Genomic DNA, 54195 nt, shown 5'->3' on the forward strand with positions numbered 1-54195 from the left:
CGCGCAAGGCCGGGGTCATGCGAAATGCATGGCCCCGGCTTTTTTTCTTTGTGTCGCGAGACGGCATCTGGCTGGAGAATTGGAATGCTCTGCGCCCGCGAGCGCGGCACAATCTCCTTCAGCATGACGCAGCAATTGCCCCACCCTGACGACCTGAGCGATGCGGAACTCGCAGAACAGGCCCATGCCTGGCGGCGCCTGGCCCTTCGCGGCGACCGCAGCGCGCGGGCGCCCGCGCACGCGTACGAGACCGCGCTGCGAGAACGCGTACGCGCATCGATGGCCGCGGAACTGATCGCCAACGCCTCGGCCGCAGGCCCCGAACCCAAGCGCCCGTGGTGGCGCCGCTGGTGGCCGCTTTCGACGCACGAGCGCGTCACCTCCTGAGCGCCGCCGGCCCTGGCGCCGGCCTACCGCTTCACGTGCGCGGACCGTCCTTGCCGAACAGCTTTCGCATGGCAGCGACGCCGGCCACCAAGGCGTTGGCGTAGCTCGCCTGCGGATCGCTCGCGGATTCGAGCGGCAGGTAGGGAAGCGCATCCTCCATCGCGTAGTCCGTGCCTTCCATGAGTACCCAGTAGAACTCCCCTTCTTCGAGTTCGTGCACGGTGAGCGCGATATTTCGCAGTTGCGGCATGAGGTTGGCAGGGCTTGTACAAGTGAGCGCTTCGATCCTATGCATCGGACCCTGCCCGGGCCAGCGACAATTTCACACTTTGTCGCAAATGTGACGAAAAGTAGTAGTGTTGGCGAATCACGAACAGGACGCAACAGTCAAATGTGTTCTATCGGCAGCTACGGGCTTTTCCTACAGCGTGCGGTTGCGGCAAAGCCTAAGCTGGTTTCTCCAGCAATAACGTGATTGAGGAGGCACGATGAAGCACTTCGTCCTCGACCCCCACATGTGCGCAGCATTCGGGGGCGCCTTTTATCCGACGGGTCATTCGATGGTGATGTTTCCCAATGCCGAGGACGCGAACCTCGTCGGACATCAATTGATAGACAAGGGCTTCAGCGGCGACGAGGTCTACCTGATCCCGCCCAAGACGATGCTGACCCAGATCTCGCCGACCGTGCGCGACGACGCCGACAGCCCGCTGCCCTCCGCCGGAACCGACGGCGCGACCGTGCGGGTCTACACCAAGCTGGCCCAGGAAGGACACACCGGCTTGCTGGTCAAGACCGAGAACCGCGCGGCGGCCGAACGCCTCATGGAAGTGGTGCGCACGGTGCCCTACTCGGTGGCCGAGCGCTATTGCCGGCTGGTCATCGAAGACCTCTGACGCCGGCCCTCAGGCGGGCGCAGCGGCACGGCTGAGCACCGCGCGCGCCATCGATTGCGCCAGCTCCTGCTCGCCCAGGAAGACGGTGGCGGCGACCTCCTGCGTCAGCAGGCGCGCCTCGTCCTCGTTGTGACTGCGAATGACCGTCTGGATCGTCGGATTGAGGGTGCGCGCCGCCTCGATCATCTGCCGCACGTTGATCGCATCGGCGGTGGCGACCACCAGCACGCGCGCCCGCGCGATGTGCGCCTGGATCAGCACCGCCGGATCGGCCGCATCGCCCCACACCGCCGCCTTGCCTTCGCCCCGCAGCTTCTCGACCAGTTCGCGGTTCTGCTCCGCCACCACGAACGGAAGGTCGTGGGCCATCAGTTCCGCCGCGATGCGGCGGCCGACACGGCCATAGCCGACCAGCACCACTTGGCGCGACAGGTATTTCTCCTCGGTGCTCAGCGGCAACTCGGCCAGCGGATCCTCGCGCTGGGCCAGCCCGCGCGCGAGGCGCGAATGCGCGTGCAGCCATCTCTGCAGGGGCACGATCAGGCTGAACAACAGGGGGTTGGTTGCGATGGAGATCAGCGCCCCCGCCAGCAGCAGGCTCTGGCCTTCCTCCGGCAACAAGCCCAGCGAAGCCCCCAGCGCCGCCAGGATGAAAGAGAACTCGCCGATCTGCGCCAGGCTCGCGCTCACCGTCAGCGCCGTACCCAGGGGATAGCGAAACAGCAGCACCAGGACGCAGGCCGCAACCGACTTGCCCACCACGATCACCATGACGACGGCCAGCACCTGCAACGGCCGCTCGATGAGCACCGCGGGGTTGAACAGCATGCCGACGGAGACGAAGAACAGCACTGCGAAGGCATCGCGCAGCGGCAATGATTCCTGCGCCGCGCGGTGGCTGAACTCGGACTCGCGCATCACCATGCCGGCGAAGAAAGCGCCGAGCGCGAAGGACACGCCGAAGAGCGCCGCCGAGGCGAAGGCAATGCTCACCGCCGCGGCCACCACGCACAGCGTGAACAGCTCGCGCGAGCCGGTGCGCGTGACCTGCCAGAGAAGCCACGGGAATACGCGGCGTCCCACCACCAGCATCAGGACCACGAAGCCGCCGACCTGCAGCAGCGTGAGCCCCAGTGTCTGCCAGAGCGGTGCCGCATCCGCGCGCGCCGCGCCGCCACCGAGCGCCTCGGCCAGCGGCGGCAGCAGCACCAGCACCAGCACCATCGCGAGGTCTTCCACGACCAGCCAGCCCACGGCGATGCGGCCGGTGAAGGAATCGAGCAGCCCCAGGCTTTCGAGCGCGCGCAGCAGCACCACGGTGCTCGCCACCGAAAGCGCCAGCCCGAAGACCAGCGCGCCGCCGGGGCTCCAGCCCCACCAGCTCGCCAGCGCCGCGCCCAGCAGCGTGGCAACCACGATCTGCACCAGCGCACCGGGCAGCGCGATCTTGCGCACCGCGAGCAGGTCATCGAGCGAGAAATGCAGCCCGACGCCGAACATCAACAGCATCACGCCGATCTCTGCCAGCTGCGCGGCGATGCTCGCGTCGGCCACGAAGCCCGGCGTGAAAGGGCCGAGGATCACGCCCGCGAGCAGGTAACCCACCAGCGCCGGCAGGCGCAGCCGCACCGCCAGGAAGCCCAACAGCAGCGCCAGGCCGAGGCCGGCCGCGACGGTGTTGATGAGGGAAACGCTGTGGGGCATCGCCGTGCATTGTGCAAGAGCGCGGCGCCAGGCGCCCAATGCCCCGCCATCTTCACGGTGCGCATGCCGCCAAGAAAAAAGACCCGCCATGCGGGTCTTTTTTGGACGGGCCCGTAACGCGCTCAGTGCATGTGCAGGCCGCCGTTGACCGAGAAGTCAGCCCCGGTCGAGTAGCCGCCCTCGTCCGTCGCGAGCCAGGCGATGATCGAAGCGATCTCGCTGGGCTCGCCCAGCCGCTTGACGGGAATGGTGGCCACGATCTTGTCGAGCACTTCCTGGCGGATGGCGCGGACCATGTCGGTGCCGATGTAGCCCGGGCTCACGGTGTTCACCGTCACGCCCTTGGCGGCCAGCTCCTGCGCCAGCGCCATGGTGAAGCCGTGCATGCCGGCCTTGGCGGCCGAGTAGTTGGTCTGGCCGGCCTGCCCCTTGGCACCATTGACCGAGCTGATGTTGATGATGCGGCCCCAGCCCTTCTCGACCATGTCGCCCACCACCTGCTTGGTGACGTTGAACATGCTGTTGAGATTGGTCTCGATCACCGCGCTCCAGTCCTCGGGCGTCATCTTGAGGAACATGCGGTCGCGCGTGATGCCGGCGTTGTTGACCAGCACGTCGATGCTGCCATGCTCGGCCTTGGACTTGGTGAATGCCTCCACCGTGGACTCCCAGTCGCCGACGTTGCCGACCGAGGCGTGGAACTCGTAGCCCAGCGCCTTCTGCTCCGCCAGCCACTTGGCGTGATCGCGCGTGGGGCCGCAGCCTGCGATCACCGTGAAGCCGTCCTTGTGCAGGCGCTGGCAGATCGCCGTACCGATGCCTCCCATGCCGCCGGTGACGTATGCAACTCTTTTGCTCATGATTTTTCCCTCGATGTTGACGCGCCTGAAGAGGCGCGATTCACTGTAGCGAAGTTTCTCACGGCTCCCGGCTCAGGAAAACACTGACCCCTCAATGCAACGGGGTGTCACAAGCCGGGCTCATATACCGAGTTCGAGATCAAGGAAGGCAGGCATCCGATGAAACTCGTGACGTGGAACACGCAATGGTGCCGCGGCCTCGACGGCCAAGTGAGTACCAAACGTATCGTCGAGGGCGCGCGCGCGATGGATGATTTCGACGTGCTGTGCCTGCAGGAAATCGCGTCGGGCTACGACGGCATGCCCGGCGCGCCCGGCGATCAGCCGGCCGAGCTGCAGGCGCTGCTGCCGGGCTTCCGGCTCTTCTTCGGTGCGGCGGTCGAGGAATTCGACCGCGAGGGCCGCCGGCAGCGCTTCGGCAACCTGATCGCCACCCGCCTCCCGGTGTCGCTGGTCAGGCACCATCCCCTGCCCTGGCCGCCCGATCCGACCGTGAGCACCATGCCGCGCATGTGCACGGTCGTAACGCTCAGCAGCGCCGAGCTGGGCACCGTGCGCGTCATGACCACGCACCTCGAGTACTACTCGTCGGTACAGCGCCGGGCGCAGGCCCAGACTCTGCGTGCCCTGCACATCGAGGCCTGCGAGCAGGCGGCCGCGCCGCCGGCCGCGGAGTTCGACAACTCGCCCTTCCAGCCCAAGCCCCACACGCAGCAGGCGATCCTCTGCGGCGACTTCAACATGGAGGCCAGCGAGCCGGCCCATGCCGAGATCCAGGAGCCTTTCACGGCCCCCTCGCTGCCGGCCGGCGGGGCGCCCGACCAGCGGCTGCAGGACGCCTGGCCGCTGGCGCATCCCGAGCGGCCTCACGACCCCACCTTCAAGCTGTTCGACAAGACCTACGGCAAGGCGCCCGCCGCTTTCGACTTCGTGTTCGTCAGCAACGCCCTGGCGCCGCGCGTGAGGCGCATGGAGGTCGACCTCCGGACGCAAGCCTCGGACCACCAGCCGGTGCTGATCGAGTTCGGCGACTGAGGCCCCTCGGCGTGTGCGGGGCTACTCCGCCTGCACGCCCGCCGCGCGAATCACCTTGCCCCACCGGGCGACCTCGGCCGCGAGGTGGCTGCGCAGCGCCTCGGGCGTCACCTTGTCCATGGGAACGATCTCGGAGCTCAGGTCGGCCAGCCGCTGCTTGACCGTCTCGTCCTGCAGCGCCGCCCGCAGCGCCACGTTGAGCTTCTGCGTGACCGCCGCCGGCGTGCCCTTGGGCGCGTAAATGCCGTGCCAGACGCGCACGTCGAAGCCCTTGAGGCCCTGCTCGTCGAGCGTCGGAATGTCGGGCATGCTCGAAAGCCGCCTGGGCGTGGTCACCCCGAAGACCTTGACCCGGCTGCCTTCCTTGATGACCGGCGCGGTCTGCGTGGTCTGATCGCACAGCAGGTCCACCTGCCCGCCCATCAGGTCGTTGAGCGCCGGGCCCGCCCCCTTGTAGGGCACGGTCGTCAGCTCGACGCCGATCTGGCTCGTGAGCAGCAGCCCGCACAGCTGCGACACCGCGCCCACCCCGGCATTGGCCAGCGAGACCTTGTCCTTGTTGGCCTTGACGTAGCGCAGCAGCTCCTGGAAGTTGCCGGCCGGGAAGTCCTTGCGCGACAGCAGCGTCATCGGCACGTCCATCACCTGGCCGACGTACTCGAAGTCCTTGAGCGGGTCGTAGGGCAGTTTCTTGTAGAGCGCCGGCGCCGTGGCCATGCCCATGTGGTGGATCAGGATGGTGTAGCCGTTGGGCTGCGCCCTGGCGACGCGCGCAGGCGCAATGGTGCCGCCGGCGCCCACCGTGTTCTCGACCACCACGGTCTGGCCCAGCGACTTGCCCATGGGAATCGCGAGCATGCGTGCCACCACGTCGGTCGGGCCGCCGGCCGAATAGGGCACGACCAGCGTGACGGGCTTCTCGGGCCAGGCCGACTGGGCCGCCGCAGGCCATTGCACGGCCAGCGATGCGGCGAGCATCGAGGCCCAACTCAGAACCTTGGTCTTCATCTTCATGTCTGTCGTCTCCTTGATACGTTGGCTCGCGCGCCGACGCTTCGCGATGGCGCGCCACGGCATCTTCCAAATCCAGCGGCTTACCGGAGACCTTCGCCTTCGGCTCCGGTGCCATTCGCCTCGGCCTTCAGCAGCATGCCGACCGCGGGCGCACGCGCCACGTGCCAGAGCCGCTCCAGGGCCGCGTGCATCTCCGCCTCGCTCGCACCGCCGCTGAAGGCAGCGAGACGCAGGGCCTTGGCCTCGATCTCCTCGCGGGTGAGCGTGTTGCCGGGATCGCCCTTGGGCTCGTCGACGCGGCCCTGCAGCACGCGGCCGTCGCGGGTGCGTACCGTGACCTTGCCGATCCAGCGCTTGGGATAGGCCGCATCCACCTCGGCGTCGAGCTCCATCTGCACGCGATCGCGCAGGGCCTGCGTCTCGGCATCTCGGAAGTGCGCGTCGAACTCGGCGAGGCCGGCCTGGCCGAAGCGCGCCGCCAGCGCGAGCACCGTGCCCATCGAGAACTTCGACTGGTGCACCGTGGCCGGATCGACCACCGGCCCCAGCACGTCGATCGCGCCCTGATGCACATGCGTGGTCACCAGTTCCAGTTGCTCCGCGCCCAGGCCGTGCTCACGCATCACCAACAGCAGCGCATCGGCGGCCGGGTGCGTGTGGCGGCAGGAGGCGTGGTATTTGAAGGAAGTTTCCGCCAGCGCCCAGCGCGTGCCCAGGCCGTCGACCAGGCGCTGCGGATCGGCGTCCTGCGACATGCCCGCGGCCAGGCCTTGCGGACCCTCGAGGATCTTCTGCGCCCCGGTGAAGCCGTCGCGCGCCAGCGTCGCAGCCATCAGCCCGGCGGCGGCCGCATGCGCCGTGTGCAGCTGCTTGGAATCGGCCGCGGTGCGCAGGAACTCCCACAGGCCCGCCGCCTGCGTGCCGGCCGAGCCGAAGGCATGCTGCATGCGCGCCGCATCGAGGCCCAGCAGATGCCCGGCGGTGGCGGCTGCCGCGAGCGTCCCGGCGGTGCCGGTGGTGTGGAACACCTTGTAGTGCGAGCGCCCGAGGAATTCGCCCACGCGGATGCCGACCTCGTAGCCGGCGACCGCCGCCGCCAGCAAGCGCTCGCCGCTCGCGCCCAGCGCCTGCGCCAGCGCCAGCGCGACCGGGAACACCACCGTCGCCGGATGGAAGACCGAGCCGTTGTGCACGTCGTCCTGCTCGGCCACGTGCGAGGCCGCGGCGTTGACCAGCGCCGCGAAGTAAGGGCTGCTGCGCGTGCGGCCCACCAGCACTTCGCTGGCCCCGGCCGCGGGCCCCATCTCGCGCGCGAAGGCGGCGATGGTCTCGACCGGCCGCGCGCCATGCCCCGCGATGGCCGAGCCGAACCAGTCGACCAGCAGGTCCTCGGCACGATGCACGACCGGCGCCGGGATATCGCCGAAGCGAAGGCCGGCCGCGAAGCGCGCGAGGGTTTCGGTGGGTGATGTCTGGGGGGCCATTTCAGATCGCTTTCGTTGCGCGCAATGCGCAGATGTCCTTCTCGCTGCATCGCGGCGAACGAAGGATGGATTCGGTGTGTGCACCCAGCTTCATGCGTGCTTCAGGCGAGGATGGCGCTGGCCTGCATGGCGAGCCTGCCACCGGCGTCCTCGGCCCAGAGGCTGAAGCGCTTGTCGGCCTCGGGCCGGCCGTGAACGCGCAGTTGCGCGCCGTCGAAGACCGGCCGCAGCGCGCGAAACTCGAAGCGCGCGAGCGAAGCTTCGGGGTGCTCGCGCCGCAACAAGTCGACCAGCAGCGTGGCGATCAAGGGGCCATGCACGATCAGCCCCGGATAGCCTTCGACTTCGGTCACGTAGCGGCGGTCGTAGTGGATGCGGTGGCCGTTGAAGGTGAGCGCCGAATAACGGAACAGCAGCACGTCGTCGGGCGTGAGCTCTCGGCTGAAGGCCGCGCCCGCGGGCGCCGGCGTGGGGGCTGCAGGGGCTTCCCCGGGTGCCGGCGCGGCGCGGTACACGATGTCGTGCTCCTCGGTCAGCGCCAGGCCGCGTGCGTTGCGGATTTCGTGCCGCACCAGCACGAAGACCAGCTCCCCGCTGCGCCCGGTCTTGTGCGAGACGGAGGCGATGGTCGATGTCCGCTCCACCGCATCGCCCACCACCAGCGGGTTGCCTGCTTCCCAGTTGAGGCGTCCGCCGGCCCACATGCGGCGCGGGAGCGGCACCGGTGGCAGGAAGCCGCCGCGCTTCGCATGGCCATCGGGGCCGATCTCGGACTGCCGGTGATGCGGCAGGAAATAGAGCCAGTGCCAAAGCTCGGGCAGCTGCGTGCCCGGCTGCGGCGCGGGATCGTCGCGGTCCAGCGTGGCGGCGAGCGCGCGCACCGGCGCGGCGGTGATCTGATCAGCCAGCGTCTCGCTGCGTCCCTGCCAGGCTTGCAGTCCGGCCAGTGCCGCGCCGTCGAGGGCAGGAGAAGGGGTCGTGTGTGGGGTCATGTCGCCAGGTGCTTCCGATGCAAGCGGCGCTCTCGCCGCGCCCTGCCCTGCATGGTGGCTGCGGCCCGGCCCGCGCGCAATCTGCGATTTCGAGATCGAGCCTTCAGAAATTCCGAAGGATTGCTAGGATGCTGCTGCCATGCAATTCGACCTGACCGATCTGCGCCTTTTCGTCGCCGCCGCCGAGCTGGGCAGCCTCACGCGCGCGGCCGAGCGCCAGCACCTGTCGCTGGCCGCGGCGAGCGCCCGCATCAAGGCGCTGGAGACGCAAGCGGGGCTCGCGCTGCTGGCCCGCGAGGCGCGCGGCGTGCGCCTGCTGCCGCCGGGCGAGGCCTTCCTCCACCACGCGCGCCTGGTGCTGCACCAGGCCGGCCAGCTCGGCGCGGAGCTCAAGGAATACGGCGGCGGGCTGCGCGGCCATCTGCGCGTGTTCGCCAACACCACCGCGGTGAGCGACTTCCTGCCGGAGATCCTGCCCGGCTTCCTGGCGCGCCATCCGCGCATCAACATCGACCTTCAGGAGAAACCGAACGCACAGATCCCGCACGGCGTGCTCGACGGCCGCGCCGACATCGGCATCGTCGCCGGCCTCATCGACACGCTGGGCCTGGAGGCGATCCACTTCAGCACCGACCGGCTGGTGCTCGTGACTTCGCGCAAGCACCGCTTCGCGCGGCGCCGGCGCATCGCATTTGCCGAGACGCTGGACGAGGACGCAGTGGGCATGCAGCCCGGCAGCACGCTGCAGGCCTTCCTCGCGCAGATCACCGAGAGCCTGGGCAAAAGCCAGAAGCTGCGCATTCAGCTCGGCAGCTTCGACGCCATGTGCCGCATGATCGGCAGCGGCGTGGGCATCGGCGTGGTGCCGGAGTCGGCCGCGCGCCGCAACCTCGAGAGCATGAAGCTGGCGCTGATCGAGCTCAGCGACCCATGGTCCGTGCGCGAGCGCTTCCTGCTGGTGCGCGACCGCGCCGCGCTGCCGAGCTATGCGCAGGCGCTGGTCGATACGCTGTGCGCGCACTACGCGGAGCGAGCGGTGCCTGCGGGCCGAGGCTGAGCGCCAAAAAAAAAGCGCCGCGGATGAACGCGGCGCTTTCACAAGGAGCAGGACGGCTCAGCGCTCGATCGTGAGCGCAACACCCATGCCGCCGCCGATGCACAGCGAGGCAATCCCCTTCTTGGCGTTCTGGCGCTGCATCTCGTGCAGCAGGGTCACCAGAATGCGGCAGCCCGAGGCACCGATCGGGTGGCCGATGGCGATGGCGCCGCCGTTCACGTTGACCTTGTTGATGTCCCAGCCCATTTCGCGGTTGACGGCACAGGCCTGGGCGGCGAAGGCCTCGTTGATCTCGAGCACGTCGAGGTCCTGCGGCTTCCAGCCGGCGCGCTGCAGCGCCTTCTGCGAAGCCGGAACCGGACCCATGCCCATGAAGGCCGGGTCGAGGCCGGTGCTGGCGTAGCTGGCGATGCGGCCCAGCGGCTTCAGGCCCAGGGCGGCCGCCTTCTTGGCAGTCATCACCAGCACGGCGGCAGCGCCGTCGTTGAGGCCCGAGGCGTTCCCCGCGGTCACACCGCCGGCCTTGTCGAAGGCAGGACGCAGGCCGGCCAGGCCTTCGGCGCTGGTCTTGCGGTTGATGAACTCGTCCTGGTTGAAGACGACCGGATCGCCCTTGCGCTGCGGGATGTTGACGGCGACGATTTCGTCCTTGAACTTGCCGGCGTCCTGTGCGGCGGCGGCCTTGGTCTGGCTGGCGAGCGCGAGCTCGTCCTGCGCGCTGCGGCTGATGTCGTACTTCTTGGCCACGTTCTCGGCCGTGATGCCCATGTGGTACTGGTTGTACACGTCCCACAGGCCGTCGACGATCATCGAGTCGACCAGCTTCCAGTCGCCCATGCGCTGGCCGTTGCGCGAGTTGGGCAGCACGTGCGGCGCGAGGCTCATGCTCTCCTGCCCGCCCGCCACCACGATCTCGCTGTCGCCGGTGGCCACGGCCTGCGCGGCCAGCATCACGGCCTTCAGGCCCGAGCCGCAGACGGCGTTGATGGTGAGCGCCGGCGTTTCCTTGGCGATGCCGCTCTTCAGCAGCGCCTGGCGCGCCGGGTTCTGGCCGCTGCCCGCAGTGAGCACCTGGCCCATGATGACTTCGCCGACCTGGTCGCTGCCGATCTTGGCGCGCTCGAGCACTTCCTTGATCACGATCGAGCCGAGCTCCGTGGCCGCGATGTTGGCCAGCGATCCGCCGAACTTGCCCACGGCCGTGCGTGCGGCCGAAACGATGACGATGTCTTCCATGGTGTGTGCTCTCCGAGGCTTGAACAAAAAGGGTGAGATGAAGGTCAGGCTCGCGCCTTGACATAGCGGCCCGGTGCGGGCTCGATCGCCTTGTAGGCGCTGCCCTTGCCGTAGGACTTCGGGGCAGGGATCTGCTTGCCCGCGTGCGTCTTGAGCCAGTTGGACCAGTCGGTCCACCAGCTGCCGGGGTGCTCGGTGGCACCGGCCAGCCATTCGGCCTGGGTCTTCGGCAGCTTGCCGTCGGCACGAATCCAGTGGCTGCGCTTCTTCTTGGCCGGCGGGTTGATCACGCCGGCGATGTGGCCCGAGGCCCCCATGACGAAGCGCTTCTTGCCCTTGAGCAGCTGCGTCGACGCATAGGCGCCGCCGATGGGCACGATGTGGTCCTCGCGCGAGCCGTAGATGTAGACCGGCGCCTCGATGCGGCCCAGGTCGACCTGCTCGCCGGCCACGGTGAGCGCGCCGGGCACGGCCAGCTTGTTCTCGTGGTAGGTGTTGCGCAGGTACCAGCAGTACATCGGGCCGGGCAGGTTGGTGGCGTCGCTGTTCCAGTACAACAGGTCGAAGGGCGGCGGGGTCTCGCCCTTGAGATAGTTGCCCACCACGTAGTTCCACACGAGGTCGTTGGGCCGCAGAAAGCTGAAGGTGGACGCCAGCTCGCTGCCGGGCAGCAGGCCGCCCGCGTTCATCTGCATCTCGCGGAAGCGCACGAAGCCCTCGTCGATGAAGATGTCGAGAATGCCGGTGTCCTCGAAATCCAGCAGGGTGGTGAGCAGCGTGACGGAGGACGCGGGCTGCTCGCCGCGTGCCGCCAGCACGGCCAGCGCGGTCGACAGGATGGTGCCGCCGACGCAGAAGCCCAGCGTGTCGATCTGGCCGCCCTTCTTGTCCTGGCCGGTGATCTCGCGGGTGACCTGGATCGCCTTGATCGCGGCGTCCTCGATGTAGTCGTCCCAGGTGTACTGGCTCATCGAGGCATCGGGATTGCGCCAGCTCACCACGAAGGTGCGGTGGCCCTGCTCGACCGCATAGCGGATCAGCGAGTTCTCGGGCTGCAGGTCGAGGATGTAGAACTTGTTGATGCAAGGCGGCACCAGCAGCAGCGGCCGCTCGTAGACCTTGGCCGTCAGCGGCTTGTATTCGAGCAACTGGAACAGGTCGTTTTCGAACACCACGGCGCCCTCGGTGGTGGCCACGTTGCGGCCGACCTCGAAGGCGCTTTCGTCGGTCATGCTGAGGTGGCCCTGCTGCACGTCCTTCAGCAGGTTCTGGATGCCCTTGGCGATGCTCTCGCCCTGGCTTTCGATCGCCTTCTTCTGCGCATCCGCATTGAAGGCCAGGTAGTTGCTGGGCGACGAGGCGGCCACCCATTGCTCGACAGCGAAGCGCAGGCGGGCGCGGGTCTTGGCATCGCCCTCGACCGCTTCGGCCATGCCGAGCAGGGTGCGGGTGTTGAGCAGGTAGATCGCCGCCGAGAAGGCCGCCACCGGATTGCTGCCCCAGGCTTCGGCCGCGAAGCGCCTGTCGCCCTGGGTGCGTGCCGCCACGTCCTGGCGCCACAGCTCGGTGGCCTCTTCGATGTAGTGCCGCTGCAGTTCCTGGAGCCTGGAGGCGGAGAAGGAGAAACGGGGCATTTCCCAGGGCATGTCCGGCTGGGGGGCCTTGCCGAGCGATTGGAAGGCCTCCAGCGCCTTCTCCCAACCCTGCGTCAGCGCCTGTTGAAAGGGCGCGAAAGTGGCATCGGCCGCGGCCTGTTGTTCTTGTTTCATGTCGTCTCCTGGTTCCTCGCCTTGTCGTATCGGCTTTTGAGTATGCTGCATCCGGCAGGGCCCGGCCAGCCAAAGCCCGTTATACCTTCCTGAAAACCTCGCCTATGCATCTCGTCGTCATCGCCTGGCTGTATGTCGCCCTCATGATGGCGGTCGCCGAGGCCACCAACACCAACGGCACGGTGCTCGGTGCGGTCTTCACCTTTCTACTCTATGGCTTGGCGCCGGTGGCACTGGTGGTTTACCTGATGGGCACACCTGCGCGCCGCAAGGCCATCCGCGCACGCGAGACGGCCGAGCGCGAGGCCGCCATCCGAGCGGCGGCGCCTTCCTCAGGCGCGCCAGATGCAGGCAGCGAAACGGCCGCTGACGCGGTCCCGCCGGTGCGAGAAAAAGCGTAACGGGTTGTTCACGGTGCACCAGGCGGCATTGCCGTCGTTGCCGTAAAGCTGCACGAGGCCCGCCGCTTGCAGGCGCTGGCGCGCGAGGCCCGCAAGATCCGCCAGCCATTTGCCCGGCGCCGGGCCGGGCTTGAAGCACCGGGCAGCAGCTTGCGGCGCGCCCGCTTCGAAGGCCGCCCGGACCTCGTCCCCGACTTCGAAGGCCTCGGGCCCGATGCAGGGGCCGAGCCAGGCCATGAGTTCCTCTGGACCGGCCTCGGGCGCGAAGGCGTCGACGGCCGCCTCCAGCACGCCGGCGGCCAGGCCGCGCCAGCCGGCATGGGCGGCGGCCACGCGACGGCCGCGGCCATCGGTGAAGAGCACCGGCAGGCAGTCGGCGACCATGATGGTGCAGGCGATGCCGCTCGTCGTGGTGGTGCAGGCGTCGGCCGTGCCGCCGTCGGGCGTGTCGGCTTGCAGCGCGAGCAGCCGGGCGCCATGCACCTGCTGCAGGAACACCGGCCGCGCACCGATCGCATCGCGCAGCAGCGCACGGTTGGCCGCCACGTCCGCCGGCGCGTCGCCGACGTGATCGCCGAGGTTGAGGCTTCGCCAGGCACCCCCGGAGACCCCACCCTCGCGCGTGGTGCACAGCGCATGCACCCCAGGCGGCGCCGGCCAGTCGGGCACCAGCCCCTGGGCCGTCAGCATATTCAGTGACATACCTCCGCCTTCGCTGCGGTGCTATTCGCCTCGGGAGCGGCCCATCGGCTCATGGCTCCGCGTCGGGGCAGCGCGACGGCTGGGCGCGCTGGAAGGCGTCGAGCTGCATGCAGGCTTCGAAGGCGGCCATGGTGCGCGGCAGGCCGCTGAAGTCGCAGTCGAAGCGTTGGCCGTTGAAGACCTGCGGCACCAGGCAGCAGTCGGCCAGCGTGGGGGTGTCGCCCCAGCAGTAGAGGCTGGCCGGGCGCAGCGCGAGCTGGCGCTCGAAGGCCAGCATGCCCTCGCGCACCCAGTGGCGGTACCAGGCGTTCTTGGCGTCGTCACCGAGCTTGAGTTCGCGCACCAGGTACTTGAGCACGCGGAGGTTGTTGAGCGGGTGGATCTCGCAGGCGACCGTCTGCGCCAGCGCCCGCACATGGGCACGGCCCACGGGGTCGTGCGGCAGCAGCGCGGGCTCGGGGTGGATCTCGTCCAGGTACTCGATGATCGCCATCGACTGCGTGAAGCGCTCGCCCTCGTCTTCCAGCAACGGCACCAGCATGTCCGGCGAGATGGCCGAGAAGGACCCCGTCTTGTGCTCGCCGCGGGCGATGTGCACCGGAAGATAGTCGTAGTCCAGGCCCTTGAGGTTGAGCGCGATTCGGACCCGGAACGAAGCGGAAGAACGGAAGTAGTTGTAGAGCTTCATCATGGCCCCGAGCATAGCGCTGCCGTTGACGGCGCTCATTGTCCCTCCCAGTTCGCCCTGAGCCTGTCGAAGGGCCGCCGCGAGCCCCCTGCCCGTTCCCCTGAGCTTGTCGAAGGGCCGGCGCGAGCCCCCTTCCCCGTTCGCCCTGAGCTTGTCGAAGGGCCGGCGCAAGCCCCCCTTCCCCGTTCGCCCTGAGCTTGTCGAAGGGCCGGCGCAAGCCCCCTTCCCCGTTCGCCCTGAGCCTGTCGAAGGGCCGCCGCGAGCCCTCCTCCCCGTTCCCCCTGAGCCTGTCGAAGGGGCCGCCGCAAGGCTCCGACCCTTCGCCAGGCTCAGCCCGATCGGGAAGGGGCGAACCATCCCCGGCTCTGGCAAACTGCCGCTTTCGCTCGAAAGGACTTTCTGCGCCATGGCCTCCGAATACGTCTTCGCCCCGCCGGCAACGGTGTCCCTGCCCGTGGTCGGTCAGGCTGCCCGCTTCCCCATGCACCGCATCTACTGCGTCGGCCGCAACTACGAAGAGCACGCCAAGGAAATGGGTTTCACCGGCCGCGAGCCGCCCTTCTTCTTCATGAAGCCGGCCGATGCCGTGGTGGTGGTCGAGGCCGGGACGACCGGCACCATGGCCTACCCCACCCTCACCAAGAACCTGCACCACGAGATCGAGCTGGTCGCGGCGATCGGCACCGGCGGCAAGAACATCAAGGCCGCCGATGCGATGAAGCACATCTTCGGCTACGCGGTGGGCCTGGACATGACGCGCCGCGACCTGCAGGGAGACATGAAGAAGCAGGGCCGCCCCTGGGACATCGGCAAGAGCTTCGAGCAGAGCGCGCCCACCGGCCCGATCGTGCCGGCGGCGCAGGCCGGCGACATCGAGCACGCCGAGATCTCGCTGCAGGTCAACGGCCAGGACCGCCAGCGCAGCAACGTGAGCAAGCTGATCTGGAACATGGCCGAGACCATCGAGCACCTCTCGGCCGCCTGGGAGCTGCAGCCCGGTGACCTGATCTTCACCGGCACCCCCGAAGGCGTGGCCGCGGTGGTGGCCGGCGACACTCTCGTCGGCCAGGTCGCCGGCCTGCCCTCGCTCACCGTCAAGGTGGTCTGAACCAACCCGCCGGCCCACGCCCGATGCTCCTGCGCGTCCCCATCAAGCACTGCAAGAACTGCGGCACCGCCGTGGTCTACCGCATCCCCGACGACGGCGACACGCGCGAGCGCGCCGTCTGCCCGGCCTGCCATACGGTGCATTACGAGAACCCGCTCAACGTGGTCGGCACCATCCCCGTGCTGGGCGACCGGGTGCTGCTGTGCAAGCGCAACATCGAGCCGCGCTGGGGCAAGTGGACGCTGCCGGCCGGCTTCATGGAACTCAACGAGACCACCGCGCAGGGCGCGGCGCGCGAGACCGACGAGGAGGCCGGCGCCGAGTACGTGATGGAAGGCCTGTTCGCAGTGATGAGCGTGGTACGCGTGGGCCAGGTGCATCTGTTCTATCGGGCGCGCCTTCTGAGCGACAAGTTCGACCCCGGCCACGAGACCATCGAGGCCCGCCTCTTCACCGAGGATGAAATCCCCTGGGACGAGATCGCCTTCCGCACCGTGCGTGAGGCGCTCACCCATTACTTCGAGGACCGGCGGCGCGGCAGCTTCGACCGCGTCCACACGCTCGACATCGCATGAAGCACCTGCGCGCGACACTTTGCTGTGCCCTGCTCCTGTCCGCGCAGGCGCAGGCCGAGCAAATAGGCGAAGTCGACACCGCCTTCAAGCTCATCGGCCCGGACCACAAGATCGTGGTCGAGGCCTACGACGACCCCAAGGTCGGCGGCGTGACCTGCTACGTCTCGCGCGCCAGGACCGGCGGCATCTCCGGCGCCTTCGGCCTGGCCGAGGACAAGGCCGAGGCCTCCATCGCCTGCCGCCAGGTCGGACCGGTGCGCGTGAACCAGCCGCTGCCCAAGCGCGAAGAGGTCTACAGCGAGCGGCTTTCCATTCTCTTCAAGCGCCTGCGCGTGGTGCGCATGGTGGACGCGTCGCGCAACACGCTGGTCTACCTGACCTACTCCGATCGCCTGGTCGAGGGTTCGCCCAAGAACAGCATCACCGCGGTGCCCATCGATCGCGCGACGCCGATCCCGCTGAAATAGATGAGCGCGCCTGCATCGCGCGAGCGGCGCGGCGCGAGCACAGCGCGGCCATTCAGCCAGGAAAAACCGCCGCGGTCCTACGCACGAGCGGGAACCACCGCCGCAAAATAGGTTCGAAAAAGCGCCATGCAATCCAAGACTTACGTTCTCCGTGCCGGCCTCTTGGTCGTCGCGGCTGCCGGCCTGGTGGCCTGCAGCACCACGCCTCTCCCGCCGCAGCGGCCGTTTCCTCCCGGTCCTGCGCCCACCGTCAAGCCACCACCGCCCGCGCCGGCCGCCTTCATCCGGCCGGCGGCGGGACCCACGCTGTCGCGCTTCGACGGCAGGAACAACAAGGGCATGGACATCGCGGGCAACCCGGGCGACGCGATCCTCGCTGCGGCCGATGGCCGCGTCGTCTATGTCGGCAGCGAGCTTCGCGGCTACGGCAACATGGTGATCGTGAAGCACAACGACACCTTCCTCAGCGCCTACGCGCACGCGCAGCAGATCCTCGTGAAGGAAAAAGAGGTCGTGCGCCAGGGTCAGAAGATTGCCGAGATGGGCAACAGCGGCGCCGACCGCGTCAAGCTGCATTTCGAGCTGCGCAAGCAGGGCGTCGCGGTCGACCCCGAGCCGTACCTCAACAGCCAGCTGCGCTGATGCCCCGATGCGCTGATGCCTTAGTGCCTTGATGCACTGAGCTACAGCAGGCTCTCCGGTACCAGCGGCGCGAGCAGCTCCAGCTTCAGGCGCGAGCCGAAATCGGTCTCGGGCTCGGTGTGCTGCACCACGTCGGGCCCGCCGTTTTCAGACGGGCTCACCCATTCGACATCCCCGCGCGGCCCGAGGCGCACGCGGTAGGCCGCATCCATGGTGATGAAGCCGACGAGGCTGGTGAGCTGCGCCGCGATCTGCGGGCTGTGGATGAACAGGCCCAGCTCGGTGTTGTGCAGGTCCGAGCGCGGATCGAAGTTCAACGAGCCGATGAACACCACCTTGCCGTCGACCACGGCCGCCTTGCCATGCAGCCGCCCGCTGGCCGAGCCGAAGATGCCGAAGCGCCGCGTCTGCTCGACGCGCTTGGGACTCAGCTCGTAAAGGTCCACGCCGAGGCGCACCAGCTCGGGCCGGTAGCGGCGGTAGCCCAGGTGCACCAGCGACTCGTCGGTGGCGGCCAGCGAGTTGGTCACCAGCGTGAAGCGCACGCCTCGCTTGCGCAGTTGGCGTACGGACTCCATGCCGCCGCGTCCCGGAATCAGGTAGGGCGTGGTCACCAGCGCCTCGCGCTCGGCGGCGCGCACATAGCGCCGGACGTTGAAGAGCACGCCTTCGGGCGCATCGGCGGTCACGCGTGGACGTTCTTCGGGCGGGCCCAGCGCTTTGTGCGGCATGTCGGCATAGGCCTCCGCTCGCGCCCAGATCAGCGAGAGCTCGCCCGCGTCCAGGTCTTCGGCGAGCGCCTGGTAGCCCAACAGGTCGCGCTCGATCGGTGTCTGCGGCGCCCAGATGGCGGCATCCCAGGTCATCTCCTCGAAGCGCTGGCGCAGCTGCGCCGGCGTGCCCTGCACCTGCGCCAGCGACTCGATCGGATAGACGAAGGGGCTGTTCCAGTACAGGTCGAACAGCGAGGACAGCCGCGGCACGACGGCAGCCGTCACCAGGGTGTCGATGTCGATGAAGTTGGAGCCCGCATTGCGCATGAAGTATTCGTTGGCGATGTTGCGCCCGCCCACCACCGCCATCGCGTTGTCGGCGACGAAGAGCTTGTTGTGCATGCGGCGGTGGATGCGGTCGATGTCCAGCAGCGAGGCGCCCAGCCGCGTGAGCAGCCGCTCGCGCCCGGCCGGAAAGGGATTGAATATGCGCACCTGCACGTTCGGATGGGCCGCAAGGCCGGCCAGCAGCGTGTCGGCACCTGCGGTGTAGAGATCGTCGATCAGCACGCGAACGCGCACGCCGCGCTCGGCCGCATCGCGCAGCGTGCGCAGCAGGTAGCGGCCGGTCTCGTCGTTCTGCACCAGGTAGTACTGGATGTCGATGCTGCGCTGCGCCCGCCGTGCCAGCTCGAGGCGAGCATGCATCGAGTAAGCCGGCATGGGCAGCAGCCGGAAGCCGCTTTGCTGCGCATCCGGTGCACCGGCCACGGCCAGGCGGCCGAGCGTCGTATTCGCGATGCCGGCGATCGCATACGAGGGCGGGCGCTCCACCTCCTTCGGCAAGCCCGCGCAGCCGGCCAGCCACAACGCCAGCGCCAGCGCGGCGAAGCAGCCGATCCTCCTGCCCAAGCTGCCGAGTCGCATAGCGCGTTCAGCCCCCATCGCCGGATTCGAGCCGGGACAGCGTCCCGCGATCGGGGCGGCCGCCGAAGTACTTGTTCAAGCAGTCGCGGAAGACCGGATCGGATGGGTCGGCTCTGTCGAACAGGGTCATGGACGACCAGAACTTGACATCGTCCGGCGCGCCGAAGATCTGGTGGACGCCGCGGCCTTCGACCGCAAGCACCAGCGCGCTGCACTCGCGCAGCCGCGGCCCGAGGCGCGGATGGGCCAGGTACGCGCGGGCCTCGGCGAGCGAGGCGATGGCGTAGCGCTGCGCCATCGCGCTATGGCCCAGGCCCTCCAGCTGGGGGAACACGAACCACATCCAGTGGCTGCGCTTGCGGCCTGCGCGCAGCTCGCCGCGGACCTCGTCGATCACGGGGTCTTGCGCATCGACGAAGCGCTGGAGCTCGAAAGGATCGTACATGGGGAATGTGTCTCTGTAGGCGCCGTCTTTCCTCGGCTCGCGAAGTATGCCGCGCCGCGCCGCCGGCGTGTCAGCGTCAAATTGCGACGCGAAAAAAGAGAGGCTCTGACAAGAGAACGAAATGATCTGCGAAGCGATCCATTGCGCCGAGACGAAAACCGTTCGGTTCGCCATCTACCCCGACGGCCTCGACGGCCCCCGCATCATGGCCCACGTCTCCGAAGCCGCGCTGCGCGGCCTTTGCGACAGCCCGGGCGAGGACCCCGACCTGACCACCACCTGCGAGGCCTACTTCGACTGCATCGAGGCCAAGGCGCTCGAGCGCTACCGGGCAGCGCCTTCCAAGCCCATCGTGCTGGGGCCCGCGGACCTCAGGGAATGCGCCCTCTTGCAATGAAGGCAGCGGCCGCCCGTCAGGCCGACCGGGCGAGCACGAAGTCGAAATCCAGCGTGTAGAACGGCACCTCGCACGTGCCACCGTCCGGCGTGCGGCCGGGCGGGTGCTCGACCCAGTCGGCAATCAGCGAACGGCGAACGCCGAACACGGCGTCGGAGTCCAGGTACGGGTCGCCGTTGCGGAACACATGCGTGATCAGCCGCTGGAAGCCCGGCGCCGTGATCATGAAATGCAGGTGCGCCGGCCGCCAGGGATGGCGCCCCAAGGCGTCCAGCATGCGGCCCACCGGCCCGTCGTGCGGGATCGGATAGGCCTCGGCCCGGATCGACTTGAAGTGGAAGCGCCCCTCGGCATCGGCATGCAGCGTGCCGCGGGCCCGGTGCTCGTGCTCTCCCTTGTACTGCACGTCGTAGAGGCCGTCGGCATCGGCCTGCCAGACCTGCAGCTCGGCGTTCGGCACCGGGCTGCCGTCCGGCGCCAGCACGCGGCCATGCACGTAGCAGGGCTCGCCGCGCGCACCGTTGGCCACGTCGGCGCCCAGCGGGTACTCGGGCGAGCCCTCGACGTGGAAGGGGCCGAACACGGTGGCCTCGGTGCATTCGCGCGGCTTGCGGTTGTTGAGCGCCGTGACCAGCATCGACAAGCCGAGCGTATCGGACAGCAGGATGAACTCCTGGCGCTTGTCGTCGGTGATGTGACCCGCCTCGGTCAGGAAGCGGATGCCCTCGAACCACTCGGCCTCGGTGAGCCGGACGTCGCGCGCGAAGGCGTGCAGGTGCTGGACCAGGCTGGTCATGATCTCGCGCAGCCGGGCATCGGGGGCGCCGGTGTGCCGCGCCAGAACGGCCTGGGTGATGGTGTCTTCGTCGAGGTTGCGCATGCGGGGTCTCCTTGGAATCTCAGCCGGCGACTATGGGACCGACACGCGGGCGCGGACAAGGGCTCCAGCGGAAAACTGTTTTGCGCAAAGGCAGGCTGCGTGCCCTGGCGGCTCGCGAGGGCTTCGGCCTACCATCGCCGCCATGCGCTCCACCTCCTCCTTCGTTTACACCAGCCAGCCGCAGCGCGTGGTCTTCGGCGCCGGCAGCCTGGCCCGCCTGGGCCGCGAGATCGAGGCGCTGGGCGCGCGGCGCGCCCTGGTGCTCTCGACGCCCGAGCAGCGCGGCCAGGCCGAGCGCGTGGCCGCGCTGCTCGGGCCGCAGGCCGCCGGCATCTTCGACCGGGCCGCCATGCATGTGCCCATCGAGACCGCCCGCGCGGCCCGTGAAGCCGCACGCAGGCTCGACGCCGACTGCGCCGTGGCCATCGGCGGCGGCTCCACCACCGGCCTGGGCAAGGCCATCGCGCTGGAGGCGGGCCTGCCCATCGTGGCCATTCCCACCACCTACGCCGGCAGCGAGATGACGCCCATCTACGGCCTGACCGAAGCCGGCCTCAAGAAGACCGGCAAGGACTTCCGGGTGCTGCCGCGCACCGTGATCTACGACCCCGAGCTCTCGCGCAGCCTGCCGGTGGGCCTGAGCGTGACCAGCGGCATCAACGCCATCGCCCATGCGGCCGAGGGCCTGTATGCGCAGGACAGCAACCCGGTGATGGACCTGATGGCCGAGGAAGGCATCGCCGCCATCGCGCGGGCGCTGCCGGCGATCCGGCGCAGCCCCGAGGACATCGAGGCGAGGTCCGATGCCCTCTACGGCGCCTGGCTGTGCGGCAGCGTGCTGGGCAACGTGGGCATGGCGCTGCACCACAAGCTGTGCCACACGCTGGGCGGCAGCTTCAACCTGCCGCATGCGGAGGTGCACGCGGTGGTGCTGCCGCATGCGATCGCCTTCAATGCCGAGGCGGCGCCGGGTGCGATGCAGCGCATCGCGAGAGCGCTGGGCACGCCCGACGCCGCGCAAGGCCTGCAGGCGCTGGCGCGCAACAACGGCGCGCCGACCGCGCTGAAGGACATTGGCATGCAGGAGGCCGACCTGGACCGCGCCGCCGATCTGGCGGTGAGCAACCCCTACTGGAATCCGCGGCCTTTCGGCCCGGCGGAGCGCGGCGCCATCCGCGCGCTGCTGCAGCGCGCCTACGAGGGCGCGCCGCCGCGCTGAGCGGCGCCTGGCTCCCCGCCCGCCCCCGCATCGAAGCTGGTCCACTTGCGCTGGTAGTCCATGCGTTCGAAGTGCGCGGCCAGGAAGTCGATGAAGGTGCGCACCTTGGCCGACATGTGTCGACGGCTCTGGAAAGCGAGGTTGATGCGCAGGCGCGGCAGGTCCCAGTCGTCGAGCACCGGCACCAGCCGGCCGGCGACGATGTCCTCGTAGAGGATGTACTTGGGCTGCACCAGAATGCCCAGCCCGTCGAGCGCGGCCGCACGCAGCACCTGGCCGTCGTTCGACTCCAGCAGGCCCTTGACCCTGATCGTGCGCTGCTCCTCGCCGCGCCGGAAGGCGAGCTCGTCGGGCTTGTTGCTGTAGGTGTAGAGCAGCAGGTCGTGGGTGGCCAGCTCTTCGACCCTGCGCGGCGCGCCGCGCCGATCCAGGTAGCCCGGAGAGGCGGCGAGGACGCGGCGGGTCTCGGCCAGGCTGCGGATGGTGATGCCGGAGTCGTTTTCGTACTCGCGGGTGCGGATCGCCACGTCGATGTTGTTGTCGATCAGGTCGAGGTAGCGGTTGGCAACCTCCACATGCACCGTGACCTTGGGATAGCGCTCGGTGTAGGCGCGCAGCAGCGGCGCGATGTGCTGCATCGCGAAAGAGAGCGACGCGGTGACACGCAGCGTGCCCATCGGGTCGAGCGCCGTCGCGTTGACGATCGCGTCGGCGTCGCGCAGGTCGGCCAGGATGGCCTTGCAGCGGACGTAGTAGCTCTCCCCCATCTCGGTCAGGGCCAGGCGCCGCGTATTGCGCTGCACCAGTTGGGCGCCCAGCCGCCCCTCCAGCGAGGCTAGGTGGCGGCTGGCCGCCGCATTCGACAGGCCCACCGCCTCGGCGGCGCGCGACAGGCTGCCGAGCTCCGCGGTCTGCACGAACAGTTCGATCTCGGTCCAGCGGTCCATATGTCTGCGTTGCCCGTTCCGGACCGGCATCTTAGGGGCTGCGGGTCCGGCGGGCTTCGGGGTCCGCAGGACCGCCGCCCGCAAGCTCAGCTCTTGATGAAGGCCAGCAGGTCTGGGTTGATCACCTCGGGATGCGTGGCGCACATGCCATGCGGCAGCCCCGGGTAGACCTTGAGCTGGGCACCCTTCACGAGCTCGGCCGACAGCAGGGCCGAGGCGCCGATCGGGACGATCTGGTCGTCATCGCCATGCATGATCAAGGTCGACACGTCGATCTTCTTGAGGTCCTCCGTGAAGTCGGTCTCCGAGAAGGCCTTGACGCAGTCGTAGTGGGCCTTGATACCGCCCATCATTCCCTGCAGCCACCAGTGCTGCCGAATGCCCTCGGAGATCTTGGCGCCGGGCCGGTTGTAGCCGTAGAAGGGCAAGGTGATGTCACGATAGAACTCGGCGCGGTTTCCGGCGACGCCGGCGCGGATGCCGTCGAACACGTCGATCGGCAGGCCGCCGGGATTGGCGGCGGTCTTCACCATGATCGGCGGCACGGCGCCGATCAGCACGGCCTTGGCCACGCGCTCGGAGCCGTGGCGTCCGAGGTAGCGCGCCACCTCGCCGCCGCCCGTCGAGTGGCCGATGTGGATCGCATCCTGGAGGTCGAGCGCCGCAGTGAGCGCCGCCAGATCGTCGGCGTAGGTGTCCATCTCGTTGCCGGTCCAGGTCTGCGTCGAGCGGCCGTGGCCGCGGCGGTCGTGTGCGATCACGCGAAAGCCCTGGGCGAGGAAGAACAGCATCTGGTTGTCCCAGTCGTCGCCGGAGAGCGGCCAGCCGTGGGAGAACACGATGGGCTGGCCGTGGCCCCAGTCCTTGTAGTAGATGGTGGTCCCGTCCTGGGTGGTGATGGTGGGCATGGTTGGGGTTTCCTTGGGGTGGGTCGGAGCAGGGAGTGTGGTGAAAAGCCGCGAACCGCGCAACGATCGACGCGATCGACGCGATCGATGCGATCGACGCCGTCGACGCCTCAGCGCAGATAGCGCTGCAGCCGCTGCCCGTCCTCCGCCAGTTGCTGGCGCATGACGGACAGGAAGGCCCGGGCCGTGGCCGACAGCACCTTGCCGGCAGGCAGGGCCAGCAGGCAGGCGAAGGGCACGTCGATCGAGAGCTTGCGTACGACCAGCCCGCGCTCGGCATAGTCGAGCGCGGTGATCGGATTGACCAGGCCCACGCCCAGGCCCTGCAGGGCCATCTCGCAAACGCTGGCCGCGTAGGGCGTCTGTGCGGCCAGCCGCAAGGCGATGCCCTGCGCCGCCATGGCGGCCTCGAGCCGGCGGTGGGCCGGGTCCTCGGGGTTCAGGGCGAGGAATGGAAGCTCCGCGAGTTGCTGGGGCTTGACGGTCTTGAAGCGCGCCAGCGCATGGCCCTGCGGCATCACGATCACTCCGGGAAGGCGCGCGAAGGTCGAATGCTCGATGCCCTCCAGCGGCAGCTCGTCGGCCATGAGGCCGAAATCCGAGATGCCCATGGCCACGCGGTCGCGCACGTCCTTCGAGCTCAGCACCTGCAGCGACACCTGCGGCCATGCGCCTTCGCCGCGCTGCGCCTTCAGTCGCGCCAGTGCCCGCGGCATGAAGCCGAGCCCGAAGGCCGGATAGCAGCTGAGCTGGAGCTGGTTGACGCCGAAGTCGCGCAGGCTGCGCAACCGATGCTCGATGGCGTCCATGCCGATGAACACGCGCTCCACCTCCGTCCAGAGCGCATGCGCCTCCGGTGTGGGGACCAGCCGCGCGCCGATGCGCTGGAAAAGCACCATGCCGGACTGGGTCTCCAGGCGCTTGAGGGACTGGCTGACGGCGGGCTGGGTCACCTGCAGCTGACCCGCGGCCTTGCGCGTGGTGCCGCTGCGCATCAGCGCCCGAAAGGTCTCGATCTCGGCGAAGCGCATTGATAAGTTCAGTTATCGGATGAGTAGATGGGACGCTTTCATTTTATTTACCTCCGCCTAGGATGAGCACATCGATTCACTCAGCCACGAAAGAAAACCCAAGCCATGAGCACCGCGCTCCGCGCCCCCGTGCAGCCGGCCCGGCCGATCAGGAATCCGCTCCTGCGCGGCCTGCAATGCCTGCGGTGCAACGCCCCTTATCCGATCCGCTTGGCGCACGAGGGCTGCCCCGCCTGCCGCGCCGAGGGCATGCACGTGAGCCTGCGCGCCAGCTACGGCTACGGGGCGGCCGGCATGGCCGGTGCCTCGGTTCCGTTGATGCCGTACACGCAAGGCTTCACCCTGGGCGAAGGCGACACGCCGCTGCTGGCCTTGCCCGAGTTGGCGCGCCGCTTCGGCATCGCGCGCCTCGCGATCAAGGACGAGTCCTGCAATCCGACCGGCTCTCACAAGGACCGGATGAGCGCCGTGGGCGTCTCGCAGGCGCTGGACTTCGGCGCCCACACGCTGGTGCTCGCCTCTTCGGGCAACGCGGCGGTGTCGGCGGCGCGTTACGCGCAGCTCGCCGGCCTGACCTGCGAGGTCGCGACCTACGAAGACATGCCGGCTGCCTACGCGAAGTCCCTGGCGATCGCGGGCGCCCGGCGCTTCGCCTTCGCGGACAACGCCGCGCGCTGGGCCTTCGTGCGCGAGCGTGCGCAGCGCGCAGGCTTTTTTGCGCTCACCAATCACAGCCTGCCGGCGCTTGGCAGCGCGCCGCTCGCGATCGAGGGCTACAAGCCCATCGCTCACGAGTGCCTGGAACAGGGCGGCCTGCCCGACCATGTGATCGTGCCGACGGCGCGCGGCGATCTGGCCTGGGGCATCTTCGCCGGCTTTCGCGACCTGCTCGCCGCCGGCCGCATCGCGAGGCTGCCGCGCATCTGGGCCGTCGAGCCCTTCGCCCGGCTCTCGCGCGTGCTCGAGGGCGGCGCACTGGAGGCCGACTATCCCGGACGCACCGCGCAGTTCTCCACCGCCGGCACCACGGTGACCTTCCTGCAATGGCAGGCGGTGGTGTCCAGCGGCGGCGGCGCCGTGGTGGTGGGCGACGACGAGGCCCGCGCAGCCCGGCGCCTGCTCACGCAGGCGGGCGTGAGCGCGGAGCTTTGCGCGGCGTCCGGCCTGGGCGCTCTGCAACGCCTGCGCGAGCGCGGCGCGGTCGGCGCAAGCGATCACGTGGTGCTGATGCTCACCGCCGATGCCTCGCGCGACCCGAGCTGGCCCGATCCTGTTTAAGCGCTTCAAGGAGTCTTCATGTCACCAATGCATCGCCGCACCTTCCTGAGCGCGGCCGCGCTGATGGCCGCAGCGCCGAGGGCCTGGGCCGCGTTTCCCGACCGGCCGATCAAGCTGATCGTGCCCTGGGCTGCCGGAGGCAGCACCGATGCCATTGCACGCGCGATCGCGCAGGGCATGAGCGGCACGATGGGGGTTTCCGTCGTCGTGGACAACCGGCCCGGTGCCGCCGGACAGATCGGCACCGAAGCCGCTGCCCGCGCCGCCCCGGATGGCTACACGACCGCCATCGTCGAGCTCCCGCATGCCATCGCGCCGGCGGTGATGACCCGCCTGCCCTACGACCTGCTGCGCGACTTCACGCCGGTGACGATGATCGGCACCTCGCCGCTGGTCTTCTTCGGGGGCACCGGCGCCGATGCGAAGGACTTCAGGAGCTTCATGAAGGCAGCGGCTGCCGCTGCCTCGCCGCCGGCCATCGCGCACAGCGGCGCCGGCACCGTGAGCCATCTCGCCGCCGAACTGCTGGCCACCCGCAGCGGTCTCCGCTTCAACATGGTGCCGTACCGCGGCTCGGCACCGGCGCTCAACGACGTGGCGGCCGGCCTGGTGGCGGGCCACTTCGCGACGCTCGCCAGCGGCGCCAGCCTGCTTGCGTCCGGCAAGATCCGCGCCTTGGCCGTGGCCAGCCCGCGGCGCGTGCCGATGCCGGCGCTGAAGGACGTGCCGACGCTGGCGGAGGCCGGCATCAAGGGCCTCGAAATCGACCAGTGGTGGGCCATGGTGGCGCCGGCCACCACGCCGCTCGAGGTGGTCGAGCACCTGCGCAAGGAGGCGGCGGCAGCCCTGGCGCAGCCGGCAGTCAGGGAGCGGTTATCTGCACTGGCCGTGGACCTGAAGTCCTCCAGCAGCGGCGAGCTGCGAAGCTTCATGCGCTCGGAGGCCGAGCGCTGGCAGAAGGTGGCGAAGGAAATCGGGTTGCAGCCGCAGTAGTGGCGGGCTGTCGCTGCGTCCGGCGCGCGCAGCGCAAGGGCGCTTTCGGTGCCTAGCTCGCGCCGTCGCTCGCTGGCTTCACGAACCCTGCGGCGTTTTCGCCCTTCCCAGGCTCCGCCTCGTCGGCAAGGATGTCTTCCTCCTCTTCAGGAACATCCCGGCGCGCATCCGGATCTGGGACCAGCACCGGTTTGTCTTGCGGTGGCTTGACGTACTGGGTCATGTTGCTCTCCTTGCCGAAGACGCGGCTGTTACCCCTGAGTCCGGCCGACCTGTCGGCCGGCCTTTCGAATCGGCACGAAGTGCGCCGCAAGGTCCATCCACTCCTTGTGGAGCACATCGATTTCGCCGAGCTTCTGCTCCATCTCGTCGACGTCGAGGGGTCCGCCCGCCATGACGGCGTCCATCATGTCGCGGTGCTCGTCGCAAGCACGCTTCCAGGCGTCGTAACACTCTCTGAACTTGTCCGGTGTCGGCATCACCTCTGCTCCTGCTTGAACGAAGTGGGTGTGAAGATACTTTGATGCTTCGCCAAGCTATGCCGTAGCGGACATGGCGGTCTGTAGGAGCCGACCGCATGAGAGGGGAAGCTGAGAAGCGCCCGCATGCGTTGAAGAGCCGCCGGCGGGCGGCGTCGCCTGAAGAGGCTGGGCTGGTCTGACGACCCGAGAAGCTGTGAGCCGCAACGAAAAACGGGTCAGGGCTTGTGGCCCTGACCCGTTGATCTATCTAACGATTTTGGTCGGTGTGAAAGGATTCGAACCTTCGACCCCTTGCACCCCATGCAAGTGCGCTACCAGGCTGCGCCACACACCGAAGCTCGCGATTATAGCGTGCCGTTTTCAGTGGCCCGGACTCAGCAGCTCGCGAATTTCATACAACTCGCGTCTCAGGCGCAGCAGCTGCGATAGGTCGAGGCTCGGGCCGCCAGTGCCGCCGGGCGCATCGAAGTCTTCCTGAAGCGCAGCGTCGAACTCCTCCTGGTCGATCTCCACGGCTTCCATGCCTTCGAGCGGCACCTCGCCGGCCTTGCGGCGGTCCCGCTCCGACTGCACCATTTCTTGAAGCTTGTTGCGCGCACCGCTGATCGTGAAGCCCTGGTCATAGAGCAGGTCGCGGATGCGGCGGATCATCAGCACCTCGTGGTGCTGGTAGTAGCGGCGGTTGCCGCGCCGCTTCATCGGCCGCAGCTGGGTGAATTCCTGCTCCCAATACCGCAACACATGCGGCTTCACGCCGCACAGCTCGCCGACTTCACCGATCGTGAAGTAGCGTTTGACGGGGATAGGCGGCAGGAGCGTTTTCTCCATTGAAATCAATGCGGTGCGAGAGGAACCTTAGAGATTACTCCACGCCGGGCACAAGGGCCAAGCACTATTCGGTGCCGAGGCTCCACTCGACATCCTGCGGGCCTTCGTCGCCGGCGCTGCCCTGGATCTGCTCCTTCAACTTGGCACTTGCGTGAAAGGTCGCCACACGCCGCTCGCCGATCGGGATGGCCTCGCCGGTACGCGGATTGCGGCCCGGTCGCGGCGCCTTCACGCGGATCTGGAAATTGCCGAAGCCCGAGATCTTCACGTCCGTGCCCTCGATCAGGCTGCGCGCGATCAGGTCGAAGAAGGCCTCGACCATGTCCTTGGACTCGCGCTTGTTGAGGCCGATCTGCTCGAACAGAAGGTCGGCCAGGTGCGCCTTCGTCAGTGCCGGCGTTTCCAGGGCTTCGAGCGTGAAATCCATGAGCTTCATACCCGCAAGTGCGCGCCGAGCCGCGCGCTGAGTTGTTCGAGGATCGCAGCCACTGCCGCTTCGACCTGCTCGTCGGTCAGCGTGGCGCCGTCGCTGTTGAAGCGCAGGCGCACCGCCATGCTCTTCTCGCCGCGCGCGAGGCCACCGGGGCCCACGGGCGCGTCGCGGTCCACCGGCGGGCGGTAGATGTCGAACAGCACGGCGTCGCGCAGGAGGGCCGGATCGGCGGCTGCGCGGATGGTCCGCATGAGCGCATCGTGCGCGACGGCTTCGGCCACCACCACGGCGATGTCGCGCTCCACCGCCTGGTGCTTGGGCACCGGCCGGGCCACCGGCACCGGCCGCGCAGTGACGGCATCGAGCTCGAGTTCGAAAAGGACCGGGGCCTGCGCGAACTCCCATTGCTGGCGCCAGCGCGGATGGAGCTCGCCGATCACGCCCACCGGCCGGCCGTCGAGCAGCACGCGCGCGGCGCGGCCCGGATGCAGCGCAGGATGCTCGGTGGCCTCGAAGCTCGCGACGCGGGGCGCCAGCAGGGCCTCGACGTCGCCCTTGAGGTCATAGAAGTCGGCGCGCTGCGGCTTGCCGTCCCAGCGCTCGGCCTCTGCGTCGCCCCAAGCCAGCCCGGCAACGCGCATGGGCTGATGCACGCCCTTGACGGTGCTGTCGGTGGTCGCGACCGTGTCGTCGCGCAGGAACACCCGACCCACCTCGAACACGCGCACGCGCGGGGCGCGGCGGTCGAGGTTGAACTTCAACACCTGCAGCAGCGAGCCGATCAGCGAGGAGCGCATCACGCTCATCTGGCTGGCGATCGGGTTCAGCAGCTTGATCGGATCGGCGTTGCCCGCGAGCTCATGCTCCCAGTGCGCCTCGACGAAGCTGAAGTTGATGGTTTCCTGGTAGCCCAGCGCGGCGAGCCGGTGGCGAACGGCGAAGTTGCTGCGCCGTGCCTCGAGCGGGACGCGGGCGGTGATCGGCGCCAGCGGGGCCGCGGTGGGCAGGTTGTTGTAGCCGACGAGGCGCGCGACCTCCTCGATCAGGTCTTCCTCGATCAGCAGGTCGAAGCGGTGCGGCGGGGGCGTGACCACCAGCACGCCGTCGCCCTCCTCGATGGGAAAGCCGAGCCGGCGCAGGGCGTCGCGGCACTGGGCCTGCGTCAGCGGCATGCCGATCACGCGCGCGGCACGCGCGACGCGCAGCGTGACGGGCTTGGCTTCGGCCTGGCGCAAGGTCTGGTCGTCGATCGGCCCGGCCTGGCCGCCGCAGATCTCGATGATCAGCTGCGTGATGCGATCGATGATCTGCACCGTGCGGCTCGGGTCGACGCCGCGCTCGAAACGGTGGCCCGCGTCGGTCGAGAAATTGAAGCGGCGCGCACGGCCCTGGATGGACTCGGGCCACCAGAACGCCGCCTCGACGTAGATGTTGCGCGTGTCGTCGGACACGGCGGTCGCATCGCCGCCCATGATGCCGGCCAGAGACTCGACCTGGTTGCGCTCGTCGGCGATCACGCCGACCTTCTCGTCCAGCGTCACGGTGGCGCCGTTGAGCAGCTTGAGCTGCTCGCCCGCCCTGCCCCAGCGCACGACGAGGCCGCCGCCGTGGATCTTGTCGAGATCGAAGATATGGCTGGGCTGCCCGTATTCGAACATCACGTAGTTCGAGATGTCGACCAGCGGCGTCACGCTGCGCTGTCCGCAGCGCGCCAGGCGCTCGACCATCCAGGCGGGCGTGGCGGCCTTGGTGTCGACACCGCGGACGATGCGGCCCGAGAAGCGGCCGCACAGGTCCGGGGCCTCGACCGAGACCCGCAGCCTGTCGGTGACGGCCGCTGCCACCGGCGGAATCGGCGGCGTCTTGAGCGGCGTGCCGGTCAACGCGGCCAGCTCGCGCGCGATGCCATAGACGGAAAGGCCGTGCGCGAGATTCGGCGTGAGCTTGAGGGTGAGCAGGGTGTCGTCGAGCTTGAGCAGCTCGCGCACATCTGCGCCGACCGGTGCATCGGCCGCCAGCTCGAGCAGGCCGCCGTGGTCCTCGCTGAGCTTCAGCTCGCGCGCCGAACACAGCATGCCCTGGCTTTCGACGCCGCGCAGCTTGCCGAGCTTGATCTGGAAGGGCTGGCCGTCCTCGCCCGGCGGGAGCTCGGCGCCGACCAGCGCCAATGGGACCTTGATGCCGGGGCGCGCGTTGGGCGCGCCGCACACGATGTTCAGCAGCGTGCCCTGGCCCGCGTCGACCTGGCACACGCGCAGACGGTCGGCATTGGGATGCGGCGCGGCTTCCTTGATCTCGCCCACCACCACTTTGCTGAAGGGCGGCGCGGCGGGCCGGCGCTCCTCGACCTCGAGGCCGCCCATGGTGAGCGTCTCGGCCAGCGCTTCGCTGTCGATGGGCGGGTTGCAGAACTCGCGCAACCAGGACTCGGGGAATTGCATCTCGCGTTCTCGTTCTGTCTGTTTACTGGAATTGGCTCAGGAAGCGCAGGTCGCCGTCGAAGAACAGCCGCAGGTCGTTCACGCCATAGCGCAGCATGGTGAGCCGGTCGGGGCCCATGCCGAAGGCAAAACCGATGTAGCGCTCGGGGTCCAGGCCCATGTTGCGCACCACCTGCGGGTGTACCTGGCCCGAACCCGAAACCTCGAGCCAGCGGCCGGCCAGCGGGCCGGTCTGGAACTGGATGTCGATCTCGGCGCTCGGCTCGGTGAAAGGGAAAAAGCTGGGGCGGAAGCGCAGCACCAGGTCGTCGGTCTCGAAGAAGGTGCGGCAGAAGTCGGTGAAGATGACCTTCAGATCCTTGAAGCTCACGTTCTCGCCCAGCCACAGGCCTTCGCACTGGTGGAACATCGGCGAGTGCGTGGCGTCGCTGTCGACGCGGTAGGTGCGGCCGGGTGCGATCACGCGGATCTCGGGTGCCTTGACGTTGCCGGTGGTGTCGGCCGCCGCGGCCGCGAACTCGGCCGCGTATTTCTTGATGTGCTGCTGCGCGTAGCGCACCTGCATCGGGCTGGTGTGCGGCCGCAGGTTGTAGGGAATGCCGTCTTCGCCGTTGATGTCGACGTAGAAGGTGTCCTGCATCGAGCGCGCAGGATGGTTTGGCGGGTTGTTGAGGGAGGTGAAGCTGTGCCAGTCGCTCTCGACCTCGGGGCCGTCGGCAACGTCGAAACCCATGCTCGAGAAGATCGCCTCGATGCGCTCCATCGTGCGGCTCACGGGGTGCAGGCCGCCGCCCGTGCGCCGGCGCCCGGGCAGGGTCACATCGAGTGCCTCGGCGCGCAGCTGGACGGCGAGCTCCGCTTCGGCGAGTTGCTGGCGGCGCTCGTTCAGCGCCGCCTCGATGGCCTGCTTGGCCACGTTGATCGCGGCGCCGCGCGACTTCTTCTCGTCGACGGAGAGAGCGGCCATACCCTTCATCAGCTCGGTGATGCGGCCGGCCTTGCCGAGAAACTGCGCCTTGGCGTTTTCGAGCTCGGCCGGCGCCTTGGCTTCGGCGAAGGCGGCGCGTGCGGTGGCGACCAGGGAGTCCAACTCGTTCATGGGAATTCTTGAGCGTGAGAGAGAAAGCGGCCGGAAGCGTGAATAAAAAAGGGCTGGAGCCCTTTCAAGCGCCAGCCCTTGTGCCGTGGGCGCAGGCGGCCGTCCGAGGAGCGGCAACCTGCTTGCGGGATCAAGCGGCCAGCTTGGCCTTGACCTGCTCCACGATGCCGGCAAAAGCGGCCTTGTCGTGCACGGCGATATCGGCGAGGACCTTGCGGTCGATCTCGATACCGGCCTTGCGGATGCCGTTGGCGAACTGGCTGTAGGTCAGGCCCAGTTCACGCGAAGCGGCATTGATACGGGCGATCCACAGTTGGCGGAACACGCGCTTCTTGGTACGGCGGTCACGGTAGGCGTATTGGCCCGCCTTCATCACCGCCTGCTTGGCGATGCGGAAGACATTGCCGCGACGACCGCGGAAACCCTTGGCGAGTGCGAGAACCTTCTTGTGGCGGGCGCGGGCCGTTACACCACGTTTGACGCGAGGCATGTGTGTACTCCTTGTTCGTCGTGATTAGATGCCGCTGCCGGGCAACATGGCGGCCATCGAGACCATGTTGGTCTCATGCACTGCCGTTGCACCACGCAGGTGACGCTTGTTCTTGGTGGTCTTCTTGGTCAGGATGTGACGCTTGAAGGCTTGACCGCGCTTGACGGTGCCACCGGGACGAACGCGGAAACGCTTTTTCGCGCTGCTCTTGGTCTTCATTTTGGGCATGTGAATGCTCCTTTCGTTTGTGCTCGTGAGGCGCCGGGGAGATTCCCACGGACTTGTCGGCCCCGAGACACTTCTTCATCCCGCCGCTGCCTGCGCCCGAAAGCGCAGGCAGCGGCGAAATCTCTTCAAAACCCTGTCCTGCCCCTGTCTCTCTCAGGCCTTGGGCCTTAGGCCGCTGCGGGCGCCGTCGTCGGCTCGGTGGCCGGCTTGGCTGCACCCCCGCCGCCCTTCTTGCGGCCCGGCGCGATCATCATGATCATCTGCCGGCCCTCGAGCTTCGGAAACTGCTCGACCACGATGGTGTCGCCGAGGTCGTCGCGGATGCGCTGCAACAGCGCCAGCCCGAGTTCCTGGTGCGTGATTTCGCGGCCGCGGAAGCGCAGCGTGATCTTGCACTTGTCGCCTTCATCGAGAAAGCGCCGGATGTTGCGCATCTTGATGTTGTAGTCGCCTTCGTCGGTCCCGGGCCGGAATTTGATTTCCTTGACCTCGATGACCTTCTGCTTCGACTTCGCCTCGGCGGCCTTCTTCTGCTCGTGGTACTTGAACTTGCCGTACTCGATCAGGCGACAGACCGGCGGATTGGCCGCCGCGACCACTTCCACGAGATCCACGTCTTGCTCACCGGCCAGCCGCAGGGCCTCGGCAAGACTCACGACACCCAACGGCTCGTTCTCGGGCCCGATCAGGCGAACTTCCGGGGCCATGATTTCCCGGTTCAGGCGGTGTTGGCGTTCCTCGCGGTGGCGGCGGTCGCGAAATGCAGTAGCGATGGTCAGGATCCTTCAATCAATCTGCTACAAAAACTGTAGCGAACACCTTCGAGTCCACGCCCACAAGCAGCCTGATTGGTCGAAATCAGCCTTTGAACCGCTTCGAATTCAAAGCTTGTGTTGGATGTCGTCGGCAATCTTTTTCGAGAACGCCTCAACCGACATGGCACCGAGATCAAGATTGCCTCGGGCGCGCACTGCGACGGCACCTGCTTCCTTTTCCTTGTCGCCCACGACGAGGATATAGGGAAGCTTTTGCAACGAATGCTTCCGTATTTTATACGTAATCTTCTCGTTGTGCAGGTCGAGCAAAACTCTAAGCCCTTGATTTTGCAGCGATTTCGCAACTTGAGATGCGTAATCGGCCTGTCCTTCGCTGATATTCAGCACGGCGACCTGCGTCGGCGCCAGCCAAGCGGGCAGCGCCCCCGCGTGGTGTTCGATCAGCATGCCGATGAAGCGCTCCAGGCTGCCCACGATCGCCCGGTGCAGCATGACGGGATGCGCCCGGCCGCTCGATTCCGTGACGTACTCGGCGCCGAGACGCTCGGCCATGTTGAAGTCCACCTGCATCGTGCCGCACTGCCAGTGGCGGCCGATGGCGTCGCGCAACGTGTACTCGATCTTGGGGCCGTAGAAGGCGCCCTCGCCCGGCGAAATCACGAAATCCACGCCCGAACGGCGCAGCGCTTCCATCAGTGCGCTCTCGGCCTTGTCCCAGAGTTCGTCTGAGCCGATGCGGTTGTCGGGCCGTGTCGCGATCTTGTAGAGGATGTCCGTGAAGCCGAAATCGGCATACACCTTGAGCAGCTGGCCTGTGTAGGCCACGCACTCTTCCAGGATCTGGTCTTCGGTGCAGAAGATGTGCCCATCATCCTGCGTGAAGCCGCGCACCCGCATGATGCCGTGCAGGCCACCCGAGGGCTCGTTTCGGTGGCACTGGCCGAACTCGCCATAGCGGATCGGCAGGTCGCGGTAGCTGCGCAGATCGCTCTTGAAGATCAGCACATGGCCCGGGCAGTTCATCGGCTTGAGCGCGTAGTCGCGCTTCTCCGACTCCGTGGTGAACATGTTCTCGCGATAGTTCTGCCAGTGGCCCGTCTTCTCCCACAGGCTCTTGTCGAGGATCTGCGGTCCTTTGACTTCCTGGTAGCCCGTGTCGCGGTACACCTTCCGCATGTACTGTTCGACCTGCTGCCAAATGGCCCAGCCCTTGGGATGCCAGAACACCACGCCCGGCGCCACCTCGTCGATGTGGAACAGGTCCAGCTCCTTGCCGAGCCGGCGATGGTCGCGCTTCTCGGCCTCCTCGATACGCCGGATGTAGTCGTCGAGCTGCTTCTTGTCTGCCCAGGCCGTGCCATAGATGCGTTGCAGCTGCTCGTTGCGGGCGTCGCCGCGCCAGTAGGCGCCGGCCAGCTTCGTGAGTTTGAAGACCTTGAGGAAACGTGTGTTCGGCACATGGGGGCCGCGGCACATGTCGACATACTCCTGGTGGTAGTACAGGCCCATCGCCTGCTCGTCGGGCATGTCCTCGACCAGCCGCAGCTTGTAGTCCTCGCCGCGCGACTTGAAGACCTCGACCACCTCGTTACGCGGCGTCATCTTCTTGACCACGTCGTAGTCCTGGGCGATCAGCTCGCGCATGCGTGTCTCGATCGCGGCCATGTCCTCGGGCGTGAAAGGGCGCTCGTAGGAGATGTCGTAGTAGAAGCCCTCCTCGATCACCGGCCCGATCACCATCTTGGCCGTCGGATAGAGCTGCTTGACCGCGTGGCCTACCAAGTGGGCCGTCGAGTGGCGGATGATCTCCAGCCCTTCGTCGTCCTTGGGCGTGATGATCTGCAGCCTGGCGTCCTGCTCGATCATGTCGCTCGCGTCGACGAGCCGGCCGTCGATCTTGCCGGCTACCGTCATCTTCGCGAGGCCAGGACCGATGGACTTGGCAACGTCGGCCACCGAAACGGGGCCGGGGAACTCGCGGCGCGAGTTGTCGGGAAGCGTGATCTGGATCATGAAAAAACCTCGGCGAGAAAACAAAAAAGCGCGGTCGTCGGACCGCGCTCAGGCTTGATGGAGGGCGCCGGAAACTTCCGGCATGCGCGGCCTACCGGCCTTCCCCTTCGAAGAAAAGGCCGCTCGTTCCTTGCGGTGTAGTTCGCGGTGTCATAACCAGGATGCCTTTCTCGCCCTTGTTGCTGCTCTGACGGAAGCTTGCAATTCTAGCCGCTGAGTTCAGGATGCAAGCGCGGCGTTCTTGAGGCCCAGCACCTCGATCGGCTCGATGGCTGGCGGCTTGGCAAACAGCTCCGGCGCCTTGGCCATGAGGGCCTGAGCGATCGGACCGTTCAGATGCGCCTGGCGGCCGGCCTCGTCCTCGAAGGCATCGAACACGCCGAAGGTGGTCGGCGAAAGGCGCAGGGCGAACCAGATCGGCGTCGTCTTCTCGTCGCGCGCCATTGCCAGCCCCGCTTCGAGGAACTGCTGCACCTCGGTTTCCTTGCCCGGCATGGCTTCGAGGCGGGCGAACAGTGCGTACTTGATCATGAGAGGTCTCCAGTGAACACGGCCGCGCGGGATTGCGCGTCCATGGCGATGACTCTATGCATCCCCCGGGAATCGACCTATTGGCATTCTTGACATCTTTGCTATCGTTGTTGCCATGAAGGTCAACCTGCTCGCGCTCGACGGCGTGTTCGACACGGGCCTGGCCACGGTGCAGGACGTCTTCAGCACGGCCAACGAGCTCGCGGCCATGCTGGGCATCGACATCGCGCCTTTCGAGCTGCGCGTGACGGGCGTGCGGAGAAGGGTCCAGACCTCGCAGCGGCTGCGCGTGCCGATCGTCTGCACGCCCGACACCGGGCAACCTGACTGGATCGTGGTACCGGCCCTTGGCGAGAAGATGCCCGAAGGACTGCAGGCCGCGCTGCAGCGGCGCGACGTCGCCGAGGCCGTGGAGGCCCTGCGCGCCCAAGCCGGCCAAGGCGTGCGCATCGCCGCCGCCTGCATCGGCACCTTCGTGCTGGCGGAGTCCGGCCTGCTAGACCAGCGACAGGCCACGACCACCTGGTGGCTGGCCTCGCTGTTCCGCCAGCGCTATCCGACCGTGAAGCTCGACGAATCGCGCATGCTGGTGAGCTCGGGCCCCTTCGTCACCGCCGGCGCGGCGCTGAGCCATATCGACATGGCGCTGCTGCTCGTGCGCCAGGCAAGCCCCGAGCTCGCGGCAACGGTGGCCAAGTACCTGATCGTCGACTCGCGCCCCTCTCAGTCGGCCTACGTGATCACCGACCACCTCACGCACTCGGACCCCACCGTCCAGCGTTTCGAGCGCTGGGCACGCGGCCGGCTGGCCGACGGCTTCTCCCTCGACGAGGCGGCCGCGGCAGCCGGCACCAGCAAGCGCACCCTCGCACGCCGCATGCAGCAGGTGCTGGGCAAGACGCCGCTGTCCTACTTCCAGGACCTTCGAGTGGAGCGCGCCGTGCACCTGCTGAAGACCACCGACAAGAGCCTGGAGCAGATCGCCGGGCTGGTCGGCTACGCCGAGGGCGTGACGCTGCGCGCCCTGCTGCGCCAGCGCCTGGGCCGCGGGGTGCGCGAGCTGCGCATGGTCGACTGAGCGAAAAAAATCCCCGCGGATTGCTCGCGCGGGGACCAAACTCAGTGACAGCAGAATGTCAGTGGAACTGCTCTTCTTCGGTGGAGCCGGTGAGGGCCGTGACGCTCGACTTGCCGCCCTGGATGACGGTGGTCACTTCGTCGAAGTAGCCGGTGCCGACCTCCTGCTGGTGCGACACGAAGGTGTAGCCGCGATCGCGCGCCGCGAACTCGGGCTCCTGCACCTTCTCGACATAGGCCGACATGCCGCGCTGCACGTAGTCCTGCGCCAGGTCGAACATGTTGAACCACATCGAGTGGATGCCGGCCAGCGTGATGAACTGGTACTTGTAGCCCATGGCGCCCAGCTCCCTTTGAAACTTGGCGATGGTGGCGTCGTCGAGGTTCTTCTTCCAGTTGAAGGAAGGCGAGCAGTTGTAGGCCAGCATCTTGCCCGGGTGCACCTTGTGCACGGCCTCGGCGAACTTGCGTGCGAACTCGAGGTCGGGCGTACCCGTTTCGCACCACACCAAGTCGGCGTAGTGGGCGTAGGCGATGGCGCGCGAGATGGCCTGGTCGATGCCTTTCTTCGTCTTGTAGAAGCCCTCGGCGGTGCGCTCGCCCGTGAGGAACGGCTTGTCGTTCTCGTCGTAGTCGCTGGTCAACAGGTCGGCCGCTTCGGCATCGGTGCGCGCAATCACCAGCGTCGGGGTGCCACAGACGTCGGCCGCCATGCGCGCGGCGATCAGCTTCTGCACCGCTTCGGTGGTCGGCACCAGCACCTTGCCGCCCATGTGGCCGCACTTCTTGACCGACGCGAGCTGGTCCTCGAAGTGCACGCCGCCGGCGCCGGCCTTGATCATCGCCTTCATGAGCTCGAAGCCGTTGAGCACGCCGCCGAAGCCAGCTTCGGCATCGGCCACGATGGGCGCGAAGTAGTCGACGTAGCCCTTGTCCCCGGGATTGGTGCCCTTCGACCACTGGATTTCATCGGCGCGGCGGAAGGTGTTGTTGATGCGCTCGACCACCGTCGGCACCGAGTCCACCGGATAGAGCGACTGGTCGGGGTACATGGCGGCGTAGCTGTTGTTGTCGGCGGCGACCTGCCAGCCCGAGAGGTAGATCGCCTTGATGCCGGCCTTGACCTGCTGCATGGCCTGGCCACCGGTGAGCGCGCCGAGGCAGTTGACGTAGGGCTCGTTGTTGACGAGGTCCCAGAGCTTCTCGGCGCCGCGGCGCGCAATCGTGTACTCGATCGGGAAGGAGCCGCGCAGGCGCACCACGTCGGCGGCGCTGTAGCCGCGCTTGATGCCCTTCCAGCGCGGGTTGGTCGCCCATTCTTTTTCAAGGGCGGCGATCTGCTGTTCGCGGCTCAGTTGTTCGGTAATGGTTTGCGGCATGGTGTCACTCCAAGGGTTGATTGAGGGGTGGGCGCTGAGGCCTTGGGAGCAACTGTACGCCAAGCCCCGCTGTCTTATGTCTTATAGAAGACATATTTTTGCCACAACAAAATCAACAACTTACGCGCACATTTTTCCATGCGGAACAAACTTTCTCATATCGAGAAAAAATATTGCGTCGCAGCAAACGGCGATTTCACGATGCGCAACTCGCCATCTCGCTCATGAAAAACGCGGCACCCGGTCGAACCAGTTGCCCGATGCGATCGCCGTGCGGCCTGCGACACGGGCCGGATGGATCTCGTAGACCAGGCACGCGATTTCCTTTTCGCCGACCTGGACCCGCACCTCGCGCTTGATGTACTCGCCGCTGTCGTCGGGCCTCACTTCCTCGAGCCGGTCAAGTTGCGCCTCGAGCGCCGGGGCGATGGCGTAGACCTCACCGATCAGCAGGCCGCTGCCGCCGAGCACCGCGCCCGGATAGCTGCCCAGGTCGTACAGCGTGCCGTGGATGCGCGCATCCGCCACGAAGCGCGGCGCCGGCACGAAGCGCGCGATGTCGTTGCGCCCGCCGCGGCGCAGCGTGCCGTAGACGAACACATGGCGGGCCTCTGAGGGGGAATGGGGCATCATCATCGGCTCGATCCTCGCAACGCGCCCAGTCTATTGAACCCCGCCCTCCCCGCACCCGGCCGTCTCGTCGCCTACGGTTGCCTGGCTCTCAGCATGTCGCTGGTCGGCAGCTACGTCGCGCTCTCCAAGCCCCTGGTGCTCGCCTTCCCCGTGTTCCTGCTCGCGTGGCTGCGCTTCGGGATCGCCGCGCTGGCAATGCCTCACTGGCTGCGCCGCCCGCACGACGAGCCGGCGATGACGGCGCGCACGCGCGGCCTGGTCTTTCTCGAGTCGTTCCTGGGCAACTTTCTGTTCTCCATCTGCATGCTGTTCGGCGTAAGCATGACCAGCGCCGTGTCGGCGGGCGTCATCATGGCTTCCATCCCCGCGGTGGTCGCGATCGGCAGCCGGGTTTTCCTGCGCGAGAGCATCACGCTGCGGACCTCCCTGGCCATTGCCTGCGCAGCCGGCGGCATCGGCCTGCTCGCGCTCGCGCCCACGCAGCCGTCGGCGCACGCGGCCGCCGCCGGCGCTTCCGTGCCCTGGCTCGGCAATCTGCTGGTGTTCTGCGCCGTGCTCTGCGAGGCGGCTTACGCGGTGATCGGCAAGTCGCTCACCGGCAAGCTGGGGCCCAAGCGCATCTCCTCGCTGATCAACCTCTGGGGATTCGTGCTCTCCACGCCGCTGGGCTTTTGGTTCGCGCTGCGCTTCGATTTCGGTACCGTCGCGCCGGGCTTGTGGGCCCTGCTGGTGGTCTACGCGCTGGCCGCGAGCGTCTGGACGGTGTGGCTCTGGATGACCGGCCTGAAGGGCGTGCCGGCCTCGCAGGCGGGCGTGTTCACGGTGATGCTGCCGGTGAGCGCGGCCATGGTCGGCGTGCTCGTCCTCGGCGAGAGCCTGTCGGCGCTGCAGGTCGGCGCCTTCGCGCTGGCGCTGCTCGGCGTGGTGCTCGCAACCTGGCCTTCGCGCCGCGCCTGAAGCACTGCAGTGCGCTCCGAGGGCACTCCAGGGTGCGAAAGACCTCCTTCTCTCCTCTGAAAAAACAACAGCCCCCAATGAAAAAGTCCCTTTTTCCCTTGGAAACGCGTTTCTTCTCCTTTAGCATCCGCAATGCCAGTGGAGACAGCGTTTTTCATTGGTGACGAGTGACCAATCCAAAAAAGGAAATCAACCATGGCAACTGCAAAGAAGGCTCCGGCCAAGAAAGCGCCTGCAAAGAAGGCTGCTCCCGCGAAGAAGGCCGCCGCACCGGCAAAGAAGGCTGCTCCGGCGAAGAAGGCGGCGGCACCCGCCAAGAAGGCTGCTCCCGCGAAGAAGGCTCCTGCAAAGAAGGCCCCCGCCAAGAAGCGCACGCCCAATGCCGCGTTCATGAAGGCCCTGACACCCAGCCCGGCGCTCGCCGCCGTCGTGGGTTCGACGCCTCTGCCGCGCACCGCCGTCGTGAGCAAGCTGTGGGACTACATCAAGAAGAACAACCTGCAGGACAAGGCCAACAAGCGCAACATCAACGCCGACGCCAAGCTGAAGGAAATCTTCGGCAAGCCGCAAGTGTCGATGTTCGAGCTGGCCTCGCTGATCGGCAAGCACGTCAAGTGAGCACGAAGCGCCTCAGGCGCTTCATTGAAAAAGCCGGCGCAAGCCGGCTTTTTTCTTGGCCGTTGCGAAGGCTCAATGGCTGCCGCGCGCCTGCGCCGCCTTGGTGATCGTCGACAGCGTGCCGCGCGTGGTGATCACCTCCGGGTCGAGCGGAATTTCGATCAGCGTGCCCGTATCGGCCGCCAGCGCGCGCAGCAACGCGGTCTCGAACTGCGCGGTCTCGGTCACGCGCTCGGCCGCATAGCCGTAGGCGCGGGCCAGCGCGCAGAAGTCCGGGTTGGCCAGGGCCGTCCCGCTCACCTTGGCCGGGTACTCGCGCTCCTGATGCATGCGGATGGTGCCGAACATGCCGTTGTTGAGCAGCACGATGATGCTTTTCCCGCCATGCTGCGAGGCCGTGGCGAGCTCTTGCCCATTCATCAGGAAGTCGCCGTCGCCCGCGATGGTGAAGGCGATGCGGCCGGTCGCGATATTCGCCGCAATGCCGGCCGGCACACCGTAGCCCATGGCACCGCTGGTCGGCGCGAGCTGCGTCTTGTACCCCTTGGCCAGGCCGTGATAGCGGAAGTAGCGATGCACCCAGCTCGCGAAATTGCCCGCACCGTTGGTGATGGCCGCGTCCGCCGGCAGATGCTGCTGCAGCACGCGAACCACCGCCGCCATATCGACCGCGCCGCGCGGCGACGCAGCCGGCAACCCGGCGAGTGCCTGGGGCTCCAGGTTGGCGAGGTAGTCGGCATGCAGCTGCGCGGTCCACGATTCCCAGGCCACTTCCGCCGGCGCGCTCAGCACCTCGAGGCTGCGCGCCGCGGCGCTCATGCCGGCGTTGATGGCCAGGTCGGCCTGGTAGACGCGATTCAGCTCCTCCGCGCTCGCATGGATGTGCACCAGCGTCTGGGCGGACCGGGGCGCTTCCAGCAGTGTGTAGCCACCGGTGGTCATCTCGCCCAGCCGTGGGCCGATGGCCAGCACCAGGTCGCTGTGCTTCACATGCTCGGCCAGCTTCGGATTGAGCGCGATGCCCACGTCGCCGGCGTAGAGCGGGTGGTGGTTGTCGAAGGTGTCCTGGAAGCGGAAGGCGTTCGCGACCGGCAACTTCCAGTTTTCGGCGAAGCGCTGCAGCGCCTGCGCCGCCTGCACGGTCCAGCCGCCGCCGCCCGCGATCACCAGCGGCCGCTGCGCCTTCAACAGCAGTTCGCGCAGCGTGCGCAGCGCGCCCGGATCGCTCCAGGGCTGCACGGCCTCCACGCGCGCCAGCGGCCGGGCCGCGGTCATGCTGCGCAGCATGTCTTCCGGGAGCACGAGCACCACCGGGCCGGGCCGCCCGTTCATCGCTGTCGCGAAGGCACGTGCGATGTACTCGGGAACGCGATCCGCGTCGTCGATGCGTTCCACGCGCTTGGCAAAGCCCTTGGTGCTGGGGCCGAAGAAGCTGCCGTAGTCGACCTCCTGGAAGGCCTCGCGATCGCGAAAATCGCTGCCGACGTCGCCGACGAAGAGCACCATCGGCGTCGAATCCTGGAAGGCGTTGTGCACGCCGATCGAGGCGTTGGTCGCCCCGGGCCCGCGCGTCACGAAGCAGATGCCGGGCCGGCCCGTCAGCTTGCCGTGCGCCTCGGCCATGAAGGCGGCCCCGCCCTCCTGCCGGTTGACGACGAAGCGGATGCGCTCCGAGTAGGCATGAAAGCCGTCGAGCACGGCCAGGAAGCTTTCGCCCGGAACCCCGAAAGCCAGCTCCACCCCCTGCTCGATGAGGCACTCGACGATCAGGTGGCCTGCGGTCTGCGACGAACTCATGGGTGGGTGCCTCTGCTGCAATATCGAAGGAAGCGGCGATTATCCGCACACCCCGCGAATGCTTGCTTTAATTCCCCAACTGGTTAAATTCCGCCCATGAACACGCCGCCCACAGCGCCCCTCGAACCCCGTTTGCGCGACGCCGATCGTTCACAGCTCGCGATCCTCGACTCGGCTCGCTGCGAGTTCGCGCAGCGCGGCCTGGCCGGCGCGCGCATGGACAGCATTGCCGCGCGCGCCGGGCTCAACAAGCGGCTGATCTACTACTACTTCGGCAGCAAGGACGACCTGTTCCTGGCCGTGCTCGAGCGCACCTACGCCGACATTCGCGAGGCCGAGCAGCAGTTGCACCTGGACGAGGTGGAGCCCGTGGAGGCGATCCGCCGGCTGGTCTCCTTCACCTGGCACTACTACCTCGACCACCCCGAGTTCATCACCCTGCTCAACAGCGAGAACCTGCACCGCGCTGCACACCTCAAGCGCTCCGAGCGCATCCAGGACATGAATTCGCCGCTGGTCCAGCTGCTTGACGGCGTGCTCGAGCGCGGCCGGCGGGAGAAGCTTTTCCGCTCCGGCGTGGATCCGGTGCAGCTGTACATCTCCATCGCCGCGCTCTGCTACTTCTACCTGTCGAACAACGACACCCTCTCGGCCATCTTCGGCCGCGACCTGCGCGCGCCCAAGGCCATGGCGCAGCGCCTGTCGCACATGACGGACCTCGTCCTGGGCTACGTCCTGCACTGATACGGGTATTTCCTAGGACCGGGCCGTTGCGGGCCCGGGCACGGCTTCCTAAAATCTCTAATTCACTTATTGGTGAATTGAAGTCGGGCCGCAGCGCCCCATCCAACCAGGAGACCCCGTGCCCCTCACCACCCGCCGCCACGCCCTCGTTGCCACGCTGGCCCTTTGCGCCGCCTTCGGCGCAAGCGCCCAGGCCCCCTACCCGAACAAGCCGATCCGCGTGATCGTGCCCTTCGCCGCCGGCAGTACCACCGACATCATTGCCCGCGCCATCGCCGACAAGATGGGCGCCAGCATGGGCCAGCCGCTGGTGATCGACAACCGCGGCGGCGCCAGCGGCACCATCGGCCAGCAGGCCGTGGCGACCGCGGCGCCGGACGGCTACACGATCATGATCCACTCGTCCTCGCACACGGTCAGCCCGTCGACCTTTGCCAAGCTGCCCTTCGACACGGTGGGCGACTTCGCCGGCGTCACGCCGATCTCCTCCCTGCCCAATGCGCTGGTGATCTCGCCCTCGAAGAACATCAAGACGCTGAAGGAGCTGATCGCGACCGCCAAGGCCAAGCCGGGCACGGTCAACTTCGCCTCCGCGGGCCAGGGCAGCGCGACGCACCTGAACGCCGAGAAGTTCAAGATGGCCGCCAACATCGATGCCACCAACATCCCCTTCAAGGGCTCGGCCGAGGCCGTGACCGAAGTCCTGGCCGGCCGCGTGGACTACTACTTCTCGCCCATCGCGCCGGTGATCGGCCAGATCAAGGACGGCCAGCTGCTGGCGCTGGCCGTTGGCTCGCCCAAGCGCGCTGCCGCCCTGCCCGATGTGCCCACCACCGCCGAGGCCGGGGTGCCCGGCTCGGAGTTCAACTTCTGGATCGGGATGATGGCGCCCGCCAAGACGCCGCGCGAGATCATCAACCGCCTGCACGACGAGGTGGAAAAGGCGCTGGCCAGCCCTGAGGTCAAGGAGCGCTTCCTCAAGCTGGGCGCCGACGCCTGGACGCTCAAGCCCGAGCAGTTCGACGCCTACATCAAGGAAGAGATCGCCAGCAACGCCAAGCTGGTGAAGGCCGCCGGCCTGACGCCCCAGTGACCCTCGACCGACTTTCCCGGACCTTCACCTCATTCGACAGACCTTCTGACATGGCTACCCAACGACTCGGACTCATCATGCACGGCGTCACCGGACGCATGGGCATGAACCAGCACCTCATCCGCTCGATCTGCGCGATCCGCGCGCAGGGCGGCGTCACCCTCTCCAACGGCGACCGCGTCATGCCCGACCCGATCCTGATCGGGCGCAACGCCGAGAAGATCGAGGCGTTGGCCAAGGCCCACGGCATCGAGCGCTGGGGCACCGACCTCGATCGCGCGCTGGAGAACAAGGACGACATCCTCTTCTTCGACGCCGGCACCACCCAGATGCGCCCCACGCTGCTGGCCAAGGCGATCCGCGCCGGCAAGCACGTCTACTGCGAGAAGCCGATCGCCACCAACCTCAACGAGGCGGTGGAGATCGCCCGCCTGGCGCAGGGCTCGGGCCTCAAGCACGGGGCGGTGCAGGACAAGCTCTTCCTGCCCGGCCTGCGCAAGCTGGACATGCTGCGCCGCGCGGGCTTCTTCGGCCGCATGCTGTCGGTGCGCCTGGAGTTCGGCTACTGGGTGTTCGAGGGCGATCTGCAGCCGATCCAGCGGCCCTCGTGGAACTACCGCAAGGAAGACGGCGGCGGGATGATCCTGGACATGATGTGCCACTGGCGCTATGTGCTGGACAACCTGTTCGGCGAGGTGCAGTCGGTGTCGTGCATCGGCGCGACCCACATCCCCAAGCGCTGGGACGAGAACGGCCAGCCCTACGAGGCCACGGCCGACGACGCGGCCTACGCGACCTGCGAGCTGCGCGGCCATGGCGGGGAGCCGGTGATCGCGCAGCTGAACATGAGCTGGGCCACCCGCGTCCGGCGCGACGACCTCGTGACTTTCCATGTGGATGGCACGGACGGCTCGGCGGTGGCGGGGCTCTCGTCGTGCCGGGCGCAGTCGCGCGTGGCGACGCCGCGGCCGGTGTGGAACCCGGACGAGAAGCAGACCATGAACTTCTTCGACCAGTGGCAGGAGATCCCGGACTCGCAGGCCTACGACAACGGCTTCAAGATCCAGTGGGAGCATTTCATCCGCCATGTGGTGGAGAACGCGCCGTACAAGTGGACGCTGCCCGAGGGCGCCAAGGGCGTTCAGCTGGTCGAGGCTGCGCTCGAATCGTGGCAGGGCCGTCGCTGGATCGACGTGCCGGAACTGAACATCTGAGGCGCCGATGGCTCTCTCGCTGACCCTTCCCGTTGCCGGCGGCACGCTGGCGGCCTACACCCTGCGCGGCACCACGCCGGTCAAGCCGCCGCCCGGCGTCCGGTTCAACCGCATCGCCTACTCGGCGGCGCACGTGGTGGCCGATCCACTGGCGGCGATCGACCCGTGGCTGCAGTGCGCCATCGACTGGGACACCACCATCGCCTACCGCCGCCACCTGTGGTCGCTGGGGCTGGGGGTGGCCGAGGCGATGGACACGGCGCAGCGCGGCATGGGCCTGGACTGGCCGACCTCGCTGGAGCTGATCCGACGCTCGCTCGATGCGGCCAAGGATGTGCCGGGTGCGCTGGTCGCCTCGGGCTGCGGCACCGACCACCTCAGCCTGATCGACGTGAAAAGCGTGGACGACGTGATCCGCGCCTACGAAGAGCAGATGGAAGCCATCGAGGCGCTGGGCGGCAAGCTGATCGTGATGGCCAGCCGCGCGCTGGCGCACGTGGCCGGGAGCCCGGCGGACTACGAGCAGGTGTACGACCGCATCCTGTCGCAGGCGAAGCAGCCGGTGGTGCTGCATTGGCTGGGCGACATGTTCGACCCCGCCCTTGCGGGCTACTGGGGGACGAAGAACATCGATGCCGCCATGGACACCGCGCTGGACATCATCGCCGCCCATCCGCACAAGGTCGACGGCATCAAGATCTCGCTGCTGGACAAGGACAAGGAGATCGCGATGCGCCGGCGCCTCCCGCCGGGCGTGCGCATGTACACGGGCGACGACTTCAACTACGCGGAGCTGATCGCCGGCGACGGCCACGGCCAGGAGCCCACGCACGGCAAGAGCGACGCACTGCTGGGCATCTTCGATGCGATCGCGCCGGCGGCCAGCGCCGCGCTGGGCGAGCTGGCGCAGGGCAACATCGACAGGTTCCACGCCATCCTGGGGCCGACGGTTCCGTTGTCGCGGCACATCTTCGCGGCGCCCACGCGCTTCTACAAGACGGGCGTGGTCTTCATGGCCTGGCTCAACGGGCACCAGAAGCACTTCACGATGGTGGGCGGGCAGCACAGCACGCGCTCGCTGCAGCACCTGGCGGAGCTGTTCCGGCTGGCCGATGCGGCCGATCTGCTGGAGCAGCCCGAGCTCGCGGTCGCGCGCATGAAGACGCTGCTGGCGCTGCACGGCATCGAGGACTGAACCGCCGCACCAGGGGAATCGCACCATGCCTTTGCCCGATCGCATCGAAGACCTGGAACAGCTCGAGGAACTCCTGTCCCGTCCTTCCGATGCGCTCGTGCAGACCCTGCAACGCGTCGAAGGCGACATCCTGGTGCTGGGCGTGGGCGGCAAGATGGGCCCGACCCTGGCGCGCATGGCCAAGCGCGCCAGCCCCAACCGGCAGGTGATCGGCGTGGCGCGCTTTTCCGAGCCGGGCCTGCGCGAGCGCCTGCAAGCGCAGGGCATCCGGTGCATCGAGGCCGACCTGCTTTCGCGCGAGGCGATGGCCGAGCTGCCCGAAGCGCCCAACGTCGTCTTCATGGCCGGCCGCAAGTTCGGCTCCTCGGGCAGCGAATGGCTGACCTGGGCCATGAATGCCCATGTGCCGGCGCTGGTGGCGGAGCGCTTCCGCCGCTCGCGCATCGTGGCCTTCTCCACCGCCTGCGTGTATCCCTTTGCCGACGTGCGCGGGCCCGGCGCGCCGGAGGACGTTCCGCCCACTCCGCCGCCCGGCGAGTACGCCAATTCCTGCGTGGCGCGCGAGCGCTTGTTCGAGCACTTCTCGCACCTGCACGGCACGCCGGGCCGGCTGATCCGCCTCTCCTACGCGATCGACATGCGCTACGGCGTGCTGCACGACCTGGCGCAAAAGCTCATGGCGCACCAGCCCATCGACCTGGCGATGGGCCATGCCAACATCATCTGGCAGGGCGAGGCCAACGACTGGACGCTGCGTGCTCTCGCACACTGCGAGACACCAACCTCGCCGCTCAACCTCAGCGGCCCGTCCATCGCCATCCGCGAGGCAGCCGAAGGACTTGCGCAGCGGCTCGGCGTCGAAGCGGTCTTCACCGGCCGCGAGGCCGACACGGCCTGGCTGATCGACTGCAGCCGCGCCTTCGAGCTCTTCGGCCCGCAGCAGGTCACGCTGCCGCGCATGCTGGACTGGACCGCCGACTGGGTCCGGCGCGGCATGGCCAGCCTGAACAAGCCCACGCACTTCGAAGCCCGCGACGGCAGGTACTGAGCCATGCACTACACGCAGCTCCCGCCCGCCGCGCTCGCCCTGCTCAGGCGCGGCACGGTGATCCCTGCGCACCTGCTGGCGCTCGATGCCCGGCGCCGGCTCGACGAGCGCCGCCAGCGGGCGCTGAGCCGCTACTACCTCGATGCCGGCGCCGGCGGCCTGGCCGTGGGCGTGCACTCGACGCAGTTCGCGATCCGCGAGCAGGGCCTCTACAAGCCCGTGCTCGAGCTCGCGATGCACGAGGCCCTGAACTGGGAGCCGCTGGAAGGCCGGCGCCCGCTCTTCATGATCGCCGGCCTGGCCGGCTCGACCGCGCAGGCCTGCGCAGAGGCCGCGCTCGCGCAGGCGCTGGGCTACCACGCGGGCCTGCTGAGCCTGGCGGCGTTGAAGGGTGCGAGCGAAGACGCGCTGATCGCGCACTGCCGCGCCGTCGCGGAAGTGATGCCGCTGGTCGGCTTCTACCTGCAGCCCGCCGTGGGCGGCATCCATCTGCCGGCCGGCTTCTGGCGCCGCTTCGCCACCATCGACAACGTGGTCGCCATCAAGATGGCCCCCTTCAACCGCTACCGCACGCTGGACGTGGTGCGCGGCGTGGTGGAGGCCGGCGCCGAGGAGCGGGTGACGCTCTACACCGGCAACGACGACCACATCGTGCTGGACCTGCTCGCGCCCTTCGTCTTCATGCGCGAAGGCCTGCCGGTCACCGTGCGGATCAAGGGCGGCCTGCTGGGCCACTGGAGCGTGGGAACGCGCCGTGCGGTGCAGCTGCTGTCGCGATTGCACGAGGCGGTCGCGGCCGGCCAGGTGCCCGCGGAGCTGCTCGCGCTCGACGCCCAGGTGACCGATTGCAATGCCGCCCTGTTCGACGTGGCCCACGAATTCCACGGCTGCATCGCCGGCTGCCACGAGGTGCTGCGGCGCCAGGGCCTGCTGGACGGCATCTGGTGCCTGGACCCGCTGGAAGGCCTCAGCCCCGGCCAGGCCGCCGAACTGACGCGCGTGCACGACGCCTACCCCGAACTCAACGACGACGGCTTCGTCGCCTCGCACCTGCAACGCTGGCTCGGCTAGCCAGCTCTTCACGCATCCCGTTTCCCCACTCCAACGCATCAACAGGAGACACCATGCAGAAGCGCCACCTGATCCGAAGCATCGCTCCCACCCTCGTGCTCGCGGCCCTCGCCGCGCTGGGTGCGCCCGTCCAGGCCCAGGACTGGAAGCCCTCGCGGCCCGTGACCATCATCGTGCCTTGGGCCGCCGGCGGCTCCACCGACCAGGTGACGCGCGTCACCGCCGCGGAGATCGAGAAGACGCTGGGCCAGAAGGTGGTGATCGTCAACCAGCCGGGCGCCTCGGGCTCGATCGGCAGCAAGAGCGCGCTCGACGCCCCCAAGGACGGCTACACCTGGACGGCCGGCGCAGCGCAGGACCTGGGCGCCTACGAAACCCTGGGCATGCTCAAGACCAAGATCGCCGACTGGCACCTGTTCCTCAACGTCGCGAACGTGCAGGTCATCGGCGTCAACGCGTCCGCGCCCTACAAGAGCGCCAAGGAGCTGCTCGATGCCATGAAGGCCAAGCCCGGCCAGATCAGCGTCGCCACGGCCGGCGTGACTTCGGCCGGCCACAACGCGATGGAGCTGATCGCCAAGAGCACTGGCGTCAAGTACCGGCACGTCACCTACGACGGCGGCAACCCGGCCGTCGTGGCCACGGTGGCGGGCGAGACGGAGGTCACCACCCAGCTCGCGGTGGAGCAGGCCGACATGATCCGCGGCAAGCGCATCCGACCGCTGGCCACGGTGAGCGACAAGGCGCTGGAGCTGGAAGGCTACGGCACCATCGAGCCGCTGTCCAAGACGCTCGAGGGCTTCAAGGCCCCGGCCAACTACTTCGGCATCTTCATTCCCAAGGGCGTGCCCGACGAGGTGGTGAAGACGGTGGAGAAGATCTGGGTCGACAACATCGCCAAGAGCGACGCGCTGAAGAAGTACGCCACCAGCCGCGGCGCCCTGTTCGCGCCGCTGCACGGCGCCGAGGCGCAGACCGCGGTCATGCCGGCCATCCAGGCCAACGCCTGGCTGCTGTTCGACAGCGGCAAGGCCAAGGTCTCGCCGGACACGCTGGGCATCTCGCGGCCGTGACGAGCGCCACCGACGCAGAACGCGCCGCAACGCAGGCCGAGGCCGCCGCGCACGTACGCAAGACCTCGCCGCGTTCGGACCTCCGGCAGTCGCTGGGCTGGATCGCGCTCGGCATCGCGACCACCATCGGGTCGCTGCGCATGGACCGGCTGGAGAAGCAGGACATCAACCCCTACACGGTGCCGGGCCTGCTGCCGGGCCTGCTCGGCGTGGCGATCGTGTTCTTCGGCCTGCTGATGCTCTACCGCTCGTGGCGACGGCTGGCCCGCACACCCCATGTGCCGCACGTGCGCACCGAAGCCGACCGTGCCGAGGCCCGCCGCATGTGGACCGTGCTGGCCCTGTGCATCGGCTTCGCAGGCGGGCTGGTGGGCCGCGGGCTGCCCTTCTGGGCCGCGGCGGCCGTCTTCGTCACGGTCACCATCGGCCTGCTGCAGTTCGCCGAACGCAGCGCGAAGAACCAGCGGTTGCGAGGCCTCGCCTTTGCTTTGGCGGTCGGCCTGGGCGCCGGCATCGTCATCACGCTCGTGTTCCAGGAGTTCTTCCTGGTGCGGCTTCCCTGAGGAGACCACGGCATGCTCGAAGGCCTTCAGATGCTGGGGCACTCCTACCTCAGCTTCCTGAACTTCTGGTCCCTCATCTATGGGCTCGGCGGCGCGCTGCTGGGCATCCTGGTGGGCTGCATGCCGGGGCTCTCCGCCACGCTGTGCATCGCGCTGCTGACCACGCTCACCATCAAGATGGCGCCCAACGACGCCATCCTGATCCTGATCTGCGCCTATGTCGGCACCCTTTACGGCGGCAGCCGCAGCGCGATCCTGCTGAACATCCCCGGCACCGCGGCGAACGCCGCCTCCTGCGCCGACGGCTATGCGCTGGCGCGCAAGGGCGAGGCTGGGCGCGCCATCGGCATCGCGACCTCGGGCGCTTTCACCGGCACGCTGTTCGGCGTGCTGTGCCTGGCGATGTTCACGCCGGCGCTGGCCGAGATCGCGCTGTCATTTGGCGCCTTCGAGTTCTTCTGGCTCGCCCTTTTCGGCGTCGCGATGTCGGGCAGCATCGTGGGCGAGGACCCGATCAAGGGCTGGCTCATGGGCTGCCTGGGCCTGCTGGTGGCGCAGATCGGCCAGGAAGGCCTGTACGCCTACGACCGCTTCACCTTCGGCTGGGACGAACTCTCGGGCGGCATCGCGCTGATTCCGGCGCTGATCGGCGCCTTCGGCTTCGCCGAGGTGCTGACCTCGCTGGCCGACCCGATCGAGCGCAAGATCGCCGAGATGAAGGACTCGGTGCTGCCGCGCTTTCGCGAGGTGTTCCAGTACTGGCGCACCGTGATCCGCTCGGGCGTGATCGGCGTGGTCACCGGCATCCTGCCCGGCATCGGCGAGGACTCGGGCGCGTGGATGTCCTATGCCGCCGCGAAGTCGGTGAGCCCGGAGCGCGAGCAGTTCGGCAAGGGCTCGATCGACGGGCTGATGGCGGCGGAGACCGGCGACATGGCCGCGATTCCCGGCGGCATCATTCCGGCGCTGGCGCTCGGCATTCCGGGCTCGGCGCCGGCCGCCGTGCTGATGGCGGCGATGATCATCCACGGCATCCAGCCCGGCCCCATGCTCATGATCAAGACGCCGCAGTTCGTCTACGACGTGGTGGCGATGACCACTCTGGCCACCTTCAGCATCCTGATCTTCGGCCTGTTCCTGGTGCGGCCGCTGCTGCACGTGCTGCGGGTGCGGCGCACGGTGCTGATGCCGGTGATCTTCGTGCTGTGCACGGTGGGTTCGTTCGCCATCGCCTCGCGGCTGTTCGACGTCTACTGCATGCTCGCGGTGGGCATCGGCGCCTTCTTCCTGCGCCGCCGCGGCTACGAGATGGCGCCCTTCGTGCTGGGGCTGGTGCTGGGCGAGCTGCTGGACAAGAGCCTGCGCCGCGGGCTGGTGCTGTCCGACGGCAGCATCGCGCCCTTCTTCACGCGGCCCATCTGCGCGGCGCTGGCGGCGGTCACCATCCTGACGATGCTGATGTACATCCCGGCGGTGAACGTGCGTTTGCGCCGCGCCTGGGGCGGCGCGAAGCGTTTCGTGTTCCGCCGCAGCGCCTGAGGATTCATGCCCATGAAGTTTGCGCTGTGCAACGAGGTGCTGAAGGAGCTGCCCTTCGCCGAGCAATGCCGGGTCGCGGCGGCGCTCGGCTACGACGGGCTGGAGGTCGCACCTTTCACGCTGGCGCCCGATCCCATGGCCATCGACGATGCGCAGGCACGCGCCTTCGGGCGCATCGCACTCGACCACGGCCTCGAGATCAGCGGCCTGCACTGGCTGCTGGTGGCGCCGGCCGGCCTTTCGATCGTGAGCGCCGACGCGGCGCTGCGCCGACGCGGCACGGCGGTGATGCAGCGCCTGGTCGAGCTCTGCGCGCTGATGGGCGGGCGCTACCTGGTTCACGGCTCGCCGAAGCAACGCTCCGTGCCGCCGGGCGAGACGCACGCCGCAGCCCTGGACCGCGCGCGCGAATGCCTGGCGGCCGCCGCACGGTCTGCCGAGCAATGCGGCGTGATCTACTGTATCGAGCCGCTCTCCACCGCCGAGACCGACCTGGTCAACACGGTGGCCGAGGCAATCGAGCTGGTGCAGGCCATCGGCTCGCCGGCCTTCAGGACCATGATCGACTGCAGCGCCGCGGGGCAGATGGAGCGCGAGGACATTCCCACGCTGATCCGCCGCTGGATGCCCACCGGGCAGATCGCCCATGTGCAGGTCAACGACCCGAACCGCCGCGGCCCGGGCCAGGGCGCAATGCGCTTCGCACCCATCCTGGCGGCGCTGAGCGAGATGCAAGCCGCGGGGCATTACCGGGGCATCGTGGCGGTCGAACCCTTCGATTACGTTCCCGACGGCATGGGCTCCGCGGCGCGCGCCATCGGCTATCTGCGCGGACTCGAGGAGGCCATGAGCCATGACTGAAGCACGACGCTTCACGATCCGCGAGATCGCCCTCTTCGAGCGCCCCGTGGTGCTGCGGCTGCCCTTCCGCTTCGGCGTGGTGACCTTGACCGAGTGCCCGCAGGCCTTCGCGCGCGTGCGCATCGAGCTCGGCGACGGGCGCAGCGCCTGGGGCGCCGCGGCCGAGCTGATGGCGCCCAAGTGGTTCGACAAGAACCTCGCGCTCAGCAACGAGGACAACTTCGATCAATTGCGCCGGGTGACCACGCTCGCGCGCGAGGCCTACCTGGGCGACGCGACGCCCGCAACCGCTTTCGGCCACTTCGCGCGGCAGCACGATGCGCACCGCACAGCCGCCGAAGCGCTGGGCTTCAATCCGCTGCTGGCAAGCTACGGACCGGCACTGCTCGACCGGGCGGTGCTCGACGCGTTGTGCCGCGCCTTGCAGATCTCCTTCTACGCGGCCATGCGCAGCAACGCCGCCGGCATCGGCGCGGCAAGACCCGAATTCGACGGGCTGGGCATGGACGCCTTCCTGGCAAAGCTGGCTCCTTCCGAAAGCATCGAGGCACGCCACACCGTCGGCATGCTCGATGCGATCACCGCGGCGGACCTGAGGGAGCGCGTGGCCGACGGACTGCCGGAAACGCTCGAGGAGGTGGTGCGCGTCTACGGCCACCGCTACTTCAAGCTCAAGGTGGGCGGCGACATCGAGGCCGACCTGGCCCGCCTCGGCGCCATCGAGACGGTGCTCGACGACATGGGCGGCCCCTACTTCGTCTCGCTCGACGGCAACGAACAGTACGCCGACGCGGCCGGCATCGCCGAGCTGATGGCGCGCATGCGCGAAACGCCCGCGCTCGCGCGCCTGTACGCCTCGATCCTCTTCATCGAGCAGCCGATCTCGCGCAAGCGGACGCTGGAGTGCGACCTGCGCGACGTGCGCAGCGCCAGCATCGGCAAGCCGGTGATCATCGACGAGTCCGATGGCGAGCTCGACACCTTCGTGCAGGCCCGGGCGCGCGGCTATACCGGCGTTTCCTCGAAGACCTGCAAGGGCTTCTACAAGTCACTGCTCAACGCGGCACGCTGCGCAGCGTGGAACGCCGACCAGTCGCAGCTGCGCTACTTCATGTCGGGCGAAGACCTGACGACGCAGGCCGGCCTTTCCGTGCAGCAGGATCTGGCCTTGGTCAACCTGCTGGGCATCACCCATGTGGAGCGCAACGGCCATCACTACGTGAACGGCATGGCCGCGCAGCCGGCCGCGGAACAGCA

Annotated in this window: 57 protein-coding genes and 1 tRNA gene (1 of these 58 only partly in view); 27 read left to right on the top strand and 31 right to left on the bottom strand. The window is 67.9% G+C overall.

The window, feature by feature from the left end:
- Window positions 1–123 precede the first annotated feature (123 nt).
- The gene (locus AC3A6Y_RS19630) at window positions 124–387 is read left to right on the top strand and encodes a hypothetical protein (protein ID WP_487869873.1); all 264 of its coding nucleotides are present in this window, start codon (window positions 124–126) and stop codon (window positions 385–387) included.
- A gap of 31 nt (window positions 388–418) precedes the next feature.
- Here AC3A6Y_RS19630 and AC3A6Y_RS19635 read toward each other — a convergent pair whose 3' ends face one another.
- Window positions 419–637 carry a hypothetical protein gene (locus AC3A6Y_RS19635; protein ID WP_487869874.1) on the bottom strand — a complete coding sequence of 73 codons (219 nt, stop codon included), beginning with the start codon at window positions 635–637 and terminating at the stop codon, window positions 419–421.
- Between the two features lie 238 nt (window positions 638–875).
- Between AC3A6Y_RS19635 and AC3A6Y_RS19640 the strand changes: the two genes are divergently transcribed.
- Window positions 876–1283 carry a hypothetical protein gene (locus AC3A6Y_RS19640; protein ID WP_487869875.1) on the top strand — a complete coding sequence of 136 codons (408 nt, stop codon included), beginning with the start codon at window positions 876–878 and terminating at the stop codon, window positions 1281–1283.
- A gap of 9 nt (window positions 1284–1292) precedes the next feature.
- Here AC3A6Y_RS19640 and AC3A6Y_RS19645 read toward each other — a convergent pair whose 3' ends face one another.
- Window positions 1293–2987: a cation:proton antiporter domain-containing protein gene (locus AC3A6Y_RS19645; protein ID WP_487869876.1), complete on the bottom strand. Its 1695-nt coding sequence runs from the start codon at window positions 2985–2987 to the stop codon at window positions 1293–1295.
- 122 nt (window positions 2988–3109) lie between these two features.
- Window positions 3110–3847, bottom strand: a complete 738-nt coding sequence (phbB, locus tag AC3A6Y_RS19650; protein WP_487869877.1) for an acetoacetyl-CoA reductase — start codon at window positions 3845–3847, stop codon at window positions 3110–3112.
- Between the two features lie 159 nt (window positions 3848–4006).
- Here phbB and AC3A6Y_RS19655 point away from each other — a divergent pair, with 159 nt between their 5' ends.
- On the top strand, window positions 4007–4882 hold the full coding sequence (locus tag AC3A6Y_RS19655) for an endonuclease/exonuclease/phosphatase family protein (RefSeq protein ID WP_487869878.1): 876 nt from the start codon (window positions 4007–4009) through the stop codon (window positions 4880–4882).
- 21 nt (window positions 4883–4903) lie between these two features.
- On the opposite strand, the gene AC3A6Y_RS19660 is transcribed toward AC3A6Y_RS19655, so the two are convergent.
- The 3 genes from AC3A6Y_RS19660 to AC3A6Y_RS19670 all read right to left on the bottom strand — a co-directional run bounded on the left by AC3A6Y_RS19660 (window position 4904) and on the right by AC3A6Y_RS19670 (window position 8372).
- Window positions 4904–5860 carry a tripartite tricarboxylate transporter substrate-binding protein gene (locus AC3A6Y_RS19660; protein ID WP_487869971.1) on the bottom strand — a complete coding sequence of 319 codons (957 nt, stop codon included), beginning with the start codon at window positions 5858–5860 and terminating at the stop codon, window positions 4904–4906.
- A gap of 116 nt (window positions 5861–5976) precedes the next feature.
- Window positions 5977–7380 (bottom strand): MmgE/PrpD family protein, encoded by a 1404-nt coding sequence (locus tag AC3A6Y_RS19665; protein ID WP_487869879.1) that lies wholly within the window; start codon window positions 7378–7380, stop codon window positions 5977–5979.
- A 101-nt stretch (window positions 7381–7481) separates the two neighbouring features.
- Complete coding sequence (locus AC3A6Y_RS19670; RefSeq protein ID WP_487869880.1) at window positions 7482–8372, bottom strand: HTD2 family dehydratase; 891 nt, start codon at window positions 8370–8372, stop codon at window positions 7482–7484.
- Window positions 8373–8511: 139 nt separating this feature from the next.
- Between AC3A6Y_RS19670 and AC3A6Y_RS19675 the strand changes: the two genes are divergently transcribed.
- On the top strand, window positions 8512–9429 hold the full coding sequence (locus tag AC3A6Y_RS19675) for a LysR family transcriptional regulator (protein ID WP_487869881.1): 918 nt from the start codon (window positions 8512–8514) through the stop codon (window positions 9427–9429).
- 57 nt (window positions 9430–9486) lie between these two features.
- On the opposite strand, the gene AC3A6Y_RS19680 is transcribed toward AC3A6Y_RS19675, so the two are convergent.
- Window positions 9487–10665: an acetyl-CoA C-acetyltransferase gene (locus AC3A6Y_RS19680; protein WP_487869882.1), complete on the bottom strand. Its 1179-nt coding sequence runs from the start codon at window positions 10663–10665 to the stop codon at window positions 9487–9489.
- A gap of 44 nt (window positions 10666–10709) precedes the next feature.
- On the bottom strand, window positions 10710–12434 hold the full coding sequence (gene phaC, locus AC3A6Y_RS19685; protein WP_487869883.1) for a class I poly(R)-hydroxyalkanoic acid synthase: 1725 nt from the start codon (window positions 12432–12434) through the stop codon (window positions 10710–10712).
- A 104-nt stretch (window positions 12435–12538) separates the two neighbouring features.
- Between phaC and AC3A6Y_RS19690 the strand changes: the two genes are divergently transcribed.
- Window positions 12539–12835: a hypothetical protein gene (locus AC3A6Y_RS19690; protein ID WP_487869884.1), complete on the top strand. Its 297-nt coding sequence runs from the start codon at window positions 12539–12541 to the stop codon at window positions 12833–12835.
- Here the strand turns inward: AC3A6Y_RS19690 and pgeF are convergent.
- Together pgeF and maiA are read right to left on the bottom strand one after the other, a co-directional pair.
- On the bottom strand, window positions 12767–13537 hold the full coding sequence (pgeF, locus tag AC3A6Y_RS19695; RefSeq protein ID WP_487869885.1) for a peptidoglycan editing factor PgeF: 771 nt from the start codon (window positions 13535–13537) through the stop codon (window positions 12767–12769). The two genes, AC3A6Y_RS19690 and pgeF, sit on opposite strands and share 69 nt — an antisense overlap.
- 49 nt (window positions 13538–13586) lie before the next feature.
- Window positions 13587–14225: a maleylacetoacetate isomerase gene (gene maiA, locus AC3A6Y_RS19700; protein ID WP_487869972.1), complete on the bottom strand. Its 639-nt coding sequence runs from the start codon at window positions 14223–14225 to the stop codon at window positions 13587–13589.
- A 406-nt stretch (window positions 14226–14631) separates the two neighbouring features.
- Between maiA and AC3A6Y_RS19705 the strand changes: the two genes are divergently transcribed.
- The 4 genes from AC3A6Y_RS19705 to AC3A6Y_RS19720 all read left to right on the top strand — a co-directional run bounded on the left by AC3A6Y_RS19705 (window position 14632) and on the right by AC3A6Y_RS19720 (window position 17017).
- Window positions 14632–15333 carry a fumarylacetoacetate hydrolase family protein gene (locus tag AC3A6Y_RS19705; RefSeq protein WP_487869886.1) on the top strand — a complete coding sequence of 234 codons (702 nt, stop codon included), beginning with the start codon at window positions 14632–14634 and terminating at the stop codon, window positions 15331–15333.
- A gap of 23 nt (window positions 15334–15356) precedes the next feature.
- Window positions 15357–15908 (top strand): NUDIX hydrolase, encoded by a 552-nt coding sequence (locus tag AC3A6Y_RS19710; RefSeq protein ID WP_487869887.1) that lies wholly within the window; start codon window positions 15357–15359, stop codon window positions 15906–15908.
- Window positions 15905–16375 carry a CreA family protein gene (locus AC3A6Y_RS19715; protein ID WP_487869888.1) on the top strand — a complete coding sequence of 157 codons (471 nt, stop codon included), beginning with the start codon at window positions 15905–15907 and terminating at the stop codon, window positions 16373–16375. Before AC3A6Y_RS19710 ends, AC3A6Y_RS19715 begins: the two co-directional genes overlap by 4 nt.
- Before the next feature lie 126 nt (window positions 16376–16501).
- Window positions 16502–17017: a peptidoglycan DD-metalloendopeptidase family protein gene (locus tag AC3A6Y_RS19720; RefSeq protein ID WP_487869889.1), complete on the top strand. Its 516-nt coding sequence runs from the start codon at window positions 16502–16504 to the stop codon at window positions 17015–17017.
- Window positions 17018–17058: 41 nt separating this feature from the next.
- Here AC3A6Y_RS19720 and AC3A6Y_RS19725 read toward each other — a convergent pair whose 3' ends face one another.
- Together AC3A6Y_RS19725 and AC3A6Y_RS19730 are read right to left on the bottom strand one after the other, a co-directional pair.
- Window positions 17059–18657 (bottom strand): phospholipase D family protein, encoded by a 1599-nt coding sequence (locus tag AC3A6Y_RS19725; protein ID WP_487869890.1) that lies wholly within the window; start codon window positions 18655–18657, stop codon window positions 17059–17061.
- A gap of 7 nt (window positions 18658–18664) precedes the next feature.
- Window positions 18665–19102 carry a DUF1810 domain-containing protein gene (locus AC3A6Y_RS19730; RefSeq protein WP_487869891.1) on the bottom strand — a complete coding sequence of 146 codons (438 nt, stop codon included), beginning with the start codon at window positions 19100–19102 and terminating at the stop codon, window positions 18665–18667.
- Between the two features lie 121 nt (window positions 19103–19223).
- On the opposite strand from AC3A6Y_RS19730, the gene AC3A6Y_RS19735 reads away from it, so the two are divergent.
- Window positions 19224–19499, top strand: a complete 276-nt coding sequence (locus AC3A6Y_RS19735; protein ID WP_487869892.1) for a hypothetical protein — start codon at window positions 19224–19226, stop codon at window positions 19497–19499.
- 16 nt (window positions 19500–19515) lie between these two features.
- Here the strand turns inward: AC3A6Y_RS19735 and AC3A6Y_RS19740 are convergent, their stop codons facing one another.
- On the bottom strand, window positions 19516–20379 hold the full coding sequence (locus tag AC3A6Y_RS19740; protein ID WP_487869893.1) for an intradiol ring-cleavage dioxygenase: 864 nt from the start codon (window positions 20377–20379) through the stop codon (window positions 19516–19518).
- A gap of 142 nt (window positions 20380–20521) precedes the next feature.
- Here AC3A6Y_RS19740 and AC3A6Y_RS19745 point away from each other — a divergent pair, with 142 nt between their 5' ends.
- Entirely contained in the window at window positions 20522–21598 is a 1077-nt protein-coding gene (locus AC3A6Y_RS19745) for a maleylacetate reductase (RefSeq protein WP_487869894.1), read from the top strand.
- Here the strand turns inward: AC3A6Y_RS19745 and AC3A6Y_RS19750 are convergent.
- The 3 genes from AC3A6Y_RS19750 to AC3A6Y_RS19760 all read right to left on the bottom strand — a co-directional run bounded on the left by AC3A6Y_RS19750 (window position 21574) and on the right by AC3A6Y_RS19760 (window position 24484).
- Window positions 21574–22545: a LysR family transcriptional regulator gene (locus tag AC3A6Y_RS19750; protein ID WP_487869895.1), complete on the bottom strand. Its 972-nt coding sequence runs from the start codon at window positions 22543–22545 to the stop codon at window positions 21574–21576. The genes AC3A6Y_RS19745 and AC3A6Y_RS19750 overlap by 25 nt on opposite strands.
- Before the next feature lie 86 nt (window positions 22546–22631).
- Window positions 22632–23453, bottom strand: a complete 822-nt coding sequence (locus AC3A6Y_RS19755) for an alpha/beta fold hydrolase (RefSeq protein WP_487869896.1) — start codon at window positions 23451–23453, stop codon at window positions 22632–22634.
- Between the two features lie 110 nt (window positions 23454–23563).
- Window positions 23564–24484, bottom strand: coding sequence for a LysR substrate-binding domain-containing protein (locus tag AC3A6Y_RS19760; RefSeq protein WP_487869897.1), 921 nt, complete (start codon window positions 24482–24484; stop codon window positions 23564–23566).
- 105 nt (window positions 24485–24589) lie between these two features.
- Here AC3A6Y_RS19760 and AC3A6Y_RS19765 point away from each other — a divergent pair, with 105 nt between their 5' ends.
- Window positions 24590–25762 (top strand): pyridoxal-phosphate dependent enzyme, encoded by a 1173-nt coding sequence (locus AC3A6Y_RS19765; RefSeq protein ID WP_487869898.1) that lies wholly within the window; start codon window positions 24590–24592, stop codon window positions 25760–25762.
- A gap of 18 nt (window positions 25763–25780) precedes the next feature.
- Window positions 25781–26755, top strand: coding sequence for a tripartite tricarboxylate transporter substrate-binding protein (locus AC3A6Y_RS19770; protein ID WP_487869899.1), 975 nt, complete (start codon window positions 25781–25783; stop codon window positions 26753–26755).
- A 52-nt stretch (window positions 26756–26807) separates the two neighbouring features.
- On the opposite strand, the gene AC3A6Y_RS19775 is transcribed toward AC3A6Y_RS19770, so the two are convergent.
- From AC3A6Y_RS19775 to AC3A6Y_RS19830, 12 genes are all read right to left on the bottom strand, one after another.
- A complete protein-coding gene (locus AC3A6Y_RS19775) occupies window positions 26808–26978 on the bottom strand; it encodes a hypothetical protein (RefSeq protein ID WP_487869900.1) in 171 nt (56 codons plus the stop codon).
- 28 nt (window positions 26979–27006) lie between these two features.
- Complete coding sequence (locus AC3A6Y_RS19780) at window positions 27007–27234, bottom strand: hypothetical protein (protein ID WP_487869901.1); 228 nt, start codon at window positions 27232–27234, stop codon at window positions 27007–27009.
- Between the two features lie 260 nt (window positions 27235–27494).
- Window positions 27495–27571: transfer RNA gene (locus AC3A6Y_RS19785), tRNA-Pro, on the bottom strand.
- A gap of 26 nt (window positions 27572–27597) precedes the next feature.
- Window positions 27598–28065, bottom strand: a complete 468-nt coding sequence (locus AC3A6Y_RS19790; RefSeq protein ID WP_487869902.1) for a MerR family transcriptional regulator — start codon at window positions 28063–28065, stop codon at window positions 27598–27600.
- A gap of 64 nt (window positions 28066–28129) precedes the next feature.
- Window positions 28130–28501, bottom strand: coding sequence for an integration host factor subunit alpha (locus tag AC3A6Y_RS19795; protein WP_309971655.1), 372 nt, complete (start codon window positions 28499–28501; stop codon window positions 28130–28132).
- Entirely contained in the window at window positions 28498–30939 is a 2442-nt protein-coding gene (pheT, locus tag AC3A6Y_RS19800; protein ID WP_487869903.1) for a phenylalanine--tRNA ligase subunit beta, read from the bottom strand. The genes AC3A6Y_RS19795 and pheT overlap by 4 nt, the downstream gene beginning before the upstream one ends.
- 22 nt (window positions 30940–30961) lie before the next feature.
- Complete coding sequence (gene pheS / locus AC3A6Y_RS19805; RefSeq protein ID WP_487869904.1) at window positions 30962–32038, bottom strand: phenylalanine--tRNA ligase subunit alpha; 1077 nt, start codon at window positions 32036–32038, stop codon at window positions 30962–30964.
- 130 nt (window positions 32039–32168) lie between these two features.
- The gene (gene rplT, locus AC3A6Y_RS19810; protein WP_028253492.1) at window positions 32169–32528 is read right to left on the bottom strand and encodes a 50S ribosomal protein L20; all 360 of its coding nucleotides are present in this window, start codon (window positions 32526–32528) and stop codon (window positions 32169–32171) included.
- Window positions 32529–32552: 24 nt separating this feature from the next.
- Window positions 32553–32756 carry a 50S ribosomal protein L35 gene (gene rpmI / locus AC3A6Y_RS19815; RefSeq protein ID WP_028253491.1) on the bottom strand — a complete coding sequence of 68 codons (204 nt, stop codon included), beginning with the start codon at window positions 32754–32756 and terminating at the stop codon, window positions 32553–32555.
- A gap of 167 nt (window positions 32757–32923) precedes the next feature.
- Window positions 32924–33538 carry a translation initiation factor IF-3 gene (infC, locus tag AC3A6Y_RS19820; protein WP_487869973.1) on the bottom strand — a complete coding sequence of 205 codons (615 nt, stop codon included), beginning with the start codon at window positions 33536–33538 and terminating at the stop codon, window positions 32924–32926.
- 99 nt (window positions 33539–33637) lie between these two features.
- Complete coding sequence (thrS, locus tag AC3A6Y_RS19825; RefSeq protein WP_487869905.1) at window positions 33638–35545, bottom strand: threonine--tRNA ligase; 1908 nt, start codon at window positions 35543–35545, stop codon at window positions 33638–33640.
- Window positions 35546–35764: 219 nt separating this feature from the next.
- Window positions 35765–36076 carry a putative quinol monooxygenase gene (locus AC3A6Y_RS19830; protein ID WP_487869906.1) on the bottom strand — a complete coding sequence of 104 codons (312 nt, stop codon included), beginning with the start codon at window positions 36074–36076 and terminating at the stop codon, window positions 35765–35767.
- Between the two features lie 115 nt (window positions 36077–36191).
- Between AC3A6Y_RS19830 and AC3A6Y_RS19835 the strand changes: the two genes are divergently transcribed.
- Complete coding sequence (locus tag AC3A6Y_RS19835) at window positions 36192–37154, top strand: GlxA family transcriptional regulator (protein ID WP_487869907.1); 963 nt, start codon at window positions 36192–36194, stop codon at window positions 37152–37154.
- A gap of 58 nt (window positions 37155–37212) precedes the next feature.
- Here the strand turns inward: AC3A6Y_RS19835 and aceA are convergent, their stop codons facing one another.
- The gene (aceA, locus tag AC3A6Y_RS19840) at window positions 37213–38532 is read right to left on the bottom strand and encodes an isocitrate lyase (RefSeq protein WP_068675380.1); all 1320 of its coding nucleotides are present in this window, start codon (window positions 38530–38532) and stop codon (window positions 37213–37215) included.
- 222 nt (window positions 38533–38754) lie between these two features.
- The gene (locus tag AC3A6Y_RS19845) at window positions 38755–39162 is read right to left on the bottom strand and encodes a gamma-glutamylcyclotransferase family protein (RefSeq protein WP_487869908.1); all 408 of its coding nucleotides are present in this window, start codon (window positions 39160–39162) and stop codon (window positions 38755–38757) included.
- Window positions 39163–39198: 36 nt separating this feature from the next.
- Between AC3A6Y_RS19845 and AC3A6Y_RS19850 the strand changes: the two genes are divergently transcribed.
- Both AC3A6Y_RS19850 and AC3A6Y_RS19855 read left to right on the top strand, forming a co-directional pair.
- Entirely contained in the window at window positions 39199–40122 is a 924-nt protein-coding gene (locus tag AC3A6Y_RS19850; RefSeq protein WP_487869909.1) for a DMT family transporter, read from the top strand.
- Between the two features lie 195 nt (window positions 40123–40317).
- Window positions 40318–40740, top strand: a complete 423-nt coding sequence (locus tag AC3A6Y_RS19855) for an SWIB/MDM2 domain-containing protein (RefSeq protein WP_487869910.1) — start codon at window positions 40318–40320, stop codon at window positions 40738–40740.
- 72 nt (window positions 40741–40812) lie between these two features.
- Here the strand turns inward: AC3A6Y_RS19855 and AC3A6Y_RS19860 are convergent, their stop codons facing one another.
- Window positions 40813–42537, bottom strand: a complete 1725-nt coding sequence (locus AC3A6Y_RS19860; RefSeq protein WP_487869911.1) for a thiamine pyrophosphate-binding protein — start codon at window positions 42535–42537, stop codon at window positions 40813–40815.
- Between the two features lie 96 nt (window positions 42538–42633).
- Between AC3A6Y_RS19860 and AC3A6Y_RS19865 the strand changes: the two genes are divergently transcribed.
- The 11 genes from AC3A6Y_RS19865 to AC3A6Y_RS19915 all read left to right on the top strand — a co-directional run.
- Complete coding sequence (locus AC3A6Y_RS19865) at window positions 42634–43281, top strand: TetR/AcrR family transcriptional regulator (protein ID WP_487869912.1); 648 nt, start codon at window positions 42634–42636, stop codon at window positions 43279–43281.
- A 118-nt stretch (window positions 43282–43399) separates the two neighbouring features.
- A complete protein-coding gene (locus AC3A6Y_RS19870) occupies window positions 43400–44374 on the top strand; it encodes a Bug family tripartite tricarboxylate transporter substrate binding protein (RefSeq protein ID WP_487869913.1) in 975 nt (324 codons plus the stop codon).
- Window positions 44375–44424: 50 nt separating this feature from the next.
- Window positions 44425–45588: a Gfo/Idh/MocA family protein gene (locus tag AC3A6Y_RS19875; RefSeq protein ID WP_487869914.1), complete on the top strand. Its 1164-nt coding sequence runs from the start codon at window positions 44425–44427 to the stop codon at window positions 45586–45588.
- A gap of 7 nt (window positions 45589–45595) precedes the next feature.
- Window positions 45596–46783, top strand: a complete 1188-nt coding sequence (locus AC3A6Y_RS19880; protein WP_487869915.1) for a dihydrodipicolinate synthase family protein — start codon at window positions 45596–45598, stop codon at window positions 46781–46783.
- Window positions 46784–46808: 25 nt separating this feature from the next.
- Window positions 46809–47831 (top strand): NAD-dependent epimerase/dehydratase family protein, encoded by a 1023-nt coding sequence (locus AC3A6Y_RS19885; protein WP_487869916.1) that lies wholly within the window; start codon window positions 46809–46811, stop codon window positions 47829–47831.
- 3 nt (window positions 47832–47834) lie between these two features.
- The gene (locus AC3A6Y_RS19890) at window positions 47835–48902 is read left to right on the top strand and encodes a dihydrodipicolinate synthase family protein (protein WP_487869917.1); all 1068 of its coding nucleotides are present in this window, start codon (window positions 47835–47837) and stop codon (window positions 48900–48902) included.
- 53 nt (window positions 48903–48955) lie between these two features.
- Window positions 48956–49975, top strand: coding sequence for a Bug family tripartite tricarboxylate transporter substrate binding protein (locus AC3A6Y_RS19895; protein ID WP_487869918.1), 1020 nt, complete (start codon window positions 48956–48958; stop codon window positions 49973–49975).
- Entirely contained in the window at window positions 49972–50538 is a 567-nt protein-coding gene (locus AC3A6Y_RS19900; RefSeq protein WP_487869919.1) for a tripartite tricarboxylate transporter TctB family protein, read from the top strand. Before AC3A6Y_RS19895 ends, AC3A6Y_RS19900 begins: the two co-directional genes overlap by 4 nt.
- Before the next feature lie 12 nt (window positions 50539–50550).
- A complete protein-coding gene (locus AC3A6Y_RS19905) occupies window positions 50551–52077 on the top strand; it encodes a tripartite tricarboxylate transporter permease (protein WP_487869920.1) in 1527 nt (508 codons plus the stop codon).
- 12 nt (window positions 52078–52089) lie between these two features.
- Window positions 52090–52938 (top strand): sugar phosphate isomerase/epimerase family protein, encoded by an 849-nt coding sequence (locus AC3A6Y_RS19910; protein ID WP_487869921.1) that lies wholly within the window; start codon window positions 52090–52092, stop codon window positions 52936–52938.
- Window positions 52931–54195 carry the 5' portion of an enolase C-terminal domain-like protein gene (locus AC3A6Y_RS19915; protein WP_487869922.1) on the top strand. 160 nt of this gene lie beyond the right edge of the window, so only the first 1265 of its 1425 coding nucleotides appear in the window; it begins with the start codon at window positions 52931–52933; its stop codon lies off the right edge, out of view. Before AC3A6Y_RS19910 ends, AC3A6Y_RS19915 begins: the two co-directional genes overlap by 8 nt.

It is taken from the genome of Variovorax sp. Soil_C_17 (assembly GCF_057657265.1).

Bases quoted from the DNA above. Each gene is read 5' to 3' on its own strand.
- AC3A6Y_RS19630 (WP_487869873.1), top strand. From the start codon at position 124: ATGACGCAGCAATTGCCCCACCCTGACGACCTGAGCGATGCGGAACTC.
- AC3A6Y_RS19635 (WP_487869874.1), bottom strand. From the start codon at position 637: ATGCCGCAACTGCGAAATATCGCGCTCACCGTGCACGAACTCGAAGAA.
- AC3A6Y_RS19640 (WP_487869875.1), top strand. From the start codon at position 876: ATGAAGCACTTCGTCCTCGACCCCCACATGTGCGCAGCATTCGGGGGC.
- AC3A6Y_RS19645 (WP_487869876.1), bottom strand. From the start codon at position 2,987: ATGCCCCACAGCGTTTCCCTCATCAACACCGTCGCGGCCGGCCTCGGC.
- phbB (WP_487869877.1), bottom strand. From the start codon at position 3,847: ATGAGCAAAAGAGTTGCATACGTCACCGGCGGCATGGGAGGCATCGGT.
- AC3A6Y_RS19655 (WP_487869878.1), top strand. From the start codon at position 4,007: ATGAAACTCGTGACGTGGAACACGCAATGGTGCCGCGGCCTCGACGGC.
- AC3A6Y_RS19660 (WP_487869971.1), bottom strand. From the start codon at position 5,860: ATGCTCGCCGCATCGCTGGCCGTGCAATGGCCTGCGGCGGCCCAGTCG.
- AC3A6Y_RS19665 (WP_487869879.1), bottom strand. From the start codon at position 7,380: ATGGCCCCCCAGACATCACCCACCGAAACCCTCGCGCGCTTCGCGGCC.
- AC3A6Y_RS19670 (WP_487869880.1), bottom strand. From the start codon at position 8,372: ATGACCCCACACACGACCCCTTCTCCTGCCCTCGACGGCGCGGCACTG.
- AC3A6Y_RS19675 (WP_487869881.1), top strand. From the start codon at position 8,512: ATGCAATTCGACCTGACCGATCTGCGCCTTTTCGTCGCCGCCGCCGAG.
- AC3A6Y_RS19680 (WP_487869882.1), bottom strand. From the start codon at position 10,665: ATGGAAGACATCGTCATCGTTTCGGCCGCACGCACGGCCGTGGGCAAG.
- phaC (WP_487869883.1), bottom strand. From the start codon at position 12,434: ATGAAACAAGAACAACAGGCCGCGGCCGATGCCACTTTCGCGCCCTTT.
- AC3A6Y_RS19690 (WP_487869884.1), top strand. From the start codon at position 12,539: ATGCATCTCGTCGTCATCGCCTGGCTGTATGTCGCCCTCATGATGGCG.
- pgeF (WP_487869885.1), bottom strand. From the start codon at position 13,537: ATGTCACTGAATATGCTGACGGCCCAGGGGCTGGTGCCCGACTGGCCG.
- maiA (WP_487869972.1), bottom strand. From the start codon at position 14,225: ATGAAGCTCTACAACTACTTCCGTTCTTCCGCTTCGTTCCGGGTCCGA.
- AC3A6Y_RS19705 (WP_487869886.1), top strand. From the start codon at position 14,632: ATGGCCTCCGAATACGTCTTCGCCCCGCCGGCAACGGTGTCCCTGCCC.
- AC3A6Y_RS19710 (WP_487869887.1), top strand. From the start codon at position 15,357: ATGCTCCTGCGCGTCCCCATCAAGCACTGCAAGAACTGCGGCACCGCC.
- AC3A6Y_RS19715 (WP_487869888.1), top strand. From the start codon at position 15,905: ATGAAGCACCTGCGCGCGACACTTTGCTGTGCCCTGCTCCTGTCCGCG.
- AC3A6Y_RS19720 (WP_487869889.1), top strand. From the start codon at position 16,502: ATGCAATCCAAGACTTACGTTCTCCGTGCCGGCCTCTTGGTCGTCGCG.
- AC3A6Y_RS19725 (WP_487869890.1), bottom strand. From the start codon at position 18,657: ATGCGACTCGGCAGCTTGGGCAGGAGGATCGGCTGCTTCGCCGCGCTG.
- AC3A6Y_RS19730 (WP_487869891.1), bottom strand. From the start codon at position 19,102: ATGTACGATCCTTTCGAGCTCCAGCGCTTCGTCGATGCGCAAGACCCC.
- AC3A6Y_RS19735 (WP_487869892.1), top strand. From the start codon at position 19,224: ATGATCTGCGAAGCGATCCATTGCGCCGAGACGAAAACCGTTCGGTTC.
- AC3A6Y_RS19740 (WP_487869893.1), bottom strand. From the start codon at position 20,379: ATGCGCAACCTCGACGAAGACACCATCACCCAGGCCGTTCTGGCGCGG.
- AC3A6Y_RS19745 (WP_487869894.1), top strand. From the start codon at position 20,522: ATGCGCTCCACCTCCTCCTTCGTTTACACCAGCCAGCCGCAGCGCGTG.
- AC3A6Y_RS19750 (WP_487869895.1), bottom strand. From the start codon at position 22,545: ATGGACCGCTGGACCGAGATCGAACTGTTCGTGCAGACCGCGGAGCTC.
- AC3A6Y_RS19755 (WP_487869896.1), bottom strand. From the start codon at position 23,453: ATGCCCACCATCACCACCCAGGACGGGACCACCATCTACTACAAGGAC.
- AC3A6Y_RS19760 (WP_487869897.1), bottom strand. From the start codon at position 24,484: ATGCGCTTCGCCGAGATCGAGACCTTTCGGGCGCTGATGCGCAGCGGC.
- AC3A6Y_RS19765 (WP_487869898.1), top strand. From the start codon at position 24,590: ATGAGCACCGCGCTCCGCGCCCCCGTGCAGCCGGCCCGGCCGATCAGG.
- AC3A6Y_RS19770 (WP_487869899.1), top strand. From the start codon at position 25,781: ATGTCACCAATGCATCGCCGCACCTTCCTGAGCGCGGCCGCGCTGATG.
- AC3A6Y_RS19775 (WP_487869900.1), bottom strand. From the start codon at position 26,978: ATGACCCAGTACGTCAAGCCACCGCAAGACAAACCGGTGCTGGTCCCA.
- AC3A6Y_RS19780 (WP_487869901.1), bottom strand. From the start codon at position 27,234: ATGCCGACACCGGACAAGTTCAGAGAGTGTTACGACGCCTGGAAGCGT.
- AC3A6Y_RS19790 (WP_487869902.1), bottom strand. From the start codon at position 28,065: ATGGAGAAAACGCTCCTGCCGCCTATCCCCGTCAAACGCTACTTCACG.
- AC3A6Y_RS19795 (WP_309971655.1), bottom strand. From the start codon at position 28,501: ATGAAGCTCATGGATTTCACGCTCGAAGCCCTGGAAACGCCGGCACTG.
- pheT (WP_487869903.1), bottom strand. From the start codon at position 30,939: ATGCAATTCCCCGAGTCCTGGTTGCGCGAGTTCTGCAACCCGCCCATC.
- pheS (WP_487869904.1), bottom strand. From the start codon at position 32,038: ATGAACGAGTTGGACTCCCTGGTCGCCACCGCACGCGCCGCCTTCGCC.
- rplT (WP_028253492.1), bottom strand. From the start codon at position 32,528: ATGCCTCGCGTCAAACGTGGTGTAACGGCCCGCGCCCGCCACAAGAAG.
- rpmI (WP_028253491.1), bottom strand. From the start codon at position 32,756: ATGCCCAAAATGAAGACCAAGAGCAGCGCGAAAAAGCGTTTCCGCGTT.
- thrS (WP_487869905.1), bottom strand. From the start codon at position 35,545: ATGATCCAGATCACGCTTCCCGACAACTCGCGCCGCGAGTTCCCCGGC.
- AC3A6Y_RS19830 (WP_487869906.1), bottom strand. From the start codon at position 36,076: ATGATCAAGTACGCACTGTTCGCCCGCCTCGAAGCCATGCCGGGCAAG.
- AC3A6Y_RS19835 (WP_487869907.1), top strand. From the start codon at position 36,192: ATGAAGGTCAACCTGCTCGCGCTCGACGGCGTGTTCGACACGGGCCTG.
- aceA (WP_068675380.1), bottom strand. From the start codon at position 38,532: ATGCCGCAAACCATTACCGAACAACTGAGCCGCGAACAGCAGATCGCC.
- AC3A6Y_RS19845 (WP_487869908.1), bottom strand. From the start codon at position 39,162: ATGCCCCATTCCCCCTCAGAGGCCCGCCATGTGTTCGTCTACGGCACG.
- AC3A6Y_RS19855 (WP_487869910.1), top strand. From the start codon at position 40,318: ATGGCAACTGCAAAGAAGGCTCCGGCCAAGAAAGCGCCTGCAAAGAAG.
- AC3A6Y_RS19860 (WP_487869911.1), bottom strand. From the start codon at position 42,537: ATGAGTTCGTCGCAGACCGCAGGCCACCTGATCGTCGAGTGCCTCATC.
- AC3A6Y_RS19865 (WP_487869912.1), top strand. From the start codon at position 42,634: ATGAACACGCCGCCCACAGCGCCCCTCGAACCCCGTTTGCGCGACGCC.
- AC3A6Y_RS19875 (WP_487869914.1), top strand. From the start codon at position 44,425: ATGGCTACCCAACGACTCGGACTCATCATGCACGGCGTCACCGGACGC.
- AC3A6Y_RS19880 (WP_487869915.1), top strand. From the start codon at position 45,596: ATGGCTCTCTCGCTGACCCTTCCCGTTGCCGGCGGCACGCTGGCGGCC.
- AC3A6Y_RS19885 (WP_487869916.1), top strand. From the start codon at position 46,809: ATGCCTTTGCCCGATCGCATCGAAGACCTGGAACAGCTCGAGGAACTC.
- AC3A6Y_RS19890 (WP_487869917.1), top strand. From the start codon at position 47,835: ATGCACTACACGCAGCTCCCGCCCGCCGCGCTCGCCCTGCTCAGGCGC.
- AC3A6Y_RS19895 (WP_487869918.1), top strand. From the start codon at position 48,956: ATGCAGAAGCGCCACCTGATCCGAAGCATCGCTCCCACCCTCGTGCTC.
- AC3A6Y_RS19905 (WP_487869920.1), top strand. From the start codon at position 50,551: ATGCTCGAAGGCCTTCAGATGCTGGGGCACTCCTACCTCAGCTTCCTG.
- AC3A6Y_RS19910 (WP_487869921.1), top strand. From the start codon at position 52,090: ATGAAGTTTGCGCTGTGCAACGAGGTGCTGAAGGAGCTGCCCTTCGCC.